This window comes from Ruegeria sp. AB9 (genome assembly GCF_056542585.1).
Window position 1 is genome coordinate 338,289 of sequence record NZ_JBQGAA010000003.1, and the last position, 57,671, is coordinate 395,959.

The 57,671-nt window shown below is 55.5% G+C and carries 51 protein-coding genes and 1 tRNA gene (1 of these 52 only partly in view); 26 read left to right on the top strand and 26 right to left on the bottom strand.

Annotated features, from left to right (window positions below):
- Positions 1 to 37, top strand: partial view of a DMT family transporter gene (locus tag ACR0K5_RS10790; RefSeq protein WP_480629682.1) — the 3' end only. 854 nt of this gene lie to the left of the window's left edge; 37 of the gene's 891 nt are visible here — the last part of the coding sequence; the start codon falls outside the window, past its left edge; its stop codon occupies positions 35 to 37.
- 28 nt (positions 38 to 65) lie between these two features.
- Here the strand turns inward: ACR0K5_RS10790 and ACR0K5_RS10795 are convergent, their stop codons facing one another.
- Both ACR0K5_RS10795 and ACR0K5_RS10800 read right to left on the bottom strand, forming a co-directional pair.
- Complete coding sequence (locus tag ACR0K5_RS10795) at positions 66 to 1,235, bottom strand: cupin domain-containing protein (RefSeq protein ID WP_480629683.1); 1,170 nt, start codon at positions 1,233 to 1,235, stop codon at positions 66 to 68.
- Between the two features lie 366 nt (positions 1,236 to 1,601).
- Complete coding sequence (locus ACR0K5_RS10800) at positions 1,602 to 2,642, bottom strand: LacI family DNA-binding transcriptional regulator (RefSeq protein ID WP_480629684.1); 1,041 nt, start codon at positions 2,640 to 2,642, stop codon at positions 1,602 to 1,604.
- A 198-nt stretch (positions 2,643 to 2,840) separates the two neighbouring features.
- Between ACR0K5_RS10800 and ACR0K5_RS10805 the strand changes: the two genes are divergently transcribed.
- The 4 genes from ACR0K5_RS10805 to ACR0K5_RS10820 all read left to right on the top strand — a co-directional run bounded on the left by ACR0K5_RS10805 (position 2,841) and on the right by ACR0K5_RS10820 (position 8,711).
- Entirely contained in the window at positions 2,841 to 5,060 is a 2,220-nt protein-coding gene (locus tag ACR0K5_RS10805; RefSeq protein WP_480629685.1) for a DUF1989 domain-containing protein, read from the top strand.
- 36 nt (positions 5,061 to 5,096) lie between these two features.
- Positions 5,097 to 6,068, top strand: a complete 972-nt coding sequence (locus tag ACR0K5_RS10810; RefSeq protein WP_480629686.1) for an ABC transporter substrate-binding protein — start codon at positions 5,097 to 5,099, stop codon at positions 6,066 to 6,068.
- A gap of 65 nt (positions 6,069 to 6,133) precedes the next feature.
- A complete protein-coding gene (locus ACR0K5_RS10815) occupies positions 6,134 to 7,183 on the top strand; it encodes a quaternary amine ABC transporter ATP-binding protein (protein WP_480629687.1) in 1,050 nt (349 codons plus the stop codon).
- 10 nt (positions 7,184 to 7,193) lie between these two features.
- Positions 7,194 to 8,711 (top strand): ABC transporter permease, encoded by a 1,518-nt coding sequence (locus ACR0K5_RS10820; RefSeq protein WP_480629688.1) that lies wholly within the window; start codon positions 7,194 to 7,196, stop codon positions 8,709 to 8,711.
- A gap of 461 nt (positions 8,712 to 9,172) precedes the next feature.
- On the opposite strand, the gene ACR0K5_RS10825 is transcribed toward ACR0K5_RS10820, so the two are convergent.
- The gene (locus ACR0K5_RS10825) at positions 9,173 to 13,642 is read right to left on the bottom strand and encodes a beta strand repeat-containing protein (protein WP_480629689.1); all 4,470 of its coding nucleotides are present in this window, start codon (positions 13,640 to 13,642) and stop codon (positions 9,173 to 9,175) included.
- A 255-nt stretch (positions 13,643 to 13,897) separates the two neighbouring features.
- Positions 13,898 to 14,386 (bottom strand): helix-turn-helix transcriptional regulator, encoded by a 489-nt coding sequence (locus ACR0K5_RS10830; RefSeq protein WP_480629690.1) that lies wholly within the window; start codon positions 14,384 to 14,386, stop codon positions 13,898 to 13,900.
- Positions 14,387 to 14,747: 361 nt separating this feature from the next.
- On the opposite strand from ACR0K5_RS10830, the gene ACR0K5_RS10835 reads away from it, so the two are divergent.
- The 3 genes from ACR0K5_RS10835 to ACR0K5_RS10845 are packed head-to-tail and all read left to right on the top strand — an operon-like array spanning position 14,748 to position 17,794.
- On the top strand, positions 14,748 to 16,013 hold the full coding sequence (locus ACR0K5_RS10835) for a pyridoxal phosphate-dependent decarboxylase family protein (protein WP_480629691.1): 1,266 nt from the start codon (positions 14,748 to 14,750) through the stop codon (positions 16,011 to 16,013).
- Between the two features lie 22 nt (positions 16,014 to 16,035).
- Positions 16,036 to 16,581: an amino acid synthesis family protein gene (locus ACR0K5_RS10840; protein ID WP_480629692.1), complete on the top strand. Its 546-nt coding sequence runs from the start codon at positions 16,036 to 16,038 to the stop codon at positions 16,579 to 16,581.
- Positions 16,582 to 16,588: 7 nt separating this feature from the next.
- A complete protein-coding gene (locus ACR0K5_RS10845) occupies positions 16,589 to 17,794 on the top strand; it encodes a M20 family metallopeptidase (RefSeq protein WP_480629693.1) in 1,206 nt (401 codons plus the stop codon).
- A 440-nt stretch (positions 17,795 to 18,234) separates the two neighbouring features.
- Here ACR0K5_RS10845 and ACR0K5_RS10850 read toward each other — a convergent pair whose 3' ends face one another.
- From ACR0K5_RS10850 to ACR0K5_RS10870, 5 genes are all read right to left on the bottom strand, one after another.
- Positions 18,235 to 19,488 carry a D-amino acid dehydrogenase gene (locus tag ACR0K5_RS10850; RefSeq protein ID WP_480629694.1) on the bottom strand — a complete coding sequence of 418 codons (1,254 nt, stop codon included), beginning with the start codon at positions 19,486 to 19,488 and terminating at the stop codon, positions 18,235 to 18,237.
- A 34-nt stretch (positions 19,489 to 19,522) separates the two neighbouring features.
- Entirely contained in the window at positions 19,523 to 19,867 is a 345-nt protein-coding gene (locus ACR0K5_RS10855; protein ID WP_480629695.1) for a RidA family protein, read from the bottom strand.
- A gap of 75 nt (positions 19,868 to 19,942) precedes the next feature.
- Entirely contained in the window at positions 19,943 to 20,914 is a 972-nt protein-coding gene (locus ACR0K5_RS10860) for a helix-turn-helix domain-containing protein (protein WP_480629696.1), read from the bottom strand.
- Positions 20,915 to 20,939: 25 nt separating this feature from the next.
- Entirely contained in the window at positions 20,940 to 22,256 is a 1,317-nt protein-coding gene (locus tag ACR0K5_RS10865) for a D-serine ammonia-lyase (RefSeq protein ID WP_480629697.1), read from the bottom strand.
- A 115-nt stretch (positions 22,257 to 22,371) separates the two neighbouring features.
- Positions 22,372 to 23,637: a serine hydroxymethyltransferase gene (locus ACR0K5_RS10870; protein ID WP_480629698.1), complete on the bottom strand. Its 1,266-nt coding sequence runs from the start codon at positions 23,635 to 23,637 to the stop codon at positions 22,372 to 22,374.
- Between the two features lie 44 nt (positions 23,638 to 23,681).
- On the opposite strand from ACR0K5_RS10870, the gene ACR0K5_RS10875 reads away from it, so the two are divergent.
- Complete coding sequence (locus ACR0K5_RS10875; RefSeq protein ID WP_480629699.1) at positions 23,682 to 24,644, top strand: LysR family transcriptional regulator; 963 nt, start codon at positions 23,682 to 23,684, stop codon at positions 24,642 to 24,644.
- A gap of 82 nt (positions 24,645 to 24,726) precedes the next feature.
- On the opposite strand, the gene ACR0K5_RS10880 is transcribed toward ACR0K5_RS10875, so the two are convergent.
- Positions 24,727 to 25,617 (bottom strand): LysR substrate-binding domain-containing protein, encoded by an 891-nt coding sequence (locus ACR0K5_RS10880; RefSeq protein ID WP_480629700.1) that lies wholly within the window; start codon positions 25,615 to 25,617, stop codon positions 24,727 to 24,729.
- 396 nt (positions 25,618 to 26,013) lie between these two features.
- Between ACR0K5_RS10880 and dctP the strand changes: the two genes are divergently transcribed.
- From dctP to ACR0K5_RS10900, 4 genes are all read left to right on the top strand, one after another.
- Positions 26,014 to 27,021: a TRAP transporter substrate-binding protein DctP gene (dctP, locus tag ACR0K5_RS10885; protein WP_480452743.1), complete on the top strand. Its 1,008-nt coding sequence runs from the start codon at positions 26,014 to 26,016 to the stop codon at positions 27,019 to 27,021.
- Between the two features lie 142 nt (positions 27,022 to 27,163).
- Positions 27,164 to 27,628: a TRAP transporter small permease gene (locus tag ACR0K5_RS10890; RefSeq protein ID WP_480629701.1), complete on the top strand. Its 465-nt coding sequence runs from the start codon at positions 27,164 to 27,166 to the stop codon at positions 27,626 to 27,628.
- Positions 27,628 to 28,932, top strand: coding sequence for a TRAP transporter large permease (locus tag ACR0K5_RS10895; RefSeq protein ID WP_480629702.1), 1,305 nt, complete (start codon positions 27,628 to 27,630; stop codon positions 28,930 to 28,932). Before ACR0K5_RS10890 ends, ACR0K5_RS10895 begins: the two co-directional genes overlap by 1 nt.
- A gap of 71 nt (positions 28,933 to 29,003) precedes the next feature.
- Positions 29,004 to 29,822 (top strand): universal stress protein, encoded by an 819-nt coding sequence (locus ACR0K5_RS10900; protein WP_480629703.1) that lies wholly within the window; start codon positions 29,004 to 29,006, stop codon positions 29,820 to 29,822.
- Between the two features lie 137 nt (positions 29,823 to 29,959).
- Here ACR0K5_RS10900 and ACR0K5_RS10905 read toward each other — a convergent pair whose 3' ends face one another.
- On the bottom strand, positions 29,960 to 30,958 hold the full coding sequence (locus tag ACR0K5_RS10905) for a hypothetical protein (protein WP_480629704.1): 999 nt from the start codon (positions 30,956 to 30,958) through the stop codon (positions 29,960 to 29,962).
- A gap of 468 nt (positions 30,959 to 31,426) precedes the next feature.
- Between ACR0K5_RS10905 and ACR0K5_RS10910 the strand changes: the two genes are divergently transcribed.
- Positions 31,427 to 31,804, top strand: coding sequence for a hypothetical protein (locus ACR0K5_RS10910; RefSeq protein WP_480629705.1), 378 nt, complete (start codon positions 31,427 to 31,429; stop codon positions 31,802 to 31,804).
- A 378-nt stretch (positions 31,805 to 32,182) separates the two neighbouring features.
- On the opposite strand, the gene ACR0K5_RS10915 is transcribed toward ACR0K5_RS10910, so the two are convergent.
- The 4 genes from ACR0K5_RS10915 to ACR0K5_RS10930 all read right to left on the bottom strand — a co-directional run bounded on the left by ACR0K5_RS10915 (position 32,183) and on the right by ACR0K5_RS10930 (position 35,878).
- A tRNA-Arg gene (locus tag ACR0K5_RS10915) sits at positions 32,183 to 32,259 on the bottom strand.
- A 64-nt stretch (positions 32,260 to 32,323) separates the two neighbouring features.
- The gene (locus ACR0K5_RS10920; protein WP_480629706.1) at positions 32,324 to 33,706 is read right to left on the bottom strand and encodes a sensor histidine kinase; all 1,383 of its coding nucleotides are present in this window, start codon (positions 33,704 to 33,706) and stop codon (positions 32,324 to 32,326) included.
- An 18-nt stretch (positions 33,707 to 33,724) separates the two neighbouring features.
- Complete coding sequence (locus ACR0K5_RS10925) at positions 33,725 to 35,143, bottom strand: dihydrolipoyl dehydrogenase family protein (RefSeq protein ID WP_480629707.1); 1,419 nt, start codon at positions 35,141 to 35,143, stop codon at positions 33,725 to 33,727.
- A gap of 3 nt (positions 35,144 to 35,146) precedes the next feature.
- On the bottom strand, positions 35,147 to 35,878 hold the full coding sequence (locus ACR0K5_RS10930) for a TVP38/TMEM64 family protein (RefSeq protein WP_480629796.1): 732 nt from the start codon (positions 35,876 to 35,878) through the stop codon (positions 35,147 to 35,149).
- A gap of 295 nt (positions 35,879 to 36,173) precedes the next feature.
- On the opposite strand from ACR0K5_RS10930, the gene rpmH reads away from it, so the two are divergent.
- The 12 genes from rpmH to ACR0K5_RS10990 all read left to right on the top strand — a co-directional run bounded on the left by rpmH (position 36,174) and on the right by ACR0K5_RS10990 (position 46,683).
- Positions 36,174 to 36,308 carry a 50S ribosomal protein L34 gene (gene rpmH / locus ACR0K5_RS10935; protein ID WP_005980833.1) on the top strand — a complete coding sequence of 45 codons (135 nt, stop codon included), beginning with the start codon at positions 36,174 to 36,176 and terminating at the stop codon, positions 36,306 to 36,308.
- Positions 36,309 to 36,333: 25 nt separating this feature from the next.
- Positions 36,334 to 36,759, top strand: a complete 426-nt coding sequence (gene rnpA, locus ACR0K5_RS10940) for a ribonuclease P protein component (RefSeq protein WP_480629708.1) — start codon at positions 36,334 to 36,336, stop codon at positions 36,757 to 36,759.
- The gene (yidD, locus tag ACR0K5_RS10945) at positions 36,756 to 37,001 is read left to right on the top strand and encodes a membrane protein insertion efficiency factor YidD (RefSeq protein WP_480629709.1); all 246 of its coding nucleotides are present in this window, start codon (positions 36,756 to 36,758) and stop codon (positions 36,999 to 37,001) included. Before rnpA ends, yidD begins: the two co-directional genes overlap by 4 nt.
- Before the next feature lie 67 nt (positions 37,002 to 37,068).
- Positions 37,069 to 38,685: an acyl-CoA dehydrogenase family protein gene (locus tag ACR0K5_RS10950; protein ID WP_480629710.1), complete on the top strand. Its 1,617-nt coding sequence runs from the start codon at positions 37,069 to 37,071 to the stop codon at positions 38,683 to 38,685.
- A 43-nt stretch (positions 38,686 to 38,728) separates the two neighbouring features.
- On the top strand, positions 38,729 to 39,622 hold the full coding sequence (ttcA, locus tag ACR0K5_RS10955) for a tRNA 2-thiocytidine(32) synthetase TtcA (protein ID WP_480629711.1): 894 nt from the start codon (positions 38,729 to 38,731) through the stop codon (positions 39,620 to 39,622).
- A gap of 61 nt (positions 39,623 to 39,683) precedes the next feature.
- On the top strand, positions 39,684 to 41,216 hold the full coding sequence (locus tag ACR0K5_RS10960; RefSeq protein ID WP_480629712.1) for a putative bifunctional diguanylate cyclase/phosphodiesterase: 1,533 nt from the start codon (positions 39,684 to 39,686) through the stop codon (positions 41,214 to 41,216).
- Between the two features lie 126 nt (positions 41,217 to 41,342).
- The gene (gene yidC / locus ACR0K5_RS10965; RefSeq protein ID WP_480629713.1) at positions 41,343 to 43,172 is read left to right on the top strand and encodes a membrane protein insertase YidC; all 1,830 of its coding nucleotides are present in this window, start codon (positions 41,343 to 41,345) and stop codon (positions 43,170 to 43,172) included.
- Complete coding sequence (locus ACR0K5_RS10970) at positions 43,169 to 43,906, top strand: MOSC domain-containing protein (protein ID WP_480629714.1); 738 nt, start codon at positions 43,169 to 43,171, stop codon at positions 43,904 to 43,906. The genes yidC and ACR0K5_RS10970 overlap by 4 nt, the downstream gene beginning before the upstream one ends.
- Positions 43,903 to 44,556, top strand: a complete 654-nt coding sequence (gene yihA / locus ACR0K5_RS10975; RefSeq protein WP_480629715.1) for a ribosome biogenesis GTP-binding protein YihA/YsxC — start codon at positions 43,903 to 43,905, stop codon at positions 44,554 to 44,556. The genes ACR0K5_RS10970 and yihA overlap by 4 nt, the downstream gene beginning before the upstream one ends.
- Positions 44,557 to 44,616: 60 nt before the next feature.
- Entirely contained in the window at positions 44,617 to 45,480 is an 864-nt protein-coding gene (gene argB / locus ACR0K5_RS10980; RefSeq protein ID WP_480629716.1) for an acetylglutamate kinase, read from the top strand.
- Positions 45,481 to 45,502: 22 nt separating this feature from the next.
- Positions 45,503 to 46,189, top strand: a complete 687-nt coding sequence (locus tag ACR0K5_RS10985; protein WP_480629717.1) for a ferredoxin — start codon at positions 45,503 to 45,505, stop codon at positions 46,187 to 46,189.
- Positions 46,186 to 46,683 (top strand): SixA phosphatase family protein, encoded by a 498-nt coding sequence (locus tag ACR0K5_RS10990; RefSeq protein ID WP_480629718.1) that lies wholly within the window; start codon positions 46,186 to 46,188, stop codon positions 46,681 to 46,683. The genes ACR0K5_RS10985 and ACR0K5_RS10990 overlap by 4 nt, the downstream gene beginning before the upstream one ends.
- Positions 46,684 to 46,733: 50 nt before the next feature.
- Here the strand turns inward: ACR0K5_RS10990 and ACR0K5_RS10995 are convergent, their stop codons facing one another.
- The 11 genes from ACR0K5_RS10995 to rplQ all read right to left on the bottom strand — a co-directional run bounded on the left by ACR0K5_RS10995 (position 46,734) and on the right by rplQ (position 57,606).
- On the bottom strand, positions 46,734 to 47,525 hold the full coding sequence (locus ACR0K5_RS10995; protein WP_480629719.1) for an amino acid ABC transporter ATP-binding protein: 792 nt from the start codon (positions 47,523 to 47,525) through the stop codon (positions 46,734 to 46,736).
- A gap of 12 nt (positions 47,526 to 47,537) precedes the next feature.
- Positions 47,538 to 48,836: an amino acid ABC transporter permease gene (locus ACR0K5_RS11000; RefSeq protein WP_480629720.1), complete on the bottom strand. Its 1,299-nt coding sequence runs from the start codon at positions 48,834 to 48,836 to the stop codon at positions 47,538 to 47,540.
- 3 nt (positions 48,837 to 48,839) lie between these two features.
- Positions 48,840 to 50,072 (bottom strand): amino acid ABC transporter permease, encoded by a 1,233-nt coding sequence (locus tag ACR0K5_RS11005; protein ID WP_480629721.1) that lies wholly within the window; start codon positions 50,070 to 50,072, stop codon positions 48,840 to 48,842.
- A 126-nt stretch (positions 50,073 to 50,198) separates the two neighbouring features.
- A complete protein-coding gene (locus ACR0K5_RS11010; RefSeq protein WP_480629722.1) occupies positions 50,199 to 51,215 on the bottom strand; it encodes an amino acid ABC transporter substrate-binding protein in 1,017 nt (338 codons plus the stop codon).
- Positions 51,216 to 51,420: 205 nt separating this feature from the next.
- Positions 51,421 to 52,128 carry an ATP12 family chaperone protein gene (locus ACR0K5_RS11015; protein ID WP_480629723.1) on the bottom strand — a complete coding sequence of 236 codons (708 nt, stop codon included), beginning with the start codon at positions 52,126 to 52,128 and terminating at the stop codon, positions 51,421 to 51,423.
- 3 nt (positions 52,129 to 52,131) lie between these two features.
- Positions 52,132 to 52,803, bottom strand: coding sequence for an HAD-IA family hydrolase (locus ACR0K5_RS11020; RefSeq protein WP_480629724.1), 672 nt, complete (start codon positions 52,801 to 52,803; stop codon positions 52,132 to 52,134).
- On the bottom strand, positions 52,800 to 53,843 hold the full coding sequence (locus ACR0K5_RS11025) for an RluA family pseudouridine synthase (protein ID WP_480629725.1): 1,044 nt from the start codon (positions 53,841 to 53,843) through the stop codon (positions 52,800 to 52,802). Before ACR0K5_RS11025 ends, ACR0K5_RS11020 begins: the two co-directional genes overlap by 4 nt.
- A gap of 120 nt (positions 53,844 to 53,963) precedes the next feature.
- The gene (locus ACR0K5_RS11030) at positions 53,964 to 54,218 is read right to left on the bottom strand and encodes a hypothetical protein (protein WP_480629726.1); all 255 of its coding nucleotides are present in this window, start codon (positions 54,216 to 54,218) and stop codon (positions 53,964 to 53,966) included.
- Positions 54,219 to 54,324: 106 nt separating this feature from the next.
- Positions 54,325 to 55,635 (bottom strand): replication-associated recombination protein A, encoded by a 1,311-nt coding sequence (locus ACR0K5_RS11035; RefSeq protein WP_480629727.1) that lies wholly within the window; start codon positions 55,633 to 55,635, stop codon positions 54,325 to 54,327.
- A 3-nt stretch (positions 55,636 to 55,638) separates the two neighbouring features.
- Positions 55,639 to 57,024 carry a trypsin-like peptidase domain-containing protein gene (locus ACR0K5_RS11040; RefSeq protein WP_480629728.1) on the bottom strand — a complete coding sequence of 462 codons (1,386 nt, stop codon included), beginning with the start codon at positions 57,022 to 57,024 and terminating at the stop codon, positions 55,639 to 55,641.
- Between the two features lie 159 nt (positions 57,025 to 57,183).
- Complete coding sequence (gene rplQ / locus ACR0K5_RS11045; protein ID WP_152456909.1) at positions 57,184 to 57,606, bottom strand: 50S ribosomal protein L17; 423 nt, start codon at positions 57,604 to 57,606, stop codon at positions 57,184 to 57,186.
- Positions 57,607 to 57,671 lie beyond the last annotated feature (65 nt).

A 57,671-nucleotide genomic window follows, 5' to 3' on the forward strand; every position in this document is an offset into this window, starting at 1 on the left:
CATTGCCGCACTGTTCATCGGCAAGTTCAAATCGTAGGGAGGAACCGCGTCGGCGTGCCTGGTGATTACCTTGGCGCGATGAAAACGTCCTGCTTCGGGAACATTTCGACCACGTCCTGTTTCTGATCAAAATGCGCAGCAAGCAGGTAGTCCGGATTGCCTGCAATCCATTCTGAAAGGTCAATTGCCTGATATTCTCCGGTGTTAAACGCGATTAGTATTCGGGCTTTTTCGTCACCGACATTTGCAATTGAATGCCCATAGCCCTGTGGAATATATCCGACATCCCCCTTGTTCAGAGATTCTGTGGCGAAACGGCCATTGGCACCAAATATTGAAATGCCGATACTGCCGTTCATTACGTATTGCCATTCATCTGCATTCGGGTGCCAGTGAAATTCACGCATTCCGTTTGGCTCAAGCTCCAGCACCACGCCCGTAACTGTGGTGGAGATGGGAAACTCCGATTGGCTGACCAGCCATTCACGGCCACCCGCGAATGAAGAGTTCGGCCCCTGTTCGAGAAGCCTGTATTTATGCGTACTCCGAGGTGTTGCCAAGTGGCCCTGATGAGGCAGTTCTGGCGTTTCGGGGGGCGGTTCACCGTGTACGAAATAGACCTCGCTTTTGGGAAAGGAGTCAAACGCCGCGGCGGGCAGGCCCAGGGACTTTGACAGCAGGTCTTTCGGCGCGTGGCCAATCCAGTCTGTGATGCTGAATGTACCAAATTCTGAGAAGTACCCATTGTCGAATATCAGAATGAAATGGCAGGGCTGGTTGCCCAGACATTGTATGGAATGTCCGTAGCCGCGTGGGAAATACCACACATCGCCAGGCTCAAAGTCGTTCGTTTCGGATTTACCCGCCGGATTGATGACTGTTGTCCGACAGCGACCCTCCATGACAAACGCCCATTCCGCAGCAGTGGCATGCCAGTGCAGCTCTCGGGCGACACCCGGTTCAAGTTTCATTGAGACGCCGGCAATTCCCTTTGAAACCGGAAGCTGTCGCACGGTTGCTTCTTTCCCGAAACTGCCACCATCTTCACGCCCTTTGGTTTTTTCCAGTTCAAACTTGAAGGTCGGGAGTTCCTGCTTGGAAAGCTCCGGGTCAGGTACGTTGTTCCAAAATGGGCCGGATGGAAATTCTGCGGCCGAAGCTTGCACGGCAGCTGTTCCGCCCAAACCTGCCGCTGCCGCCGTTTTGAAAAATTCTCGCCTGGATGAATTGGCCATGCTGGCCTCCTGATATTCGGGAAAAGACACCAAAAGAGTAACACGGTGCGATTGGTTCTCTAAATCAGGTCACGTTCGTTCTTACATGTTTGAATGGTGGGCACCTTGGGCATCAAACAAACTCAGTGTTGCCTGAGCTTAAGCTACGCCTTGATCTATGCTTCGTTCGGCAAAGCGGCCATTGATACAATCGCAGCGAATTCACACAGGACGTTGGCTAGTGTGAAGTGATCAGATGGGTAGTAGGGTTCGTTTGGCCGGTCAATGCACGTCGCGTAAATGACCACTGCTAGCCCAATTCAGGCATTCGACACTTTGCAAGGGACGGCCACTGGTGAATCCTCATTAGATTATCAAAGGAAAGAACTATTTCTTTAGTGTTTCGTTTCGAATAGTTGAGTTTCTTTCGATCAATTTTGCCTCTAGCATTTCAGCCTCCGGTCTCTCCTGAGTAGAAATCCACCGCGCCAACGCGACGGCTGCCCTTTCGCCCATGCGGGAAACCGGAAGGTGAACTGTTGTTAATGATGGTACAGCAACGGCAGAGCTTGGTAGATCATCCAAGCCCATTAGTGAAATTTCTTCTGGGACGCTTATCCCTTTCGACTGCAAGCCGAACAAAACCCCTAACGCCACGACGTCTGAAAGACACAGTATGGCGTCAGTCTTGGCCGAATTGCCTGCGATGCGTACAGCCGCTTCCGCTCCGCCGCGAAGGCTGATGTCAGTCTCTACAGTCGTAAATTGACCCTCCCAATGCACCGAGCGCAGCCCGCAAAGCCTGGCCAGCGTCCGGTCATTATTGTGAACCGGTCCGTGTACGACGGTGATCTGCCGATGCCCAAGTTCAATGAGGTGCTGCAAAGCCAATTGCGCGGCGGCTTTGTTGTCGTACCCGATCGTCGGCAGAGGATTGGTGCCATCAAAGTAGGATGTGATGATGGTGGGGATCATCGTACGTTCTATAAGTTCATGGAACTCATCGGAATGTGTCGCGCCGGTAACGATCAAGCCCTCTGCCCCAATATCGACAAGCCCCTTCGCCTTGATGGCTTCAACCGCCGGATCGGACTCAGTTGTGGACACGATCAATGAAAGCCCATCTTCAGAGAGCTTTCGTTCCAACGCGGCAAGAAACCGAGCGAAAATGGCGTTGTCCAATGTCGGGACCAGCGCGCCTACGAAACGCGTACGGCCCGAGTTAATAGCCCTGGCAGCTGCACTGGGGACGAATCGAAGATCCGCAATTGCTTTCTGAACTTTCTCCAGAGTGTCCTTTTTCACTATGCCGGGTTCGTTCAGGACACGGGACACCGTAGCGACTGACACGCCCGCAGCTTTTGCGACATCTCTGAGATTTGCGCGTTTTTTCAACGCCGGGTCTTTTTGTGTCACCTGATCCTGCATCCGTTTTGCCGGTTTTCAACGAAAGTGTTGACATATGTAACTAGTTTCATCAACCTCTGTAACTAGTTTCATAACTGAGAATCTAACAACGACATGCAAGGTTCGGCCGTCTTACACGAGTTCTCGAATTCCGGGTTCGTTAGCCCGGGGCGCAGATTCCCGGGATTTCCGAAGGCATCGGGTGTTCGAAAATATATCTTGGGATCGCGCGAAGCGATCCGCGTGGAGATGGACGCAGGTGACCTGCTATCGTTGGAAGCAACATCGCAGTCTCATCCTCTGGACGTTGTTGCATTTCGCAACGGAAAGCCAACGCTCGCTCATCTGGGCTTAGAGGCAAACGGAACAGTTGATCGCAACGAGTTCAACAGCGAACCAATCACCGGTTGGATTGGTGCAAATGGCGGAAATCCGGCACAAGAAATTCCGCGCTCCAGGGTAATCACCTCTACAGAGCCGCTGGTTTTGCGCACTGACGAGCGGATTACAGTTTGGCTGATCCGGCCAACTTCTATTTTTGGATTGATTGAAGGAACCGGAGCTGGCTGTGTCGCAGTTTCTCATAAGATTGAAGTTTCAAGCGGACCTTTGCTGCCGCCGCTTTTAGGCGACACGCGGGACGAATTCACAGTGCCGCGCGGGACGGGGAGCGCATACGAGTTGAAAGCTGGTGAATTCGTTCAAATCATCGACGTGGAAGGGCAGCAATGCTCTGACTTCATGGCGCTTCGTTCCGACGGGCTGGACCGTGGGGCCGAATGGATGATCGACTCGACAGCGACCCGCTCGATGGTGCGACGCGCCTATCCCGGCCCCGGGTTGCTGGACAAGTTTTATGATCGAGAGATGCGCCCGCTTCTCAATGTTGTGCAGGACACTTGCGGACGACACGACACGTTCGGTCTGGCCTGCACCGCCCGAGGTTATGAAGAGCGCGGCTTTCCCGGTCACGTCAACTGTTCCGACAACATGTCGAACGCGCTGGCGCCTTATGGTGTTGCGCGCCGGTCGGCCTGGCCTGCAATCAATTTCTTCTGGAACACGTGGATTGATCCGGCGACGCATCACATCCTGACCGAAGAGTCCTTTTCCCGCCCCGGTGACTATGTCGCGATGCGCGCGATGGAAGATCTGGTGTGCGTTTCGACCGCCTGTCCGGACGACATTGACCCGATCAATGGCTGGAACCCGACGGATGTGCATGTTCGCATCTACCGCCCGGAAACGCCGATCCGCCGAGCGGTTGCCTATCGTGAAAAGGAAGATGCCCCGATGTCGATCAGTCAGGAATCCGCATTTCATGACCGGCTTGCCCCTCTGACCCAACAGTTCGCGCCTGCACGTGATCTATGGGCACCGGTCAGCTTTCCCGCGCATGGCACGTTGGGCGAGTACTGGGCATGTCGCGAAGCAGTGACGGTGCAGGACATGAGCGGGCTGCGCAAATTCGATATCGTCGGTCCGGATGCCGCGAAACTGCTGCAGCAGGCAACAACACGAAACGTCGCCAAATTGCCGGTCTGGCGCGGATCTTACACGTTGATGTGCGACGAAAGCGGGTCGGTCGTTGATGATGGCACTCTTTTCCGGCTTGCTCCCGAGATTTTCCGCTGGTGCTGCGGCTCCGAGGAAAGCGGTCGCACGCTGCATGCGTTGGCTACGGATCTGGGCCTGCAGGTTCGGGTGCACGCAATGCAGAACGCTATGCCGAACCTCGCCATTCAGGGGCCAAAATCGCGGGACCTTCTTCGCAAGATCGCCTTCACGCAACCGCATGTGCCGTCGCTGGAGGACCTGAAATGGTTCGGGGTGACAATTGCGCGATTGAATGATCGGGATGGCGCGCCGTTCATGCTCTCGCGCTCGGGTTATACCGGAGAGCTGGGTTACGAAATCTTCTGCTCGAAATCCGATGCGATTGCGATCTGGGATGCGGTTATGGAGGCGGGAGAAGAGTTTGAACTCACTCCCATGGGCTCGGCGGCGCTGGACATCATCAGGATCGAAGCCGGGTTGGCCGCGGCAAATGCCGAGTTTGCACCAGGTGTTGACGCGTTCGAGGCTGGGCTAGGCTTTGCGGTGGATCTCAACAAAGACAGTTTTACTGGCAAAGCCGCGCTTGAAAGAAACGCGCGAGAGCCGCGTCGCGCGCTCAAAGGGATGTTGATCGGCTGCGATGATGTGCCTGCCCACGGCGCCCCTGTTTTTGCAGGCGAACGGCAGGTGGGCGTGGTCACTTCGGCCACCCGCTCACCGATGTTGGAACACGCAATCGCCATGGCGCGGTTGTCGGTCGAACACGCAGAGAACGGGGCCCGACTGGAGGTTGGCCAACTCGACGGGCGAATGAAGCGCCTGGGGGCAACGGTATCGGACATTCCATTCATAGACCCGCAACGCACGCGGGCGCGCGCCTGATGGCGTAACCATCACAATGCAACGGGAGAATTTGGTATGAAGAAACTGACAGCACTGACGGCAACATTGGCCCTCGCCTTAGGTTCTACTTCGGCGTTGGCACAAGACAAGGTCATGGTGGGCGAACCCAGCTGGCCCGGTGCCAAAATCATGAGCCGGGTCATCGGTCAGGTCATCGAAACACGCCTGGGCGGTGAAGTCGGGTATGCCCCGGGGGCCAACGCCGTGATTTTTGCCGCAATGGACGGCGGGCGCGGCGACATAGACGTGCACCCTGATGTCTGGTTGCCGAACCAATCCTCATTCACCGACGAATATGTCGATCAGAAAGGCACTGTTGCGCTGTCTTCCGGCAACTACGAGGGCCGCGCAGGGATTTGTGTTCCAAACTACATGGTCGAAGATCACAACATCAAATCAATCTACGATCTGGCCACGCCAATGGCTCAGGAGTTGTTCGACTCGGACAGCGACGGAATGGGCGAAGTTTGGGTCGGCGCGTCGGGTTGGGCCTCGACCAACACCTTCAAGGTTCGCGTGCGCGACTATGGCATCGAAACTTTCCTGACGCCCACAACCGAGGATGAGACCGTCTTCTATTCGCGTCTCAAAGATCAGATCGACCAGAAAAAAGGTGCTGCTTTCTACTGCTACGCGCCGCATTATGTGCACGCGCTCTATGACGTGACGATCCTGGAAGAGCCCGAGCATGATGCGGCTACATACAAAATGGTACAGCCAGATCAGGACGCAGATTGGTATAACAATTCGCATGTCAGCACAGGCGAGCCTGTAAAAACTGTGACTGTTGCCCATTCCAAGTCATTGGAGCAGCGCAATCCGGCCGCGGCGTCCTTCCTGAGCAACATCAACATGGATGCTGATCAACTCAGCGGCCTGACCTACGAAGTCGTGGTCAAGGGACGCGACACAGATGAGGTCGTCGCCGAGTGGATTGCCGCGAACGGCGATATGATCGACGGCTGGCTTGGCTTGAAAACCAACTGACACCAATTGGCCCCCGGCCGGTTTCCGGGGGCACAATCTGCAAGCTAGACCAAAGTGGGGCCAGTATGACGGCAGATATTGCAATCGATGCACGTGGCGTTTGGAAGGTGTTCGGAGCACGAGCGCAGGACGCACTGAAAGCCATTCACAGCGAAGGACTGAGCAAGGCCGAAGTGCTGGAACAGTTCAACTGCGTCGTCGGAGTCGCTGATGCCAGCTTCGAGATCGAACGCGGTGAGCTGTTTTGCGTTATGGGCCTGTCCGGGTCCGGTAAATCGACCCTTGTGCGCCACGTAAACCGCCTGCTGGAACCCACGGACGGACATATCTATCTCGACGGCGATGATGTGATGGGTCTCAACGACGAAGGGCTTCGCGACCTGCGTAACCGCCGCGTTGCCATGGTGTTCCAGAACTTTGGCCTGATGCCTCACCGAACCGTCCGAGACAATGTCGCCATGCCTCTGGAAATTCGCGGCACCGGCAAGGCGCGTCGCTGGGAAGAGGCAGATCGCGTTCTTGAGTTGGTGGAGCTTAACGGCTGGGAAGACAAATACGCACATGAGTTGTCCGGCGGCATGCAGCAGCGGGTTGGCCTTGCCCGTGCCATTGCTGCGGACCCGGAGATCCTGTTGATGGACGAGCCGTTCTCGGCCCTTGATCCACTGATCCGCAAGCAATTGCAGGATCAGTTCATGGAGCTGAGCCACAAGCTCAATAAGACTACGATGTTTATCACGCACGATCTTGATGAGGCGATCCGTATCGGCCACCGCATCGCGATCATGAAGGACGGGCGCATCGTCCAGATCGGCACGCCCGAAGAGATTATTCTAAACCCGGCCGATGATTACGTCGCCGACTTCGTCGCCGGGATCTCCAAGCTCAACATGATCTTCGCCCATTCGGTGATGAAGCCTGTCGACGAATTCGAGGCGCGCCATGGAGAAGTGCCCGATGACGCCAAAGAGGCGCATCCAGATATGGACTTGTCCGACCTGATGGATCTCTGCGTCGAAGGACACGGCGTGGTGGCGGTTACGCAAGATGGCAAAACCGTAGGTGTGATCAACCGTGCGGGGCTTATCCGCGCCATCCAAGACAGTCAGGCATAAGGGGACGACGATGAAACACGTTGACGCACAGCAGGTCAAACCCGAAACCGCCGACCGTTTGGAAGGTTTGATTGGCGATTTTGTCGGGCAGAGCCAAGCCTACTATCAGAAGACCTTTGCCTACATGATGCAGGCGCCGGGTTATCGTTTCACTTTGAACAAGGCTGCGGCCATTCTAGGCCCGATCTGGTTCGGTGCACGCGGCCTCTGGTCGTGGTTCCTGGGTTTTCTGGTGCTTGAGACGCTCGCCTACATTCAAATCGGCTTGGGCTTGTTCGGCGATCTCGGGCGGGAGTTCCGTGAGCGGGCTGATCAGATCGAGCAAACATTGGCGCTGCGCAGACAGCAGATCGAGGCGGCAGAACAATCCGGTGCTGCTTCTTTAGACTCCCTTAAACGCGCAGCGGAGTCACTGGAGGGTGCCTTGGCTGGAGCGCAGGAAGCCGCCCAGAGCGCAGACTCCACCGGCATCACGTACCTGGCGGTCGGAATCGTCTTGCTACTGGCGGTCAAATTCCTTGCGGCATCGTTGGCCAACTGGACGCTGGAAGGTCAGTTTGCGCGTTGGCGTTCGGATTCCAGTGTGGCGCATGGATGGTCTGGGACCCGAATGGTGGTTGCCTCCGCTCTGACCCTAGTCGTTGTCGTTTTGTCGGCCATCAAGTTTGCCCAGCCAGATGCATTGGCTGTATTGAAGACTTTCCCGACTAACCGGGATTGGCGGCTGAATGTCGGGGACGGCGTGCAGGCTGTCTTTGAATGGACCAAAACAGCCGGGCGCGGGTTCTTCGACGGGCTAACCTATGGAATGCGTACGCTGCTGGACTGGATCGAAGTCGTTCTGGTCGACACCCCCTGGCCGGTAGTGGCGCTGGTGATCATCATGCTGGCATACCTTTCCGCAGGACCACGCGTTGCGATCTTTACCGGTGCAGCACTGGCGTATCTCGGACTGCTGGATTTCTGGGAAAAGGCAATGACGACCATAGCACTTCTCGGAGCTGCCGCGTTGATCTCGATCACGCTGGGAATACCACTTGGTATCTATTGTGCACGCCGTCCGCGCGCGTTTGCAATCGTGCGACCAATTCTGGACTTCATGCAATCGATGCCTTCCTTTGTCTACCTTATCCCGGTTGTTGCATTCATTGGGTCTGGCAAACCGGCTGGTGTTGTGGCGACCATGATTTTTGGCAGCCCACCTGTGATCCGCTTTACCGTCCTCGGACTGCAACAGGTGCCTGAAACAGTGCGTGAGGCTGCACTCGCCTTTGGTGCCACGCCGCGTTACCTGCTGTGGCGGGTTGATCTGCCTCTGGCGCACAAAACGATCATGGCAGGAGTCAATCAGACCATTCTTATGTCGCTGGCAATGGTTGTTGTAGCGTCTCTGATCGGCGCGAAAGGTCTGGGCGAAGATGTGTTGGAAGCACTGCAATACGCTGCGGCAGGCCAAGGCATATTGGCAGGTCTGGCAATCCTGTTCTGCGCACTCATCCTTGACCGTATTGTGGCGGGAAAGAAATGAGTTCTGATCCGTGGATTGAACCAGACAGTCAGGAAAAGCAACATGTCACCAACACGCTAAAGTCCTTGATGCAATAAGGAGAATGGCCTGTCGGCCTTATCCTTTCGGGCATGCCTTTCCTCAAGAAAATGTTGAACCAAGACGACCAGCTTACGCGCCGTTTCTTCCCAATGGAATTTCCGCGCCTGAACCCGGTTACCGACATGGAGCAGGTGCTGAACACTGTCTCCCCCTAAGCAATGAATGCTGACATTCCAGATTCCACCGTCGCTCAAACCGGTGATCTCTGGGCGCGGTTGATACATACCGCAGATGGCGATTCCGGCTGACGGTAGAGTTGATCGTTGCAGCGATCGAAAACGCCTTTGGCAGAGAAACTCTTAGGGGGTCAGATGCACCGAAAAAAAGGCCGATCAACAGATCAGCCTTTAATTCAGTGGTGAGCACGGACAAGCACCCGATTAGAACCGCCACTCATAGGACGCCCAGACTGCCTGCGTTGACACTTCTGCGCCAAGGGTCGATCGGGCCTCGAGATTCAGGCTGCCCCCGTGATCAAATGCCTTTTGGTAGCTAAGGCCAACCTCGCCAAAGGTTTCATTGCCACTTCCACCGGATGCCAAGAGCAGCGTATTGCCGAAGATTGTTACATCAACCGCAGACGGAGCATCTGCATCACGGTGAACAGCTGCAAGCGATGCTGACAGCACTCCGCCTGCCAATGATGTCGAGTAGCTTCCGCCCAACCGTGTTTCACTGAAAGTGACGTCTCGCTCTCCGACCGTCGCATTGGCGGATGTACCCGTTTCGGTGTACCCCTCCAGATCTTGCCGGCCATAGAGGAAACTCGCCCGCGGCGTGAACACAGCGCCGTTTTGCATCGCGTAGTCCCTCTGAGCCGCGACCAAAGCTGTGAACATGTCGCTGGAATAGTCGGCGTCTGCATCAGAACCATTGACGGCGCGCGTTTCCTTATGGTCAAGATGCCCGTATCCCAACCCAAAACTCAGATCGGCAAAACCGAAGTTCTGAGCGACCAAACCGCTGAGATACACACCTGTTGTGTCAAACGACGCAGTGCCGAAGGTTCCGTCATTTTCAAGGTAACTGGCCCCGATTCCAAACCGCAGGCCCGTACCCAAGTCGCGCGTCACTCCAGCGCTGACACTCCACATATTCGAGGACAACGCTGGCGTATCTGACCCCGCGTCCGCGTCGCTTTGGCTGCCGCTGATCAGGAAATACGGGCGGAACCCTTCGATCGGCCCGCTGCCCTTCGTGCTGAGCACGGTCCGTTCACCACTGTTGTTCAGGTCAGGCGACCCTTGCAACTGACGGGCAAGGTCATAGGACAAGCCCGCAATCTCGAAGGACTGGTTCAGGTTTGGTTGCACTTCTTCAGCATCATAAGATGCGTAGACAGGCGCTGCACCGCCTTCGCCATCCACAAACCAGCCCTGGCTGGGATCAGTGACGCGTGTAGTAAACGCGCCCTGCGCGATGTCGTCGTCCTGAAAACGGTAGACAACCCTGTCACCTAAATTCGTTAGGTTGACGTCATGATCGCTGACCCTGATTTTGCCATCGATATCTGCGGTGGTCTCAACGTTTAGTGTGCCACCTCCGTCGCCCAGAAACACGGCGTAGCTTTCGCCCGAGGATGTGGCCGAGATATCGCCGGTGACGTTGACCGTGCCTTCTGCTGCCTCGATAAAAAGACCGTAGGCTTCTGCGGTAGGGCCTACAGCGGTCACTTGAATCGAACCGCTATGTGTCATGGTCGCGCCCGCAGAAAGCTGCTCTGCGTGCAGGCCAAAAGCGCTGGCCGTTCCATCCCCCGATACCGAGACGCTTATACTGCCACTGTTTTCCAATGACCCATCGATGGTGTTGCCAGAAATTCCCGACGCAGAAGCCTCTGATACACCTTGGGTGGTGGTATTTACAGTCACAGAGCCGCTGTTGACGAAGGAAGCCCCAGACAGGATATCGTTTGGTTCAATGCCGAATGCCTCAGCCTGCGCAACGTCATTGGCCACCAGCGATACCATTATGTCGCCCGAGTTCCGAAAGTTGCCCTCGACGTCTGATATGTCGATCCCATAGGCGGCCGCAGCGATCATGCTTTGTGCTGTTGCTTCGACCCGGACCGCACCGGAGTTGAAAACTGAGCCCGTCAGGGATACGTCACCAATATCCATGCCATAGGCTTCGGCAAAGAAACCGTTCTGACCTTGCAAAGAAACCAAAACATCGCCCGTGTTCGAGAACGCGCCATCGACGTCGTCTCCGAATATTCCAAACGCGACGCTCCCAAACGACCCGTCTGCCTCGACTGCGGTTGAAATCGTGCCGGAGTTTGCAAATGCTCCTCCGGTCTCAATCGCACCCTTATCGATTCCGGCAGCAAAGGCGGTTGAAGAGCCACTGTTTCTGGCACTGACCTGGATACTGCCTGAGTTGCTTACGCTGCCGCTGATATCGCCGATTTCCAGACCGGCCGCATCGGCAGAGGAGCTTCCAACCGCTGCAACTGTGATTGCCGCCGAGTTCTGGAACTGCCCCGAGACAGCATCCATTTCGATCCCATCGGCAAAGGCAAAAGCCCCTTCGGCGTACACCTCAATCGTACCGGAATTTGCGACCTGTCCGGTCACGTCGTCCATGTCGATGCCGTTTGCATGCGCCGATGACCCGCCTACCGCTTGAACCTGAATGCTCCCGCTGTTTTCAAGCGTACCGGAAACGATTTCCAGATTGATGCCTTCCGCAAACGCACTGGTCCCGTCTGCAATCGCCGTAATCGTCCCCGTGTTTGTTAGTACGCCGTCAACATTGAAACCATAGATGCCGTAGGCGGTGGCGGATGACGTCGCCGAGGCCGAAACCGTCAGGTTTCCGGTGTTTTGAAGCTGCCCGGTAATGTCAGATACACTGATCGCTTCGGCACGCGCACTGGTGGCGTTAGAGATATTTATACCAACCGCGCCGCTGTTTTGCAGCGAGCCTGAAACCCTGCTCGCCGATATACCCTCGACGCGCGCATCGGATCCATCCGTGCTGATTGCGATTGTACCGCCATTGGTCACGGACCCCGAGATATTCGACATGCGAAAGCCGCTGACCTCGATGCTGGAACCCTGCACATTCATTTGAATTGTGCCCGAATTCGTCAGGCTGCCCGAGACATCCCGCGTGTCGATCCCGTAGGCGGTCGCGTGGCTTGTGGCGGATACCGTCAGGTCCAATGTGCCCGAGTTGTTCAGCGTGCCCGCGACGGTTTGGGCGGTAATGCCATACGCCTCACCGCTTGAGGCGTTCTGCGCATTGGCCACGATATCTCCGGCATTGTTCAGAACCCCCGAACTGCTGATATCCTGCACCAAAATGCCCTGCGCCTCTGGGCTATCCCCGGTTGCAGTGATTGTCATCGTGCCACTGTTTTGCAGAGCACCCGTCAGGTCGCCAGCTTCGATACCGATGGCGCTGCCGCCGGATGTCGCAAGGGCCGAAACTGTCAGCGTCCCGGTGTTTGTGACGCTGCCGCTTACGTCATCAACCAGGATACCGATTGCGGTTGCACTTCCGCTTGTGGCCTCTGCCCGGGCGGAAATTCTGCCGCTGTTTGAAAGAGAGCCGTCAATGTTACTGGCTGCGATCCCCCGAGCACCTGCACCAGTGACACCATCCGCCCTGACCTCCAATGCCCCGGAGTTCGCGACATTTCCGAAAACGCTAACAAAATTCAGCCCATCAGCGTTGGCGTCGCTTGCATTGGCAATTGCCCGCACAGTAACCTGGCCGCTGTTGTTGAAGGTGGCGGCACTGCCCATCTCACCAACATCAAACCCATCGACAGACGCGCTCAAGCCGGACGCCACTCCGTTCAAGACACCAGTATTGTTCACAGAACCAGTGATTTCAGAGCTGTCCAATATTTCTACGATATCAAAAAAAGCGCTGCCGTCCGTCGTGTTTACGCCGACCGTCAGGGCTCCACTGTTTTCCAAATGGCCCGAGAGGCCCAGAATTTCGATTGCATCAGCACTTGCATTTGTGTTGCCGTCGAGTTGAACCCTGATCGACCCGGTATTAGTCAGACTTCCTGCAAGATCGTTTATCTCGATTCCGTCTCCACCTGCATTTCCACTAAGGCTGGTTGCCGCAACGTCTATCGGACCCGAATTGATGACCTGACCCGTTACCTGGTCAATCTGAATGCCGTCTACATTGGCGTTAAAGCCGTCAGTCGATGCGGTAACATTGATGCTACCCGTATTCGTTAGTGTCCCGTCCACGCTGGTCGACCGGATACCGTCGGCCACGGCTCTGCTGCTTGTGTCCACATCGACGTCAATGGTGCCCGTGTTCGAGAGAGTTCCAGCCACAGCACCAGTCTGGACACCCGCAGCCGTTCCAAAAGTTAAAGCAGAGTTAGCTATGCTGATAGTGCCGGTGTTTTGCAGTGAACCATTAACGTCACCCTGAACATCGATACCCTTTAGGTTTGCAGAGTCGCCTGCCGCCGCTCCCATCGTGATCGTGCCCGAGTTCAGAACCGAACCGGCCAGGTCACCGTTAATGTCAATCGCGGCGCGTGTCCTGTTAATTCCCTCTGGCGACGACAACAGCCCCTCATTGGTCAGGTCACTGGTGTAGTCGGGTACATTGACAACAACCAGACCCGAGCCTGATAGCGGGTTCACAATGATCGAGCCGGTATTGGTGATCGTATGGTCTTCGTCTACTGCACTCACCAAAGGCGTGGTCCGCGCGGTCGAGACGGTTTCGGCGCTGCCGGTGCCAACCGAGAGTGCCACAACGGAGGCCGTGCTTAAAAAAAGCGATGGCGCGATGCTTGCGACCCTGCCCTTGAATTTCGTCAAACGACCACCGCGCGCAACCGCACGTTTCTTCTGCTCAGTCAGCATAAAACCCCGCCTCACCTGGCTATGTTTCCATTCCCCGTGCCCCCGGTTTGTTCCGAAGTGCACTCGCATTGCGTATCTATTTTAGGCACGCGTCAGAAAGTGGTTAAAGAGGCAATAGAGGCAGGATTATGGCTGAATCAGCAGTTTAGAACTTTGGTTTATGCCTTATTTCATTGGCGCGCGTGCCATGTTGAGACCTGATGCCTTTTAACGCTTTGTTTCTTCTCCGGACGCTCTGAAAATTGATCCAAAACATCAGGCGACAGATCCGCCATCGGTCAGGTCTTCCAGAAGTGCGCTCAGCAGCTGGGCTTTCCCGGCGTATCCCGATTTTTTGTAGATCGAGTTGGTCTGGGCCTTAATCGTACCTTCCTTGGCGCTGCGGATTTCGGCCATTTCAGCCGTCGAGCATCCCTTGATCAAAAGCCGGGTGACTTCTCGCTCGGCCTCCGAAAAAGACCATTCTTCAAAATAAGCGTTCAGCAGATCTTCGAACGCACCTGAAGCGCGGGCAACCTTGTCTTCCAGCGTTTCCTGATACCGGCTCATTTTCAGGACCTCGTTCCCCAACACCATGATCGCGCCGAACAACGACAGCATGATCAGCACCTCCCAGACGTGGATATCGTCCCATTCGTCAATCCAGGCCACACCCATGGCTTCACCAATGTCCTCAAACAGCATCACGCAAGCGCAGAACAGGGAGGCAAAGAAAGAGAAAGTCAGACGTTTTTTTGAAGGCATCGGTGGGACCATGGCAGTTGAGAAATGTTCAGGCTGCGTATGTAAAACCCGAAAGAGGCACAAGCCAGGAATGGCATTTTGGCCAGAGCTTCAGTTTATCCCATCACTTTCCTTTCGTGGACCAGCGGAATTCGGACAAGCCAGACGCCCTTGGCCGTCAGGGTAAGGGCGCTGCCCTCACCTACCAACAGTCAAACCGCACCAGATGAGATTAGTCGCAGACCCCAATAAGCAAGAAAAACGCAGGGCTCTTTCAAGCTGCAAAAAAACTTGGCCAAGGCCAAAATCTTCCGGTTTGACGATTCTGGCGACTACCAACCAAATAGAGCCACTCATGGATACATCATCAAGAGGGCAGCGCATGTCTCAGCACCGTAATCAGATTGGTTTCCCGCAAATTGGCAAGCCTGCCAAGGATATCCTCGACGCGATGGACGCGGCGCGGGTTGGAGATTGGGATTGGTTCTCTCTCAAAAACCTGACGGCCTCCTACTATGGCGGAAGTGATGTGGCGGAAGTTGCCAAAGACGCTTTCGTAAAACATATCGGCGACAACGTCGTTCACCAGACTGGGTTGCATCCATCGGTTCGGAAATACGAAACCGAAGTGATTGAGATGGTGAAAGAGCTGTTTCATGCCCCTGAAAACGCAGCGGCAACTATCACGACAGGCGGATCGGAATCCATCATTTTGGCTCTTAAAACTGCGCGCGACCGTGCGCGTGAGCTGAAAGGGATTACGGAACCCAATATCATCGTGCCGCAGTCGGCCTATGCCGTCTTCAACAAGCTAAGCCATTTCCTTGGGATCGAGGTCACCCAGATGGACAAAAGCCCCGACTACAGGGCTGACGTGGCTGGCATGAAAGCGGCCATCAATAAAAACACGATCATGTTGGTGGGTTCCTGCCCGCCATTCCCTCTGGGCGTTGTTGACCCGATTGAAGAGATCGCGGCAATCGCCCGGGAACACGATTTGTGGATGCATGTCGACGCCTGTATCGGTGGCTTCATGCTGCCGTTCGCAAAAGACCTGGGCTACGACGTCCCGAACTTTGACTTCTCTGTACCCGGTGTGACCTCGATGTCGGCCGACTTCCACAAATACGGGTACAGCTATCGCGGGTGCTCGATCCTGGTTCTGCGTGATGCGGAATTGGTCAACTGGCAGGGTTTCAAGGTCGCGAATTGGAACGCAGGCGATTACTATTCGAAGAACACCGCTGGCTCGCGCAATTCGGGTCCGATTGCTTCGGCATGGGCAGTGTTCAACTATCTTGGCCGCGAGGGTTTCCTGCGCGTGACCGGCGACGTTATCAAAGGTCGCGAAGCGTTCTGCAACGGGATCAACGCGATCGATGAGCTGGAAATCCTGGGAACACCCCAAGGGCCGCACTTTGCCTTCAAGGCAGACGGGCTGAACATTCTTGCCATTGCGGATGGGCTGATGGATCGCGGATGGGCGATCAACATCGGTAGCAAACCGGACGCCATTCTGCTGATGCTGTCTTGCCATCACCACGAAATCGCTGATGACTTCTTGAAAGATCTTCGTGAAGTGGTCGAAGCCGTAAAATCCGGTGAGCTTAAGGCGAAGGGTGAAGAAGAAGTGTACGGCATCTATTGATGTGCGCATGGGAGGGTATGTGATGGAAATTCGCAAGCTGGCTGTTTACGCGGAAACCGTAGTCTCTGAAGCTGGGAAACCTAATGCAGACGAAGTCACGCGCGTGGCGGCAGCGGGTGTGATCTCAAACCCTTTCGCCGGCAAGTTCCAGGATGATCTAAGCCAACTCTTCGAGTTCGGGGGCTTGCTTGGGGAAAGGTTGGTTCAGGCCGCCCTGCCCCACCTGCCGCGGGCCGCCGTATCTTACGGTAAAGCTGCTATCGTAGGCGTGAACGGTGATATCGAGCATGGTCACGCCATGTTGCACCCAAAGCTGGGAAAGGCCATGCGCGATCCGATTGGCGGAGGTGCCGCGCTGATCCCGTCATCGGCAAAGGTCGCCGCGGCTGGTACAGTATTGGATGTACCGCTTGGCCATAAGGATGATGCCTGGTCATTTGATCATTTTGATACAATCAGCGTGTCTGTTCCTGACAGCCCTCGCCCTGACGAGATCATGATGGTCATAGCTCTTGCCGATGGCAGTCGTATTAATCCGCGTGTTGGAAAGACACGCGCCGCAATCTGAGGACACAATGACTCCTGATAGAGATCGTCTCGCACGGACACTTATTGAACTGGTCAAAATTCGGAGTGTGAATCCATTTGATGAAACCGCCAAGGAAGGTTTCCGCGAACAGGAAATGTCGGATGATTTGCTGTCCAGATTTCAAACTCTGGGCATGGAGACGGGGTGGCGCCAGGTTGCACCGGGTCGCCCGAACGTTTGGGGTCGGCTGAAGGGAACCGGCGGCGGACCGACCATCATGCTTGCCGCTCACATGGACACGGTCGGAACGGAAGGTTACGAGGCGGCGTTTGACGCGGAGCTAAAAGATGGCCGGATCAAAGGCCGCGGATCCTGCGATATGAAAGCCGCATTTGCCTGCTATATCGAAGTCGTCCGCATGCTGCGCGAGAACGACATCAAATTGCCGGGCGATTTGATTATCGTGGGGATCGTCGATGAAGAGCATTTGCTGACCGGCTCTGCCGAGATGGGTGAAAACGGCCCCAGCGCGGACTTTGGGATTATCGGAGAGCCGTCAAAGCTGGCGATTTGTCCGACACATAAAGGCCAGTTATGCGCCAAAATTGTCACCAGTGGTGTGGCCACACATTCGTCGCGGCCAGAGAAAGGTGTCAATGCTGTCGAACATATGGGTGCGGTCATTCAACTCCTTTCGGGGTTAAACGCAGAGCTTCAGGAAAGAGGACCGACTCATCCTTTGTGCGGCACCGGACGGTTTTCGATGAATGTCATCCGTGGTGGGACTTTCGCCTCTGGAATTCCGGATCAGTGCGAAATGGAAGTGGATCGCCGCTTCCTGCCCGGCGAGGACATCGATGATATTCTGGGCGATTATCGTGCCCGTTTGGCCGAGTTGAGCAAGACTATTCCAGATTTCCAGGCTGAAGTTATCGGTCCAACCCTGCTGGCCCGAGCGCTGGACGTGCCATTGACCTCACCTCTCGTCGAGGCAATTTCGGGCGCAGCCAAGGCAACACTTAAAACCGACCCCGAGATCACCGCGTTTCCTGGTGGCACCGACGCACCCAACCTTGGGTTTCCTTGTGTCATCTGTGGTCCAGGGGACCTGGCACAGGCGCACAGTACGGATGAATATGTTGAGCTGAAAGAAATGGTGCAGGCGACCGAGATTTATCTAAGAACGGTTTTGTCTTTGAACGGGTTTAAGAGCACCGAAGTGAGCGGCTTTTTCAGTCAAGGTTGCGTATAATCAGCGTCTCACAGTTGACGCAACTTCAGAAGAAAATGCCTGGCGACGAATAGCAGCACCAAGACTCCGCGGATCGCTGTTGGTTACGTCTCGTAAGTTAGGCACTGTTACCCGATCGCTGATTTATAGGTGTTCAAGTTGAGCGGCAGTCGATATTTACACTGCAATTGGTCGACAGATCTCAAGGTTGCGGAAACATTGGCTCCGGTTTCAACTCAGCGAGACGGTGAGTGCCTTTCGCACTCCCCCTTCTCAAACTGCAGGCCCGCCAAATGGCCGAGCTTGCAAAAGAAAGCGGTCGGGTAATTGTCTCGGTAGTAGAAGTAATTGGCTGCTGCGACACTGACTGCAACAACCAAAACTCCAAGCAGCCGCCGTTTCCTTTCCATCTTCAACTGCCATTGCCTGATGAAGCTCTGGGGAAAAAGTTCAGTACGATTTCATGCATATCGGCTTGCCTCGAGCCCTTCGAACGAAATGTCAGGCTGGCGTTCAACGACCAAGTCCGCAACCGCGCGACTTGATCCGCAGGCCATTGTCCATCCAAGAGTTCCGTGCCCAGTGTTCAGAAAAAGGTTTTTGAACTCAGTGCGCCCCAATACGGGTGTTCCGTCCGGAGTCATTGGACGCAGCCCGGTCCAATTTTCAATTTTTGTCTGATCGCCGCCATCGGGGAAAAGGTCATTGACGACATAGCGCACCGCATCGGTCGCGTGTTTGCCCAGCTTTTTGTTGAACCCGATGATTTCCGCCTGACCAGCAACGCGAATGCGGTCGCCAAGCCGTGTCAACGCGACCTTATAGGTCTCATCCATGATGGTAGATTGCGGCGCCACGGCCGGGTCTTTCACTGGCAGAGTTATGGAATAGCCTTTCACCGGATAGATCGGCAGATGAATGTCCAGTTCTTTCAGCAAGACAGCGGAATAAGGGCCGAGGCAGCAGACAAATCCATCACCCTCAAACGAGTCATTCTCGGTCAGAACAGATGAAATCTGATCGTTTCGGGTTTCGAAGCCCTTGATCGTTTCATTGTACCGAAACTTGACACCCATTTTCTCGGCTTCGGCGGCAAGGGCTGCGGTAAATTTTCGGCAATCGCCAGTGCGGTCGGATGTTAACTGCAGACCACCGACAAATTTCTCCGCGACATTGGCCAAGCCCGGTTCTGCGGTGATACAGGCATCGCGATCCAGAACTTCAAATGATGAGTCAAATTCGCGAAGAACGTCCTGATCAACCTTTGACGCCTCAAGCTGTTTTTCGGTCCGGAACAGTTGCAGTGTTCCGAGGTTTCGCTGGTCGAAATCGATTGGAACGTCTTTCAACAGATCCGTCAGTGCGTCTCTGCTATAGCTCGACACCCGCACCATGCGGCTTTTGTTGATGCGATAGGATTCCTCGTTGCAATTGCGCAGCATCTGCAATCCCCATGCCCACATAGACGGGCTGAGCAAGGGCCAGATTGTCAAAGGCCGGTGCCGCATCAGCAACCATTTCATGGCTTTCTTGGGAATTCCCGGCGCGGCCCATGGGGAGGACATTCCGTATGAAAGCTCACCAGCGTTTGCAAAGCTTGTTTCAAGACCGGCTTCCCGCTGCCGGTCAATGACCGTGACATCAACGCCCTGCTTTGCCAGATAATATGCTGTGGTGACGCCGATGACACCCGCACCAAGTACGATGACTTTCATTCGCTTAAGCTTTCACTGACCCGAATTGGCTGAATTACTCTGCTTCAACAGCAGTGACGATCACTTCGACGCGAAGCTGCGGACGCGCAAGTTTGGCCTCGCCGCAGGCCCGAGCCGGCGCATGACCCGCTGGAACCCACGCATCCCATACGTCATTCATTTCATTGAAGTCGGCCATGTCAGCTAACCAGACAATGGCTTGCAGCATGTGCTTGCGGGATGAACCATAGTTCTCGAGAATAGCGTCAACACGGGACAGGCAGTCTTTTGTTTGCTCTGCCACAGTCTCGCCACTTCCGACCTGACCGCAGAGATACAGCACGCCGTTGTGCTTTACGACTTTGCTCATGCGTTGACCGGTTTCAAAACGTTCTATCATTTTATTGTCCTTGATTGGGAAGTTGGGTGTCTTCAGTTCGCAGTGTGACTTTTTTCTGTGAGGATATGAGCCCCACTATCTGTATCTGCTTGCCCGACAACGAATTGGTGTTGTTTCGTACCTTCTCCGAAATCGAAGGTTGAAGCTTGACCGCGACGTGAAACCAGTTGCGATCGATACTTCGTCGATCGACAAGTCTGTGAACTTCAGGAGGTGGAAGGCGCGTTCCAAACGTATGTTCAGGTAGACGGATGTCGGCGTTTCCCCAAAAAACCTCTGAAACTTGCGTTGCACTTGACGCGGCGACGCCTCCAATGACTTCGAAAGCCCATCAAGGCAAAGCGGATCTTCCACGTTTTGTTTCATCATCGCTATAGCGCGACAAAGAGTTGAATTACCTTTCGCAAGTCGAAGGTAATGGTTCTCGGCCTCCGATCGGTTCGCGGAAGAAGAAAAGGTCAGGCCAATGTGGCTCAGAACTTGCTGAGCGAGAAAATCACCGCAGTCATCAGCGACCATAGATCCGATCATGTGCAACGCCGCAAGTTCACCGGTCGCGGAATGCACCTTGCCATGGCGGAATGCTGGCACATCTTCCGACGCTATCTGTATTGCTTCTTCATCAGCCGCCTCAAAAAATTTGGTGTGGATACAGAAGCTGTAGTTTCGAAGGAAAGGCACTTGAGCCGCAAGCAAGACCGCACCTCCAACGAGCCCGATGCGATCTGTGCAAGGTAAGTGTGTTCTCAATAATCGTGTGCCGATTTCACTTGGCAGCCAGGGTTTGCTTAGACCGCCAAACAAAATGACTGTTCGCGTTGACAGATCGGAACGCAAGGAAAACGCACTCTCCACACTGCGAACAACTTCTATTCGGTACTTCTTTTCTGATGCAAACCTGTTTGTGAGTTTAAGCAGCTCTAAACAAGCTGCCACGGCATACATGGAGTTGCAGTCCTGAACGACAAAGACCACGTCTTTGGCGCTGCCGCTGTGCTCTCCCCAAAAATCATTTGGGTCGGCAATGATCTCGGTCTGATGCAACATAGCGTACCTCGGATAGGTGTTTGGCTCAGGGATCGTTGAGAGAGTTTTCCGGAGGCGTATCTGCCTTGTGTAGAAACTTGGAGAATTCCTGGTCCGGCACCAAGCTGCCGCCAGTCGCCCAAATCACGTGAACTGCGTTACACATCGCAGGGCTTAAACAGTTTTCATTCAGGTATTTCTGACCTTCATCAGAGCCCAGAACAATTGCGGGGCCGCCCAGACCAGCTGCAGCAGATGGTTCCAGTTTTTGCCCGGTTTTATCCCACGCGACCCTCAACCAGCGGAAAAGGTCTCTATCGCGTACCGTGTAAACACCGCTCAGCAACGGCTGCATAACGTGCGCGACAAACCGGCTGACTTCGGCAACCGCCATTCCATCAGCTTCAGTCTTGTTTGTCAGGCCGATGTCATAGACGGATACAGGTCTTTCTAAACCCGACGCCAGTTGAACCAAAGCGCAAGGGGACTGAGCAGGTTCGACGAAGAAGCTGTGCGCGTTTAAACCGAATTCCTGCGCGATCCCGTAGGCTATTCCGCCCGGCGCCCCTCCGATCCCGCAAGGAAGATAGAGAAACAAGGGCGTGTTTTGATCTATCCGAATACCTTTACTCTCTAACTGTTTACGCAGCTCTGACGCTGCGGCAGAGTAGCCGTAGAAGAGTAATTCGGATCTTTCATCATCAACAAAATAGGTATTGGGGTCATTGTCTGCTTCGGCGCGGGCTTCGGAAACCGCGGTGCCATAGTCGGCCTTGTGCTGTACAACCTGCACGTCATAGTTCCGCAGCCGCGCAACCTTCCATGGTTTTGCATCCGACGACATGTGAACAACGGCACGAAATCCAAGAGCGCGCGCTACGACACCAATGCTAAGTCCAAGGTTTCCGGTCGAGCCAACAGCAATAGTGTATTTTCCGAAAACGGACTTGATGGAGTCATTAGCGAGATGCTTGATCGGATCACAGGGCGACATCAAATTCAACTTGAGCGCCAACGACAAGGCGTACTGACACACCTCATAGATTCCGCCTCGAGCCTTTATCGAACCTGCCACAGGCAAGTTGTTGTCAGCTTTGAGAAAATACCGACCTTGCGAGAACCCGAATTCGCAATCTTGTGCCGTTAACTCTACCAAATCAGATGCCAAAATGCCCCTGCTGGTTTTCAACTCCGGAAAGCAGTTTTCAAGTAACGGGGAAAATTTTTCCCAATTGGCGACCGCTTCCGCCACCTTTTGGGGATGAGCAACGTCGTTTGAAACGTCCTGAACCGATATTCTGTTGGAATTGATCCACAGCACCGGGTCTCCTGATAGAAGTCGGGCTTTCAAGCTATGTTCCATGACGAATTAGACCCCGAAGTATCGCACCATTAGAGATTGAAGGAATTGCCCCGTCGCAAGGGAGTATGCGACGGGGCAGGTTTGTGGTCCGGATTTCAGACCACCTGGGAGTGTATTAGCTGGCGTAAGCGGGAAAGGCCGCGCACAAGTCCGCAACGGCGGCTTTGCAGCGCGAGACTGTCCCATCGGTTACGCCAGCGGCTTCTGCCTCAATGAGGTTTGCAATCAAGTTGCCAAGTTCTTCAAACTCGGTTTCTTTCATGCCGCGAGTGGTGGCAGCGCTCACTCCCAACCGCAATCCAACCCATTCGGGCGGACGCGGGCTGTCATTTGGAATTGCGTTCTTGTTTGCAGTAATATTGGCCTTTTCCAGAACAACTTCGGCACGTTTTCCAGTGATGCCTTTCGGGCTGAGATCAACCAGCACCAAATGGGTATCAGTACCGCCAGACACAATGCGCAACCCGCGACCCTGCAGCGTTTCCGCAAGTTTGGCCGCATTGGCTTTGACCTGCGCGCCGTATTCTTTGAACTCATCAGTCAGCGCTTCAGCGAGGCAAACTGCTTTGGCTGCGAGCACTTGGCTGTGAATCGAACCCTGAACGCCCGGGAATACGGCCGATTGCAGCTTTTTGAACCACTCCTCGTTATTGGTGAGGATCAGGCCGCCGCGAGGACCACGCAACGTTTTGGTGGTTGTACAGGTAACGATGTCGGCGTGAGGGAAAGGTGACGGGTGCACACCTGCTGCGACGAGGCCTGCAATGTGCGCCATATCCACATGGAAAAAGGCTCCTACATTCTTGGCGATCTGGCCCATGCGATCAAAGTCGATCTCACGTGGGTAAGCGGAACCACCAGTAATGAGCAGTTTGGGCTGGATTTCCTTTGCCAGTTCCTCAAGCGCGTCGTAATCGATAACTTCGGTTTCAGCATCAACACCATAGTGGTGCGGTTCGAACCAGCGTCCTGACAGGTTGGCTTTCAGCCCGTGGCTCAGATGGCCACCGGCCGCCAGATCCAGCGACAAAACCTTGTCGCCTGGCTTGAGCAGCAAGAAGAAGACCGCAAGATTGGCCTGGCTCCCCGAATGCGGTTGAACGTTGGCATAGTCACAGCCGAACAGCTCTTTCGCACGATCAATTGCAGCCTGCTCGACAATGTCGACAAACTGTCCACCGCCATGAAAGCGGTTACCGGGATAGCCTTCCAGTGTCTTGTTGGTCATCTCGTGTCCGAGGACATCCAGAACCGCACGGCTGACGATGTTTTCTGAAGCGATCAGTTCGATCTGATCTTGCTGACGCTGTTTTTCGTTAACCAGCGCTTCTGCAACAACAGGATCGGTCACCACGATGGGGGTCGAAAAATGTTGCGACATTGGATTTCCTCCAGAGGGGTTTCGATTGATTAAAAATCCTCAGTTTGTCTGGCCAAAGCAAATCAGTATTGCTATTTATTTGGCGCAGAAAAACTAAGGCTAAGCCAATGTCACTTTCTCCCCGCCGCCCAAAAGGACCGCACCTGAACGCGCTGCGCGCTTTTGAAGCCGCGGCCCGCTTGAAGAGTTTTGCTGCGGCTGCTGACGAGCTATCCGTTACTCCGGGTGCAATCACGCAGCACGTCAAATCCCTCGAGGCTTGGGCCGGGGCTCAGTTGTTTGTCAGGAATGCGCGAGGCATAACTCTCACGCCTTTGGCAGAGAAACTCTTACCCGGATTTAGCAAAGCATTCGATCAGCTTGGCGACGTCGTGCAGGAGTTGCGTGCAACTGCACAACCGCTGAAAGTCAAAGTTGCCGCCCTGCCATCGGTTGCGCAACTTTGGTTGGCTCCTCGGCTCGGGAAACTACGCCTTGTCGCTCCGGAGATTTCCGTTTCGGTGGTTGCACTTGAAGCCCCACCAAACCTCGCGCGAGAGCCGTTTGATTTGACACTCTTTTATAGCGGTACGGTGTTGGGAGAAAACGAAATTCCAATCTCGGATGATATCATTTTTCCAGTGTGCGCTCCTGCGGTTGCGGCACGGCTGAATTCAATCACTGATCTTTCGAATGAGACCCTTTTGATTGACGAATCCTGGACAGATGATTGGCAATTTTGGTTGAACAGCCAGCCGGATGGTAACTCCGTGACTCAATCAGGAACGACCCATTCTCTATTTTCCGTAGCCTTGGAGGAAACCCGCCATGGCGGGGGAGTATTGATGGCGCACGAATTGCTGGTGCGCGAACTCTTGGAAAGTGGAGCCCTCGTTCGCCCTTTCGAAGGCTCATTGAAGCTTCCTCGGAAACTTGTAGCCAGGTACACTTCATCATTTCGCAAGTCGCCTGCCTTTGACCAAGTGCTAACTCTCCTCCTGGACGAATTGCACTCAAACACAGCGTAGCAAACGCTCAAGTCGATTAGTGTTACAAGCTCATATTAGCGCCATAGAAAGTAGGTCGGTACAGTTGGATCAACACCCCACCTCATTGCTTAGCAACTTTCTCTTTTTCTGCTCTAATCCAATCCCAAAAAACTCGTACATTCGGTTTATTGAGGTTTTCTTCGGAGGTTAGGACAAAGTAACTTTTCGGCGCCACTATCTCCTGCTCGAAGGGTTTTACTAAACGCCCAGAAGAAATCTCTTTGTCCAACAAGCCTGTATGACCGATCGCGACTCCGCCCCCGTCGATGGCGGTTTGTATCAATGCGGAGTACAACGAAAAACCGAGAGAATTCTTAAGCTCAGGGCCACCAACTTCTGACAGCCAATAGTTCCAGTCCTCGTCCCAGTAGAGATCATACAGTGCTGGTACACTAAGAAGGTCATCAAGTGTCATCCCATCGGGGTATTCGCGCAGCAATTGGGGTGAGCAAACTGGCGTCAGCCTTTCGGACAGAAAGCGCATTGTGACGAACTCGTCAGGAGGCGTCTCCCCATGCCAAATCATGATATCAAGATTGCCGGTTCGGAAGTCTGGTTCTATCAAATCTGCGATGAGTTCGGCTTTGACGTCCGGAAAATGGTTCAGAAACCTTTGGACAAGCGGCAATACCAGCCTTTCAGAAACAACATGCAAAGCTCCAATTCGCATCGGTTGTGCCTCATACTGCGCCTTGAATATTTGCGTCTTTCGTTTGAAGTCACCAAGCAACGATTGAGCGATTTCAAGGTACTTTTGTCCAGCTTCGTTAAGCTCAACCCCTCGTGAATGCCGTTGGAACATTTCAACGCCCAAACCTTGCTCAAGGTTTTTGACCTGATGAGCTATCGCCGCCGACGTTAAGTTCAATTCGTCTGCCGCCTTCTTGAAACTGTTTAGGCGTGCTGCTGCCTCAAACGCGCGCAGCGAATAAACCGGGGGCAAGCTGGGCATACTCTCTTCTTCCAAGTTACATAGAGCTAAATTCAGTGACAGTTACTTCGATTTGGTCGTTTTCCAGACTTGGGAATGGGTCTTCGGACTTTATCGAATTACCAGCTTCGGCATAAATTTTATTTTGTCAATCTCTTGCAACCGACAGTAATTCGATTCACATGTCGAGATTAACAAAAGCGCTTGTTAATAGGAAACAAATTGATACTTTCCATGTGTACTTCTTCCTATCGCGCTATCCATTGAGATACTGCCAATGGGCATTAGCCATAAAATTACTTTGCCAAGACCAAAATCTTCCAGTTTGTCAGGATCGCCTCAAGGTCGGACAAATCATGCACTGTCGGACCTCCCGCATGTGGTGGGCGGTTGAGACAACAGAACATGGGAGGAGTTATGAACTTCAATCATTTTTCTAAGTTTGCCGTAGCAACCGTGTTTGCTACGGGAACGATGCTGTCGGCCATTAACCCGGCGCAAGCAGACGAGCGGTTCACCTTGGCACACCCAATGCCGCCTGAGCACATCTTCCATCCGACTTCCGAGAAGTTCATGGAAGCCCTGGGGGAAGGGTACGAGGTCGAGTATCACCCAGGTGGAGACCTCGGCGACTGGACGTCTTTGTTTGAGCAGTCCATGCAAGGTGCGGTCCCAATGACCATGACCTTCGCGGCAACAGAATTCGATCCGCGCCTAAACATTTTCGCAGCTGGGTACATTGTCGACAGCTGGGAGCAAGCCCGCGAGCTCTATGGGCCTGGCGGCGCTCTTATCCCGGTTTACGACGAAATCCTGGCTGACCTCGATATGAAACTCGTCGGCGTGCTGCCGGTCGACTTTGGGGGCTACGCGATCCGCAAAGGTGTGGGCGAAGTACCGCTGAACCTGCCGGAAGAAGGCAATGGCATCAAAGTTCGTGTGCCTGGCCTGGAAATCGCCATCAAACGCTATGAACTGCTGGGCTTTAGCCCGGTTCCGATGCCATTCTCCGAATTGTATACCGCCCTGCAGCTGGGCACCGTGGACGGTCGTACTTTTGGTCCACCGCCGGAAATCTGGCAGATGCGCGACGTGTTGGAAGCATACGTCTACAGCAAGGACTATTTCGAACACGCCTATTGGCTGGTCAACAAAAGCTGGTGGGACGGTTTGTCTGACGAAGACCGCAGTGAAATCCAAGGCGCGGTAGACACAGCCGTTGGATGGGCCTGGGACGAGGCCCAGAACATCAGTGACAAAACGCTGGAAGACATTCGTGGCGCAGGAATTGATGTCGTTGAGTTCTCACCCGAGCAGCTCGAAGCCGTGAAAAAGATTGTCTACGAGCAGGAATGGCCTTTCCTCGAAGAAATCGTAGGCCCGGAGACAACCGCAGCCCTGAAGTCTGCGGCCGGCATCAACTAACGATGCCTCCTCCCGATTGCCCGGCAATTTGCCGGGCAGTTTTTTATCAGAACAATCCATGTAACGGGGGGAACAAATGACACCCGAAACTACGGGAATAACCGCGTTTGAACGGGGGTTTTTGTTGATCCTCAAATCAGCAATGATCTTCTTTGCGCTTTCACTTGCCATACTGATGTTTGTCACCGTGATCATGCGGTACGGAATGTCCAACCCATTCTTGGCAATCGAAGAAGCCTCTATTTTGCTGGGAATTTGGCTGTACTTTGTGAGCGCCAGTTACGTTACAGGCACGCGCGCGCATATCTGCGGCGGCGCGTTGCATCTGGTCGTTAAGAGCGAAAAGAAGAAAAACTATGTGCGTCTGATGACGTCTTTGATCTGCCTGGGCGTAACGTTGGTCGCGCTGTACTACGCCGCTCAATACGGCTGGTTCACATTCGAACGAGGACGAAAAAGCACTTACTTGCAGTGGCCACGATCAATCTGGGTCGCAAGCATGGTGATTGGTTTTGCCGTAATGGCGCTGTTTTTCCTGCTTCAGACCATGCGCGACGCCATGAAAATCCGAGATTTTAACGAACAAAACGTGACGGGAGAATCCTGATGCTCGCGGTTTCTGTGGCACTCATACTGATTGTCGTCCTGCTGATGCTGGAGGTTCCGGTTGCGTTTGTATTCGGACTGGCATCGTTGGTAATTGTTCTGATCACGGGGCGAGACATCGCCTTCCTCATTCCCTATGCGTACCAACAGGAAAGCAGCTTTGCGCTGCTGGCTTTGCCGCTCTTCGTGATCGCAGGCTCGTTGATGGGGGCCAGTGGCATTTCGGATCAATTGGTTCGATTTGTGAACTCGTTTGTTGGCTCGATCAAAGGTGGGCTTGGTGCTGTCACCATCGTGACCTGTGCCTTGTTTGGCGCAATTGCCGGAAGCGGGTCTTCTGCGATTGCGGCCATCGGATCGATGATGATCCCGCGTATGGTCGAGGCGGGGTACCCGCGCTCATACGCCATTTCGCTCGTTGCCTGTTCCTCAGTTCTGGCCATTCTTATCCCTCCGAGTGTCGCGATGATCCTGTTCGCAATTACGAGTGGTCTATCGGTCGCCGCCTGTTTCCTGTCCACCATCATCCCTGGTGTGCTGATCATGGCGATCTATGTGATCATGAACGGATTTCAGGCACGCAGGTTCAAGGATCTTGAGGTCGAGCCCAAGGTTTCACTTCCGCAGCGCGCCGGAAAGATCTTCCGCGCAACCAAAGGTGCATTTTGGGCCTTGCTGATGCCGGGGATCATGCTGGGTGGAATCTATGGTGGGATTTTTACACCAACTGAAGCTGCCGCTGTTGCTCTGATCTACACGCTCCCTGTCGGGTTCATAATCTACAAGGGCCTGAATATGCGCACGACTACGGATGCGCTTGTCGAAGGCTCGCGCAACACTGGGGCCATCATGATGATGCTGTTTTTCCTGTTCATCATGAGCCGCGCAATGGTGCAGGAGAACATCCCGAAAGATATCGCAGACTTCATGCTTTCGATCTCGGACAACAAGATGGTCATTCTGTTGATGATCAACCTGTTGCTGCTGATGCTGGGCATGCTGGTTGACGATACGGCTGGTGCTGTATTGGCGGCGATTGTTCTGCTGCCTGTGACCAATGAGATTGGTATCCACCCGATCCACTTTGCGGCCATTGTCGGCACAAACCTGGGTCTGGGCAATGTCACGCCACCCTGTGCCCCACTCCTGTTCATGTCCGGTGCGATAGGAGGTCAGACAATTGACCAATACATCAAGCCCACGCTGAAATTCATGCTGATTGGACACCTGCCTGTGGTGTTGCTTGTGACGTACATTCCAGACATCGCGCTGTACCTGCCGCGCACCCTGATGGGGATACTGTAAGTAGCTTGAGGCCTCGTGCTGCTGTGCGCGGGGCTTTCTTGTACGAAATCGACTGAGTAAAGGGACAAGCCATGCCGCTCAAAGATATTCTCGTTGCATTCAGCAATGGCAGCATATCAAAAACCGTTCTCAACTTTGGTTTGTCACTGGCTGACCAGGCAGGCGCAAAGATCACCGCAATTCACGTGACGCCGCCGGTGATGGAAGAAAATCAGATCCTGTCTTGGATGCCCGAACGGCTTATGAAACAAGTGCAGCGTGCTAATGAGGAAGCACCCATCAAAGCCAAAGAGGCGCTTGACCAGCAGATCGGCACGTCCAGAACAGTGAGTTGGCGCGTGGAGTCGGGGGACGTTTCAGACAAGCTTGCCTCACATTCCCGCCTGCATGATCTTTTGATTGTTGGGAAATACTCTGAAACAACCGAAGAATCCGGAACCCATGTTCGGTCGGAGCATATCGTAACACGGTCGGGGCGACCGCTTATTGTCGTACCGCAGAGCTGGAATGCAGAAGGGCCGCTCAAAAGAGTGGTTGCTGCCTGGGACGGCGGGCTGACAGCGACACGAGCTCTGTGCGATCTGCTGCACCTGATGCCATTCATCGACCATTTGGATGTGGTGAGCGTAACTCAGGCGAGCGAAAACGCATCTCCTTTGAAAGAGCTGAAAGAACACCTTTCGCACCACTGCCAAAACTTTTGTGTGACTGCGTTGAAACCCGAGGGGCCAACTACAGGCCAAATCCTAAAGTACTGCCGCGACTCGCAGGCCGATATTCTGGCTATCGGTAGCCGTGGGACCGCCCGTTTGCGCAGTGGGTTGGTGCATGGTGGAACTGGTCGTACGATCCTTGATCGGTCCGAAATCCCGGTTCTGGTTTCTCACTGATCACTTCGAGCGCAGAAACGCCGATGTGCACTTCACTCTGTAGGCGGGCATGATAGTGAGCAGTTTTGTTGTTGCGTTCTGTTCAAAGCGTATGAGCGCATAGACGCATCTTTTTGCGACTTACCATTGCCCGCCTATCAAATAGCGTCAGAAGGCACGATTCCGAAATTTCGAAAAGCTTTATTGTTGCGCTTTGCGCGCTTGGTCACGAAGCCGGCTACAGGTCGATAAAACGCCTCGAAGACGCAGGTACCTTTTGGGAGTTGCAATTGGCCATACTCTTCCAAGAATTGGCTTGGAATTGCGCCCGTGTAGATGGTTGGCATTGCGTGCGCCAACTCAGAATAAAGCGCGACAAGTTCTGTTTTCGCGATTGAAGGAACCGCTGCCGTGTTCAGCCGCACTTGGTTAAAATCAATCGCTTCAAAATGGGCTCGCAGCAAATCCGAGGAGATATTTGCCTTGATGAAATAGTGCGAATTCGCGCTACCTGCGTTGCACACATCTTTGATCCGCCCGGCATTTGCTCCAACACGCTGGACAGCAAAATCCGCTTCTTCCCGCGAGCAAAACTCAAAATCAGGATGCGATCTTCTGAGTTTTGCGATTGAACGCAGATTATCGCGGCGTTCCCAAACCTGGAACTCGCAGGGGATTGAACACGCCTCTCCCTCAAAAACAAAGGACCGCGCTGGAATTGCCAGGCTCGCCACTAAGTGAAATTTTCGGTCCAAACGCGATTGGATACTGTGTTTCTTAAACGTCAATGGAACGATGAAGGCGATGGCGTCGGCGAAGCGCGCTGCTCTATTAAAGAACTGCACCGCCAATGTGGAAGATTGCCCGAAAGGAGGGTTGCCGATAACGAGGCACGCTCCCGTTGTTGCCGGCGGTTGCCATGTCAGAAAATCCGCCTGGTTGATGCCAGCGCATTTCGGATCAATGTCGAGAGCCACACAAGACACACCCAATTTTTTCGAAAATGCGCCTGCCCCAGCCGACGGCTCCACCATCGTCGAAAACTCTCTGTGTTGAAGCTGCTCTTTGGCGAAATTGATGCATGTCTCTGCGACTTTGCTGTCGGTGTAAAATTGATCCAGCGCACGTGCTGTTGAACGAGAGGAATTGGTGTTCATTATTGATGTCCCTACTTGGTGTGCGAGGGACATCGGTTCGGTGCGGAAAATGCGGAAATGTTAGTTTGATGAAAAATTTTATTGTTTGAAAACAATCAACAACGGAGCACTGGGAGAATAAAATTCTCTTCACTGAACCGGGCATGAAGCCAAGCTGCAGGATGAATTTACGCTTTCAGCGTGGCCCTCTCAGTAGATGGGAAGAAGCGCCTCTAATTGACGCCCATCGTTGGCTTTGACGGAAAAAAATGGCGTCACTTCGACTGTCATCGCTACGGCTTTTGCAAGAGAATTTTCCAAGTTTTTCGTGTTCGGAATGGCACTTTTGGGGCGCAGTCCCTGGTGTGAGACCGCGCCCAAAAGGTGCATCCGAACCAAGGAAAGAAACCATGAGATGAGACACTTTAGAGATTCCGATCAGAGCCTTGGTCGTTCTTGGAGACGACAGCAAACAGTGAGAGCATATCAATGCGAAATCAGAACACTTCAGCCACCCGGGCTCTTCTCATTTTCGTCCAAGAATACAATGTGGCACTGCAAAACGCCGCTTTGTTACTCGGCGGATCCCTCGCGCTTAAGCGGGTACAGTTTTTAACCGATCACCTGGCAACGCAGCGCAGTCTTACACGCCGCGCAAAGATGGATTTAATTGCGCTGCATCGACTGCTCACGCTCCAGGATGTCGGTCACCCGGATCGGATCGAAACAGTCCTCTTTGCGGACATAAATCCGGAGGATCCTGTCGTCGAACAGCTGTGCCTACTGTCCGACAGTCTGCTCAATCATATGCGGGCCGTCGATGAAGAGGCAGACAAACCTCTGTTCGAACTCGAATTGGCAGCCTGAGTTGGGGGCCTACACATGACAAGTTCTGTGACCGATCTCCCTTCCCTTCAATTCCTCGCGTATCGAGCAATTCGAACGGGGCGACAATTCGCCGAGGACTGGGTCCAGTATGGACCCGAACTTGCGGAGACAGCGCGTCTGCAAATCCACGATACGTTGGAGCGTCTAATGCAGAGGGACATATTGTCTTTCGAGGATGAAGACGTCTGGACAGCAATCGAAGGTGTAGTGCACACATGAATGAGAAAAATAACTGGCTTCCTGCCAAGCGATGTCCAGCCGCAAACATTACTAATGAGGAAAGGCTGTCTAACCGGCATACCCAATTAGACAAAAACCCCCGCAACTCATTGAGTTTGCAGGGGTTTTTTGAATTAGTGGCGGACCGAGGAGGATTCGAACCCCCGACCCCTTGATTCGTAGTCAAGTACTCTATCCAGCTGAGCTATCGGTCCGCGTTGGTGAGGCGGTATTTAGACCTGCCGCCCGAGACGTGCAAGCCGATTCTTCAAAAAAAATTTAAAAAGTCATGTCCCCACGCGGCAGACTGATTTCAAACACGGTTCCCTCGGGTCCCGTCTCTTTCAAAACCAGATCACCCCCGTGCCCGCGCACCAGCTCCTGCGAGATTGCCAACCCCAAACCAGAGCCACCTTTTCGGACCCCGCCCTGAAAAGGTGTGAACAGGTTTTCGCGTGCTTTGGGGGGAAGGCCCGGTCCCGTGTCACGGATTTCGATGCACCAAGTGTCGTCATATTCACATCCGGCAATGGTGACACGGCCAGGTTTTCCAGAAGCAACCAGAGCCTGTCTCGCGTTGCGCACGAGATTCATGATGACACGGTACAATTGCTCGGGGTCCGCGCGCGCGACAAGCTCTTCGGGCACTTCGTTCGCGATTTCGACGCAGGCGTCTGCAACGGCGAGCTGTTCGCTGGCAGCGACATCCGCTGCGATTGCTCGTAAAGGAACCATTGTCAGGGTGGGTGCGGGCTCTTCCGCGCGGCCAAACGCCAATGTGCTTTCACAAAGGGACACTGCCCGGGTTATGGAGTTCACCAATTTCGGCGCCATCCGCCGCACCAGTGGGTCATCACTGGATTCGATCCTGTCCGTGAACAATTGCGCCGACGTCAGAATATTGCGCAAGTCATGACTGACTTTGGCGACCGCGCCCCCCAGCTGCGCCAGCCTCTCGCGCTGTTTGAGTGCCTGGGTCAGGTCCGTCTGCAGCATTTTCAGTGCCTCCTCGGCCTCGCGCAGTTCTGTCACCTTCGAGTTCGGTGAGATTATACCGCGCGCGTCTTCTGGCGCGCTAGCATAGCGCTGCATGTATCCGACGACGCTTTTGATGGGCCGCACAAGAACAACGCGCACGGCAAGAAACAGAAAAAAAGCCGTGATGATGGAAATAACAAAAGACAAACCGAGAATACGTAGGCCGTAGTCAACCATTGCCGTTCGCAAAGGCATGCTATCCGTGGTGACTTCGATCAGCAGGCCTGCGCCCTTGACCGGTTCTCCAACCACCCGGATGACTTCATTTTCGGAAGTAAAAATCCGTCTGATCGCGTCGCGGATCAGAACCCAGGGGCTCGCATCCCGTAAATCGAACGTGTTGGCAATTGGGTCGGGAATAGGTGACGACAACATCAGTTGTCGAACCTCATCCCGTCGCAATACCACGTTGTAGACGCCTGCATTTGCCAGCAGCTCCGCCTCGAGATCTTCGGCCAGCATATCGTCCGCCAGCAAAGCCAGTGACGCGATCTGAGCGCGTTCAAGTCTGTTCAGCAGAAAATCCTCGCGGAACCGGGCGATCGACGGGACAAAAATCAAGACCTCGGCCAACATAACGAAGACCGTCGTCAGGATCAGAAATCGGCCCGACAGCGAGTTCAAATTGCGCTCCTCTTCAGGTCAGGGAATCCAACGCTGGACGAACCTGACCACCCGTTTAACTGTCTGATTCTCAAACAGCCTTGGCGAGAAATAAGCACCCGCCACGCGTTTGTTAAGCTCTCCGATCGTCGGATAGGGTGAAACCATAGCGGCGATCTGCCCCATCTTCAGGTTATTGGCCAAAGCCAACGACCACAAGTTGATCAACTCACCCGCCTGATGCCCAACGATTGTGACACCGACGGGTCGGCCTTTCATCACCATGACTTTGATGAACCCTTTGGTTTTGCGCTCAGTAATCGCCCGGTCATTGTGGTGATAGTCAAAGCGAGCGATTTCAAGCTTTTCGCCATGCGCTTCGCGGGCCTGAGCTTCGGTCAGTCCGACCTGAGCCAACTCTGGATCTGTATAGGTGGCCCAAGGGATGTGCGCCGTTTTCGCATTGGACGGCAGACCGAACAGGGCCGAACGAATGATGATACCCGCATGATACCCGGCGACATGGGTAAATTGCAGACCACCCGCCACATCTCCGATTGCATAGACACGGCGGTTTGTCGTCCGCAGGGCGTCATCCGTCTTGATGCCGGATTTGGTGCGATCAATTCCGGCCACTTCCAGATTCAGACGCTCAATGTTGGCTTTGCGCCCGGCAGCAATCAAAAGGTGAGAACCCCGGTGAATATCACCGTTTTCGGTAACGACTTCTACCGCGCCTTCTGTGCCGCGAACCTGAGCAACCAGGGCGTTTTCGTGGATGTCGACATCTTCGTTGCGCAAGGCCGCCAGCACCACAGACGCAGCCTCGGGGTCGTCTTTGCCCAAGGCCTTGAAACCTTCGACAACCGTCACCTTGCTGCCAAGCCGCAAATGGGCCTGTGCCATCTCCATACCAATGGGACCACCGCCAATGATCAACAGGTGGTCTGGCCGCTCACGCAATTCAAAGATGGTTTCGTTCGTATAATACGGCACCGCTTCCAGCCCTGGAATGGGCGGCACCAGCGGCGATGAACCGGTCGCAATGACGATGCGACGAGCGGTGACGACATGATCCCCGGCCTGCACCTTTTCAGTGGATACGAACGTACCGTATTCGCGGATCACCTTCACGCCAAAGCCTTCGAACCGTTCCTGACTGTCCATCGGTTCGATCTGTGCGATCACATCATGGACGTGATCGTTAGCTGCGGCGTAATCGATCTGAGGGTTCCTATCTGCAACGCCGAAAATGGCGGAATGCGCCTGACTATAGGCTGCTTTGCCGCTTGCGATCAGAGCTTTCGAAGGAACACAGCCGAAATTCAGGCAATCGCCGCCCATCTTGTGCCCTTCCAGCAGGACAACGTCTGCGCCCATCTGGCTGGCCCCGGCGGCAACGGACAACCCTCCAGACCCGGCACCGATGACCAGGAGGTCGGTTTTCAGTTCTTTCATGGCTCAAGTGTCCCTATTTGCGCGCAGCGCTTTGATAACGATGGGCAAAGCGGCCAATACGCACAACCCGATAATCGGCCCGATCACAAACGGTTCCCACAGCAGCGAGACGTCGGGGGTTTCTCCGCGGTCGAATACACCGCCCAACCCGACCCCGATCCACGTGTACACAATTCCGCCAGGGATAATGCCCAGCGCTGTGGTCAGAAGGAAATTACGGAACTTCACACCGACCAGCGCCGGCACGAGATTGGCAACAAAGAACGGCACGACGGGCACAAGCCGCAGCAGAAACAACACCGAGATTTCGTTTTCCCTCAGCCCGTCCTTCAGCTTCTTGATCGTCCCTTCAGAAGATTCCAACCGCGACGTCAGTGTTGCACCCAACCCCCAGCGTGCCGCCAGAAAGATTGCCGATGCACCGATTGTGGCGGCGACTACATTGAAAACGGTTCCGGCAAAAAGACCAAAAAGAAAACCGCCTGTCATGGACGCCACAGCGGCACCCGGCAGCGAAAAGGCCACTATGACAATGTAAATGGCCACAAAAGCGGCCACCATGACCCAGTAATGATCGTCCCGCCATGCCAAAAGCGATTCTCGATTGTCCCGCAAGGTCTCAAAAGTCAGGTAATCCCCAAGCGTAAAGAAACCGACAACGGTAACGCCAAGGATTACAAGCAACGGAATATGGCGCGCAAAACCGTTGCGCGGTGCCTGGCTTGTTTCGGACATCAGGTTTTCCGGTTCTTTTTGCTTCATCTTGTGCCCAAGATGCGCTGCCCGGCGAGCCAGCAACAGGGGGATCACGGGGCCTTGATCTTTGTGGCAGCGAATGTGAGGGAATCCTGCGATAAACGGGTGTTTTGAAACCTTTTACCGCCGCAGGTTACAGAATTGTTGCAAAAGCTGCGAAAACCCGGCTGTTGGGGTTTGACTTACTCCCCGCTTGGCAGTAGAGGACAGGCTTCGAACACCACGGGCAGGCGAATCCGCGCCGCACCCGACCGCAAAGATTGGAGACGGAGCGATGAAACGCACCTATCAGCCTTCGAACCTGGTTCGCAAACGCCGCCACGGTTTCCGCGCGCGCATGGCCACCAAGGCCGGCCGCAAGATCCTGAACGCGCGCCGTGCACGCGGCCGCAAATCGCTGAGCGCATAAACCGCTCACCGATCAGGTTATGAACATGACGCCGCCGGAGGCCCCTGAGGATGGTAAGAACCACCCCGGGAACACGCCCCCGGCGGCGTCCGTTTGTGTGTCCGATCCTCTGATCGTTCTCAAGAAACGTTCCGACTTTCTGAAAGCGGCGCGCGCGCAGCGGCAAGGCACGTCTTCAATGATGGTGCAGGCCCGCAAACGTGCCCCCGATGAAGCCAACGGGATTCGCGTAGGTTTCACCTGCTCAAAGAAAGTCGGCAATGCCGTGGCCCGCAACCGCGCCAAGCGCCGTCTGCGCGAAGCTGCACGGGCCGTCTTGCCCGAGATTGGCCGCATCGGGTGGGACTATGTGCTGATCGGCCGTGCCGAGGTCACCGCCAACCGCCCCTACGACGCACTGCTGGACGATTTGCGCTATGCGCTCCGTAAGATGCACGCAGCAAGCAAATGACCTTTCTGTCCCATATCGTCGCCCTGCCCGTTCGGGCGTATCGGCTGATCTTCAGCCCATGGGTCGGTTTCAACTGTCGTTACCAACCTACGTGTTCAGCCTATGCGCTTGAGGCGCTGGAGAAACACGGGGCGGTCAAAGGATCCTACCTGACCGCTCACCGAATTTGCCGCTGCCACCCCTGGGGCGGCGATGGCTATGATCCGGTGCCCGACTGCAAGCATCACGACCCCTCATCCTGACCCCTCGTCAGACTTGACCGGTGCGGGCAGCGCCTGAACAGTTGGACCAGTTCTATCCGAGGTCCAGATGACAACCCAAGCGCGCCACACCCTGCCGACCCACGATGTATTGAATCAACCGCCCGCACGCGGTGACACTGATCTTTGGTCGTCTGATCCGGTGCTTCAAGACGTAGTCACCACTTCGGGTGGACGCAGTGCGGAACTGGCTGCGTATGGTAAAACGCTCGGAACCGAGGAAACCCGGGAGCTGGGGCGGGAAGCCAATCGGCACCCACCTGAGCTTCGACTGTTCGATCAAGGTGGCAGGCGTCTGGACGAGGTGCGGTTTCACCCAGCCTATCACCAGATGATGCAGATCAGCCAATCCGCCGGTTACGCCGCCTTGGCCTGGGACGGGAAGCCCGGCGGGCACGCGACTCACGCGGCGATGGTCTATTTGGCCGGACAAATCGAGCCCGGGCATTGTTGCCCGATGACCATGACATACGCGGCAATCCCGGCACTCGTTTCCGATGAGGAAATTGCATCACTCTGGCAGCCTAAACTTATGGCCCGCACCTACGACCCCTCGGTAGAACCTATCGCGCAAAAGGCCAGCGCAACGCTAGGCATGGCCATGACCGAGAAACAGGGCGGATCGGATGTACGCGCCAATACGACAATAGCGACACGCGACGGGAACCATTGGCGCCTGCGTGGGCACAAGTGGTTCTGTTCCGCACCAATGTCCGACGGGTTTCTCACACTCGCGCAGGCTCCTGGCGGATTGACCTGCTTTCTGGTGCCCCGCTGGCTGGAGGGTGAGCGCAATGCAATCCACCTGATGCGCCTGAAAGACAAGCTTGGTAACAGATCCAACGCCTCATCTGAGATCGAATATCACGACACGCTGGCATTCCAGTTGGGAGACGAGGGTGCAGGCGTGCGCACCATTCTGGAAATGGTGCACCACACGAGGCTCGACACAGCTATGGCACCTGCGGGTCTGATGCGTGCCGCGCTCAGCGAAGCACATCACTGGGTTGCGCATCGGAGCGCCTTTCAGCGCCGATTGATAGATCAACCCCTGATGCGCGCTGTGCTGGCCGATCTTGTATTGGATTGGGAGAGCGCACTGACCTTGGGGATGCGCGTCGCGCACGCTTTTGACGGTCAAACACCCGAGGACAAAGCCTTTGCCCGGATCAGTGTTGCATTGGCCAAATTTCTCAACAACAAGCGCTGCCCGGTCGTCGTGGTCGAAGCGATGGAAGTGCTGGGCGGCATGGGTTATGTCGAAGACACCTCCCTGCCCCTGATCTACCGTGAAGCGCCCCTGAACAGCATTTGGGAGGGGTCAGGCAATGTGATTTGCCTCGACATCCTGCGCACCCTTGCGCGCGACCCGCTGGCTGCAGCGGTGTTGCAGGCAGAGCTGGATGCTGCGACAGGCACGGACAGGGAATATGACGCAGCCCTGACGGCACATCGCAACCGCTGGCCGGGCCTGCCGCCAGAGGGTGAAGCGCGCTGGTATGTTGAGCGCACAGCATTGCTGCTGTCGGCCTCGCAATTGCTGCGTTGCGCGCCGGGCGCCGTGGCGGACGGTTTCATTGCCACGCGCCTTACAGGAGATAGCGGCCGCATTCCCGGTGCGGTCTCCGGGCTGGACACTGACGCCCTGCTGGCGCGCCTTGGCTGAACCGCCACTTGCCCGGTTGCACCATCTGCTGTAGGGGCAGCGCATGTTTGACGATGCAGACGATATCCACCCGCTCTTTGCCGGCGCGCCCTCGACCACCGAGTTCAAGAAGCTGCGCAAACGCATCGTGCGCCAGACCCGCGAAGCGATCGAGCAATACGGGATGGTAGACCCGTCCGCGCATGACAAGGACGGCAAACCGCCGCGCTGGCTGGTCTGCCTGTCAGGCGGCAAAGACAGTTATACGCTGCTGGCCGTTCTCTACGAACTCAAATGGCGTGGCCTGCTGCCCGTCGATCTGCTGGCCTGCAATCTGGATCAAGGTCAGCCCGGATTTCCGGCGACGGTCCTACCCGAGTTTCTCGAACGCATGGGGGTACAGCACCGGATCGAGTATCAGGACACCTATTCCGTTGTGGTGGATAAAGTTCCGCAGGGCAGAACCTATTGCGCCCTGTGTTCGCGGCTGCGTCGCGGCAACCTGTATCGCATCGCCAGGGAAGAAGGATGTACGGCCGTCGTGCTTGGGCACCACCGCGACGATATTCTCGAGACGTTTTTCATGAACCTCTTCCATGGAGGCCGTCTGGCTACTATGCCGCCGAAGCTGGTGAATGAAGAGGGAGACCTTTTTGTCTTCCGCCCGCTTGCCCACGTCGCCGAAGCCGATTGCGAGAAATTCGCCAAGGCAATGCAGTACCCGATCATTCCATGCGATCTGTGCGGCAGTCAGGATGGGCTGCAACGGCAGCAGGTCAAACAGATTCTCGATCAGTGGGAAAAGAACAGCCCTGGTCGGCGTCAGGTTATGTTCCGCGCATTAACCAATGCGCGCCCATCGCACCTTCTGGATGCGAAACTCTTTGATTTTGTTAACCTTTCAGTAGACTCCGGCGAAAAATCAGAAAATTTGGAAGAAATACCGCTTCTGCGTTAACGACTGACTCAGACTGGTTTCCTAGGCTCGGCAAACAATCCATGTCCAAGGCCAGGACCCAATGCGGAATCATCCTTCTGTCGACCGTATTATTGTATCTTTGAGAAACGTGGCATACGGCCCTGCCGTTCTTGCTTTTGTTCCGGCAATAAGCCTGGGTGCGTTCTGGCTCGGTGGTGAACGCGCTTTGATCGCCGCGGCACTGGGTTTGCCTTTGACACTTGCCGGCATCGGCGCATTTGCACCCACCCCGGAAAGTAAGAAAAAACAACAGGGTGGTCTGCTGTCGAAGGATCGGTTTGAAACCGTTCTGGCGGGGGTTTTCTCGGATAGCCGCCGCAAGGGTGAAACTTCGGCCTGTTTTGCTGTGATCCTGGATGATTACGCACAATTGCTCGACCTACACGGCCAAGCAGCAGCGAATCACGTGGCACAGCAATTCTGCTCTCGTGTCATGTCCATGATCCGCGCCAATGATTGTGCAACCCGGGTCAGAGGGAACAAGATGATGGTTGTTCTGCATCCTGCACATCAGCTTGATCTGGAAGCCTGCATTCAGATGTCGGGACGAATGCAATCCGCGGTCGAAGACCCCATCATGCTGAACGGAACCGGAGTTTACATGTCCTGCTCTATCGGTTTCTGCCTGAGCAGCAATGTCCCGGACGGTTCCGCGATCGATTGGTGTGAAGCTACAAACAGCGCCCTGCTGGAGGCACAGCAAAACGGGCCTTCAACGATTCGTGCCTTTTCGTCCGGAACACGTCGCAGAGCTCAGGTTAGAACCAATCTGCGCAAGGAATTTGACGCCGCGTTGGAAAGCGGTGAGATCTGCCCTTGGTTTCAACCTCAGATCTCGACAAATACTGGGCGCGTGTCCGGTTTTGAGGCTCTGGCCCGCTGGGAACACCCGACAAAGGGCGTATTGGGCCCCAGTGTCTTCCTGCCCTTTGCAGAACAGGCCGAGTTGATGGGCAGGCTGGGGCAGGCCATGCGGCACCATGCCTTTTCCGCAATGCGCGATTGGGATCAAGCCGGTCTGACCGTGCCGCGTATCGGCGTCAACTTTTCCTCGGACGAGCTGCGCGACCCAGGACTGATCGACCGCCTGAAATGGGAACTGGATCAATTCGATCTGACCCCGGACAGATTGGCAGTCGAAGTGCTGGAAACCGTGTTCTCCAGAGGACCGGATGACGTAATTACCCGCAATGTCACCGGCCTGGCCGCGATGGGATGCTGTATTGATCTTGATGATTTCGGCACAGGGCATGCCTCGATCGCATCGATCAAGCGGTTCAATGTGTCCCGGATAAAAATTGACCGTTCTTTTGTTACCAGGGCGGATCAGGACCCGAGCCAGCAACAACTGGCCAGCGCAATTCTGACCATGGCAGAACGGCTGCATCTGGAAACATTGGCTGAAGGCGTCGAGACGCCCGGGGAACATGCCTTGATGGCACAACTGGGATGTGACCACGTCCAGGGATTTGGTATTGGCAAGCCCATGCCCTTCGAAAAAACCGCGGACTGGATCACATCTTATCGCAACAAGATCGACAGAATGCCCAAAATCGGACGACAAACGGGCTAAAGAACCAGAATAAGCGCCACAGAAGGCCGATCCGTGATGAAATGACGAGCGATTCCGCTTGACCTTTGGGCCTGCACTCTGTTGAACCCAGCGGGTGTCTTTCACTGCTCAAGGTGGCTGTCCCAGATGGACGATCAGAACAAGAATCTCATCCTCGCAACCGCGCTCAGCTTTCTCGTGATCCTGGTCTGGTTCGTGCTGTTCCCTCCGCCGGAACCGACACCGACCTCGGAGCAGGCTGAAATCGCCAGTATCGAAGGGAATGAGGTTCAGACGCCCAGCGCCGCGGACACCGGCACAGTCGGTGAAGCAACTGCAACTGCCACCGAAGCCGAGCCTGAAGCCGAGGCGCCCCGGGTCAGCATCGACACGCCTCGTCTGACCGGTAGCCTGTCGCTTGCTGGTGGTCGAATTGATGAGCTGTCACTGAAAGACTACAAGGTTTCACTGGCCGAGGATTCTCCGATCGTCGAACTTCTGTCCCCGGTCGGAAGTGAATCTGCTTATTATGCCCTCTATGGCTGGGCCCCCGGCGCAGGTGTGTCGGGTGCCGATGTCCCTGGCCCGAACACCCTTTGGACGCTTGAGCAGGGCGATACTCTGGGCGTTGACACACCGGTAACGCTGGCCTGGGACAACGGTAACGGCCTGACCTTCCGCCGCACCATCGCTGTGGACGAGAATTACATGTTCTCGGTCACCCAATCGGTCGAGAACGCCACCGAGGCCGAGGTTGGCATGGCGCCTTACGGTATCCTGGCACGCCACGGCATTGGTGAAGATGGTGACCTGCCCGACCTGAAGAACTTTTTCATTCTTCATGAAGGCGTAATGGTCATGGCCGATGGCGTTCTGGATGAGATCGACTATGGCGATGTCCGCGATTTCGATATTGACCCCAATGAACGCGCGCAGGCCGAGGTTTATCAGGTTAAAGAAGGCGGATGGGTCGGGTTCACCGATCACTACTGGATGACCACCCTGATCCCGGCGGAAGGTTCAGCGTTCAAGGCCGCTGCCAAATATGACGCGCGTCGCAAAATCTACCAGACAGAAACCGTTCTGCCGACCCTGACAGTCGCACCCGGTGCCACGGAAGAGGTCACAACCCAGCTATTCGCCGGTGCCAAAGAATGGGAAACTATTCGTGAATACCAGGCCGAAGGTGTTCAGAAATTCATCGACAGCATCGACTGGGGTTGGTTCTACTTCCTGACCAAGCCGATCTTCTGGCTTTTGCACAACATCAACGCACTGATCGGTAACATGGGCTGGTCGATCATCGGCCTGACGCTGATCATCAAAGCGATCCTTTTCCCGCTGGCATTCAAATCCTACGTCTCGATGGCGAAGATGAAGGAATTGCAGCCTCAGATGGAAGCCCTGAAAGAGGCCGCTGGCGACGACCGTCAGAAGATGCAGCAAGGCATGATGGAGTTGTACAAGAAGGAAAAGGTGAACCCTGCTGCGGGCTGTCTGCCGATCCTGTTGCAGATTCCGATCTTCTTCTCGCTGTATAAAGTGATTTTTGTGACCATCGAACTGCGTCAGGCCCCCTGGTTCGGCCCGTTCCAGGACCTGAGTGCGCCGGATCCGACCTCGATCTACAACTTTTTTGGCCTGCTGCCCTGGGCCGCACCTGCACCCGAAAGCCTGATGGCGTTGATCTTCATCGGCATCCTGCCACTGCTGCTAGGTATCTCAATGTGGTTGCAGCAGAAACTGAACCCGGCACCAACCGACGCCACGCAAGCGATGATCTTTGCCTGGATGCCCTGGGTGTTCATGTTCATGCTGGGCGGGTTCGCCAGTGGTCTGGTCGTGTACTGGATCGCGAACAACACGATCACATTTACGCAGCAATATCTGATCATGCGCAGCCAGGGCTACAAGCCTGACGTTTTTGGGAACATCAAGTCCGGTTTCAAGCGGACGCCAAAGACGGACAACAAATGAGCGGAACGGTCTCAGGCCTTTGGCGCCATCCGATCAAAAGCCATGGGCATGAAGCCCTGAACCAAGTCGCAGTCATCCCCGGGCAGACCATGCCCGGGGATCGCGTTTGGGCGGTCGCTCATGAAGCTGCCAAGACCGATGGTTCGGACTGGGCCCCCTGCTCCAATTTCAGCCGATGTGCAAAAGCTCCGCAGCTGATGGCCATTTCGGCCGAATTGCAGACCAACCGGGTCACCTTACGCCACCCGCAGCGACCGGATCTGAGTTTTGAGCCAGATACAGAACAAGAAGTATTTCTGGACTGGGTAAAGCCGCTTATGCCTGCGGATCGTGCTGCGTCTGCCCGAATCGTACGGGTTCCAGGACGCGGGATGACCGACAGCGACTTCCCGTCGGTTAGCCTGTGCAACATGGCATCGCACCGCGCGGTCGAACAGAAATTGGGCCAAACCCTGTCCAATGTACGGTGGCGCGGCAATATTTGGTTCGAAGGTTTGCCTTTGTGGGATGAGTTTAACTGGCTGGGCCGTGACGTTCGCATTGGCGAGGCCGTGTTTCGCGTACGCGAACGCATCACGCGCTGTATGGCCACCACCGCCAATCCCGAAACCGGCGAGCGGGACGCGGACACGCTGCGCGCCCTGAACAGCTGGGAGCATCAGGATTTCGGCGTCTACGCCGAGGTCGTTCAGGGCGGCGAAATCCGTATTAACGATGAGGTGCAGGTGCTATGACCACACTTCCCTTCCCACTGTCTGAAGACCCGGATGAGTTCGCCAAAGAACGAGGGCGCAAGCTGTTTGCGGGCCCGTCCGAATTCGTCAAAGGCGTCGTCGCCATGAACGGCCTGCCAGCTCCTGACCGGCTGGAGGTCTGTTTTGCCGGGCGCTCGAATGTAGGGAAATCCAGTCTTATCAATGCCCTGACTGGAACGAAAGGCCTGGCACGGGCTTCTAACACCCCCGGTCGCACGCAAGAGATCAACTTTTTCACTCAAGGTCCGGAACTCTATCTCGTGGACCTGCCGGGCTATGGCTATGCAAATGCCCCAGTGAAGGTAGTCGAGAAGTGGCAAAAGCTGCTGAAACAATACCTAAGCGGTCGCCAGACCTTGCGCCGCGCCTTTGTCCTGATCGACTCACGCCACGGTGTGAAACCGGTTGATGCAGAAATCATGAAGCTGCTGGATACCAGCGCCGTGACATTTCAATGCGTTCTGACCAAAGCCGACAAGGTCAAGGCCAAGGATCGTGAGAAAGTGCTGGAACAAACCCGGGCAGCCTTGTCCAAACATCCCGCAGCTTTCCCGGAAATTGTGCTCACGTCTTCCGAGAAAGGCGACGGCATCGAGACCCTGCGGTCTATCATTGCACATCTGGAATAGCTTCGCCCTTGGCAGCGCGGTGCAAAGGTCCTAACACGGTTTTCCAGAGGGACTCTAGCCATGAAGACACGAGATATGAACCGGGACTGGATCGCTACCGCAGCCACACTCAACAGCGCACTGCCGTATTTGCAGCGCTATGATGGGGCCATCGTCGTTATCAAGCTTGGCGGTCACGCCATGGGCAGCGACGAGGCAATGGAGAGCTTTGCCCGTGACGTGGTTCTGATGCGCCAAGTGGGTGTGAACCCGGTGGTTGTGCATGGTGGTGGTCCGATGATTAATGCGATGCTGGGCAAGCTGGATATCCAGTCCGATTTCGTGAACGGCAAGCGTGTGACTGACAAAGCCACGGTTGAAGTGGTCGAGATGGTTCTATCCGGCCTTGTGAACAAACGCATCGTTCAGGCGATCAATGATCAAGGTGGATCGGCCGTGGGCCTGTCAGGTAAGGATGCAAGCCTGATGGTCTGCGATCAGACGGATGCGTCTCTCGGCTTTGTTGGCACCCCCTCCGAGATGAACCCGAAGATCCTGCATGATTTGTTCTCACATGACGTGATCCCGGTGATCGCTCCGCTAGGCGCGGGTCGTGATGGTGAAACGTTCAACGTCAACGGTGATACGGCTGCGGGGGCGATTGCCTCGGCGCTCAAAGCAGATCGTTTGTTGCTGCTGACCGACGTCTCGGGCGTCAAGAACGCAGCGGGGGAAGTTGTGACCGAACTGAAGGCAGGCCAGATCAGGGAAATGACCCGCGAAGGTACCATTGCCGGCGGCATGATCCCCAAAACCGAAACCGCACTGGATGCCTTGCACAGTGGCGTGCGTGCTGTCGTCATACTCGACGGGCGCGCACCTAATGCAGTGCTGTTGGAGTTGTTCACGGAACACGGGGCCGGGTCGCTGATACGACCAGACTGAACCCGGCACGGGAGGAGGAGACATGACACACCTTGCACAGCCTTCCTCTGATCCCGATGTTGCGACCTTTGAACAGGTTGAAAATGCGGCCCGTCAGGCCGGGTTGATCGTCATGGGCGCGCTGCATCCTCGTCGTGTCGCAACCAAACAACTCGAAACCGGTACACTGATCCTGTTGGGGGCCGGTGCGGAATTCTGGCCCGTTTTGAAAGCCTCCCCAGAATGGCAACGACCCGACCCGGTAGACCGGTGGTCGACAAGGGTGGTCAGCCAGATGGCGTTGGCGCTTGGCGCTCAGGCCTATTTCCCGTTTGGCGGCCCTCCTTACACCCCATTCATCGACTGGGCGCTCAAATCAGGGCGTACGTTCAGCAGCCCGGTCGGGGCGCTCGTGCACGATACCGTTGGCATGATGATTTCGTATCGCGGCGCACTGCACTTTGCGGAAGAGTTCGGTATCCCCGAAACCTCCGGCGTATCACCTTGTGAAACCTGTGCCGCGCCTTGCACAACGACATGCCCAGTCGGGGCGCTGAACGCGCGAGACTTCTATAACATCGACGTCTGCCACGACCATCTTAACACTCCTGAAGGTCAGACCTGCATGACAGGAGGTTGTCTGGCACGCCTCTCCTGCCCGCTCAGCGCGGGCGCGAGGCGCGATCCCGAACAGTCAGCCCATCATATGAGGGCCTTTCATCCGTCATGACCCGCACCCTAATCCTGACGCGCCACGCGAAATCCAGCTGGGACCATCCAGGGCTGGGCGATCATGAACGTCCGCTGAACAAGCGTGGACGCAGATCAGCCCCCGCTATTGCTGAGTGGTTGCGCGAAAACGGCTGGCTACCGGATGAAGTGCTAAGCTCGACTTCAACCCGCACCCGCGAAACATGGGACCGGATGGGCTTACAAGCTCAAAAGATCCTTTTTCACAAAACGCTCTATCACGCAGACTCTGAGGACATGTTGCTAGAGCTGTCAGGTGCTACGAAACCGACTGTGCTGATGCTGGGCCACAATCCCGGAATAGCCGATTTTGCCAACCGCCTTGTCCGACAGCCCCCAGACCATATGCGCTTTTTCGATTATCCAACCTGTGCAACAACAGTCATGGCATTCGATGCAAACAACTGGGCCGAGGTCCGATGGCAAACCGGGACAGTGCTGGGGTTCACCATCCCGCGTGAGTTGATCGAATAGAAAAAGGCGGGGCAACACCCCGCCTTCATTCTCTAAGATCTCGATTGGGATTAGTGGCCCAGGATTTGGCTGAGGAACAGCTTTGTCCGCTCGCTTTGCGGATTGTTGAAAAACTCTTCCGGTTCGTTCTGTTCCACGATCTGGCCAGCATCCATAAAGATTACGCGGTTGGCGACCTGCCGGGCAAAGCCCATCTCGTGGGTCACGCAAAGCATGGTCATGCCTTCTTCGGCCAACTCGATCATGGTGTCGAGCACTTCTTTGATCATCTCAGGGTCAAGCGCCGATGTTGGTTCATCGAACAACATGATCCGCGGCATCATGCAGAGCGAGCGGGCAATCGCCACACGCTGCTGCTGACCGCCGGAAAGCTGGCCGGGAAACTTGTCGGCCTGCTCCGGGATTTTCACCTTTTCAAGGAAATGCATCGCGCGCTCTTCGGCCTCTTTCTTGGGCGTCTTACGCACCCAGATCGGGGCCAGCGTGCAGTTTTCCAGAATGGTCAGGTGCGGGAACAGGTTGAAGTGCTGGAACACCATGCCAACCTCGGATCGGATCTTGTCGATGTTCTTCAGATCATTCGACAGTTCGATTCCATCCACGACGATCTTGCCCTGCTGGTGTTCTTCCAGCGCGTTCAGGCAGCGGATCAGGGTGGACTTACCCGAGCCCGACGGGCCCGCGATCACGATCCGCTCGCCCTGATTGACGGTCAGATTGATATCGCGCAGCACGTGGAAAGACCCGTACCACTTGTTCATAGCGTTGATTTCGATGGCGACCTCGTCGCTCACCTGCATCTTGGAGCGGTCGATTTCGCGGTCAATTGCAAGTTCAGACATGTGTTGAACTCCTTAACGGTGATCGGTGGCAAGGCGACGCTCGAGCCACTGTGAATATTGAGAGATGCCGTAGCAGACGACGAAGAACAGAAGCGAAGCAAACCCCAGAAGTTCCCAATAGACACCATTCCATTCGGTCGACGCCAGGATTGGACCCCGGATCATGCCCAAAAGATCGAACATTGAGATAACAGAGACCAGAACGGTGTCCTTGAACAGGCCCACGGCCACGTTCACGATGCCGGGGATCGATATCTTCAGTGCTTGCGGCAGGATGATAAGCCGCATTGCCTGCGGATAATCCAGCCCAAGACTGTCTGCCGCCTCGTACTGTCCGCGCGGAAGCGCTGCCAAACCGCCCCGAATTACTTCGGCGATATAGGCGGCTGAGAACATGGTGATCATGATCACAACACGCAGGAACAGATCGACCGTGCTGTCAGGCGGGAAGAAATACGCCAGCATCACCGAAGCCACGAACAGCAGCGTGATCAGTGGAACGCCACGGATGAATTCGATGAAGATGACGCAGACCCACTTGATCAGAGGCATGTTCGACTGACGCCCCAAGGCCAGAGCGATCCCGAGTGGCACCGACAGCGACACACAGGTCACGCCCAGCATCATGTTCAGCATGAAACCACCCAGGTCACGGCTGGGAACGGCTGTAAGCCAAGCATTCTCTGATGCACCTTCCGGGATTAAGGCTCCGCCGACCTTCCAAACGACCAGCGCGGTAACAATTGCTCCGAAGAAACCGGCCGCAAAGCTGTTGTTGCCCAGCTTTTGGAAAACAACACCGGCGGCAACGCAGCCAACAAGCGCGACCACAGGAACAAGGATCGTGCCACCCCAGATCAGCCAGAACGCCAGGAAGGGATAGACCGCAGTGAACAACAGCAACTTGCGTGGCAGGTCAAAGAACAGTACCGGGGCAATTGCCACCAGCATCAGCACAAGGGCCAGATTCGGGCGCCAATAGGCATCGGTGGGGTATTTGAACCCATAGATCAACTGAGGCCAGCGTTCCGTGAGAACCGCGAAACAGGCTCCGGTCTTGCCGTCCAGAATCTCGCGGCATTCTGCCAGTGAGTTGGCGTTCCACACTCCGTTCAGAAACCATGGCAAGGTGTTCTTCAGAAGGATGTAGATCAGGATAAGCGACAGTACTGTCAGGATCGAATTGACGACCCCCGAAAACAGATTCTCGCGCAGCCATTTGATGACACCCGTCTCATTCGCCGGTGGCGGCGAGGGAGGGATTGTGCCTTCGGCCACGAAGGCGATCGGGTTTGTAGTTTGATCACTCATGGCTCAGCGCTCCTTCAGCTTGACGGAAGCGTTGTAGATGTTCATCCCCGTCGAAATCAGCAGCGAGGCTGTAAGGTAGAACAACATCAGCAGCAGAACGCATTCGATCGCACGACCGGTCTGGTTCAGGGTGATACCACCCAGTGTTGCGGTGATATCCGCATAACCCACGGCAATCGCGAGAGACGAGTTTTTGGTGATGTTCAGATACTGAGAGATCAGCGGTGGGATGATAACCCGCAGCGCCTGGGGCAGGATGACCAAATTCATGATCCGTCCCTGGCGCAAGCCCAGCGCGGCGGCAGCCTCGGTCTGACCTTTGCTGATCGCCTGAATACCCGCGCGCACGTTTTCCGCGATGAAGGCTCCGGTATAGATCGAAAGGGCGAACCAAAGTGCAATCAACGGGCCGCCGGCATTTAGGCCACCGCTGAAGTTAAAGCGCTTCAGCTCCGGGACATCCCAGGTCAGACCCATGATAACCATCAACAACACCAAAGGTACCAACCAGATGGCCAGCTTTGGCAACAGAGTCGCGGGACGCTCGCCGGTTTCTTCCTGTTTCTTCGTTGCGCGTTTTTCAACTTCGCCGCTAACGAACCAGGATCCGATCAGAACTGCGATGACCAGCAACCAGTTCAAAGCAGCCGATGCAAACAAGCCATTGGCGAATTCAGGACGCGGAAAATAGATGCCCCTATTGGTGAAGGCAAAAGAACCAAACAGCATCGATGACGACGGATTTTCCCCACGAAACGCGCTTGGTGCGGGCATTACGGCCGTCATTATCGTGAAGATGATGATGATCCAGATCAGTACCGGGATGTTTCGGAAGATCTCGACATACACCGCCATCAGTTTCGATACGAGCCAGTTGTTCGACAGTCTCAAAACACCCGCGGTCACACCGAAAATCGTTGCGGTTATGCAGGCCAGAAAGGCAACAAGCAGTGTGTTCAACAAACCTACGAGCGCTGCACGTGCATGTGATGACTGACTGTCATACTCAACGAGACGCTGGTTGATGTCATACCCGGCGGAATCGCCGAGGAAAGCGTAGGAAATATTGAGCCCTGCGGCCCTGAGGTTCTGGATCAGGTTGTTGCCCAGATACCAGATAGAAAGCGCAATAACGATGGCCGCAATCACCTGAAATGTAAGAGAGCGATAGCGGGTATCGTTTATGAGCATAGACAACCGAAAATCAGCTTTCGGTGGGTCAGTCATAGTCGACATATTTTGGGATCCCCGTGGCTTGCGAGCTACTTTATATCGGCGAGGTTTTCCCCGCTCTGCATCTGCCCGCAGCAGTTTATTGTGGAAGAGGGCGCAGGTTGCCCTGCGCCCTCTTCCATTAATGCCTTAGCGGAACGGCGGCGAGTACAGCAGGCCGCCTTCGGTCCACTGTGCGTTCAGGCCGCGCGCCAGACCGATCGGTGTTTCTTCACCGATGTTCTTGGCGAAGACTTCACCATAGTTACCGCCAGCTTTGATCGCTTTCGCGGCCCAGTCGGCATCCAGACCCAGCATTTCGCCCAGAGTGCCTTCTGTTCCCAGCAGGCGGTTGATTTCAGGGTTATCTGTACCTGCGCTCAGCTCGTCGATGTTTGCCGAGGTCACGCCCAGTTCTTCAGCCGAAACCAGCGCGTTCAGAGTCCAGCGGACAACGTCGCCCCACTCGTGATCGCCATGACGGACCAACGGGCCCAGCGGCTCTTTCGAGATGATTTCAGGCAGCAGGATGTGCTCGTCCGGTGCTTCGAAGGTGGCACGAGTTGCAGCCAGACCCGATGCGTCGGTGGTGTAAACGTCACATGCGCCAGCCAGGTACTGCTGCTGTGCTTCGGCGTTGGTTTCGATCGGAACCGGCTCATAGCTGATGTTGTTGGCACGGAAGAAATCGGCCAGGTTCAGCTCGGTGGTGGTGCCGGTCTGGATGCAGACACGGGCGCCGTCCAGTTCCTTGGCCGAGCTGACGCCCAGCGCCTTGGGAACCATGAAGCCCTGACCGTCATAATAGTTCACGCCGGTGAATTCGAACTTCAGGTCGACGTCGCGGCTGAAGGTCCAGGTGGTGTTCCTTGCCAGCATGTCGATCTCGCCCGAGGCCAGAGCGGTAAAGCGTGTCTTACCAGTGGTCGGAACGAATTCAACGGCGTTGGCGTCGCCCAGAACGGCAGCAGCAACAGCGCGGCACAGCGATACGTCAAAGCCCTGCCATTCGCCATTGGCGTCGGGCGCAGCAAAACCAACCAGACCGGTGGTCACACCACAATTCAGCTTGCCGCGTGCTTTAACGTCGTCAACGGTCCCTGCCATGGCTGCGCCAGCAGCAAGACCGGCAATCGTTGCCGCGCCCAAGATTACGGATTTTTTCATTTTTACCTCTTCCTGATTTTCCGCCCCATTCGAGGCGGCTCTGCCCGGCAAGTGGATGCCGGATAGGTTACCCCAAAGGTGTCTCCCCTTTAGTGGCACCGAGTTTGGGCGTATTCATAAACAAACGTCAAGGGTCGGATCATCGAAAACGATGCATCAGGCCCCAAGCTGTTTACAGATTTGCTCAAAAATCAGGAATTAAGGATCAAACCGACATATCAAAGAAACGCTTAGCATGCAGAAATGCCGCTTTCTTTGTCTCAGCGACCTCGTGGGCTTCTTCGTCATGGCCCCATTGTTCGATCTGCCAGATTTCGTCCAATCTTGAAATGCGCCATATCTCGTCCGGTTTGCGCCAATTCATGGCTGCCGCGAACCCGAGAATCAAGGATCCAGAAAGGCTGACGAGATCGTGGAAAGCTGCCAACTGGAACGCATCAAGCCCGTGAACCCGCGAACGCAGTGTCATTAGGGCAGAATCGGATTGTGGTTGGTGCAGTACACCTGCAATCGGCACCAAACGGGCTGAAAGTGCTGTCTCTGCCCAATCCAAGGCGGGGTCCCATTCAGCGCTCTGGCGATCCTGCAATTCCTGCGGGTGGGTCGCCCGGTAACACAGCAGATCAGAGTCGCCGTAGTCTGCCAGCATGTCGGCAACTTCCCCGTGCTGGAGGCGGACCTTATCAATTGCTGCATTTGCCGAGCGGGTGAACGGCATCACTGAGGGATCAACCTCTTTTTCCTGTGCGTCCCATTCTGCCGCGACCGCTTCGGCCATGGAACGGGTTGGCAGGATCAACCCTGCTTTGGCAGGCGTTTTGACCCGGCGACCGTCCAGTTCAACAGTAAATCCATCATCAGCATCAACAACAGTGCAGTCTTTCCAGAAGCGCTTCGGTTTCCAGTCGCTCATGTTTTAGTCCCACATCCCGGCCAGCGCTTCGGGCAACTGGTCAAAGGTTTCGATAATGCAAGAGGCAGAGGTCAAAACCGATCGGTCGTGATACCCCCAGGTTACGCCGATACCGCGCACACCGGCGGCAGCGGCCATATCCATGTCATAGCTCGTATCGCCGATCATCACCGCGCAGGCCGGATCAACTCCGGTTTCCGCCAATGCGGTCAGCACCATGGACGGATGCGGCTTTGATGGATGATGATCCGCGACCTGCCGGGTTACGAAATACGCTTCCAGCCCATGCGCTTCGATCAACGCGTCCAACCCGCGCTGCGACTTGCCGGTGGCCACGCCAAGAAGCATTTCTGGCACAGCGTGCAATGCTTCAATCGCCTCGCGCGCACCTGGGTAGAGCGGAGAACTGGCCACCCCCAAGTCAAGACGATGCGCGTGATAGGCCTCTTTGTACCCTTCAACCAGATCGTTCTGGACCGAGAGCGGTTGATCCGGCACCAACCGGGCAATGGCGTGCGGTAGGGACAGCCCGACGATGGACAGGATCGCCGCACGTGTGGGCACGGGAACCGAAACAGCCTGAAAGCTGAGTGTCATGGAGTGAACGATACTGCCCTGGCTGTCGACCAACGTTCCGTCGACATCAAACAGAACCAGCCGCAAGGGTGTGCTCATTGCAACTCCTCAAACGGGTCGTCAGCAGCCAGATCCTCGGTCCAACCGAACGAGTCCCAGCTGTGTTTCATGTGTTCAGGCAAAGGCGCAGTTACCGTCACGGGTTTCCGCGTCACCGGATGCAGAAAAGACAGCCGCCGCGCGTGCAGATGCAGCTTTTTGCTGATAATCCCACCCAGTTGCGCACCCCAACCATCACCCAGATTCTCCTGACCCGAGCCACCGTATTTTCCGTCGCCGATAATCGGATGCCCGATGGCCGCCATATGGGCCCGCAATTGGTGGGTGCGCCCGGTGATTGGCTCCATCGCAACCCATGAGGCTCGGCCAGCCACACGGTAGAGCGTTGCATAGTGTGTATGCGCGCGTTTCGCACCGGGGGTGCCGTCGATCTCGTTCATGTGCACGGGGATCATCTTTTCGCCCTCACCGTGCTTGCCATGACCCGGCGCTTTGACAAGACCGGTCTTGATCTCACCCAGGTAAGGCGTCGGAACACCGGCCACCAATGCCCAGTAGATTTTGCGCGTATCGCGATGGCGGAAAGCGGCGGTCAAACCCTTGGCGGCCTCTCGCGTGCGGGCCAGCAGCAGAACTCCGGATGTGTCCTTGTCCAAGCGATGCACGAGGCGAGGGTTCTCGTCATAGCCAAACCGCAGCGCCTCAGACAGGCTGTCGACATGCCGGGTCTGCCCGCTGCCGCCCTGCACCGGCAGACCATGCGGTTTATTCAGCGCCATAATGTGATCGTCACGATAGATCACGCAGGATTGGATCATTTTGGCATCCGCATCCGAGATACGGTGCTTGACCTCAACCGGTTTGTGACCGGCAACCGGAAGGGGCGGCACCCGAACCACCTGCCCTACTTCCAATCGGGTCGAGGCTTTGACGCGGCTTCCGTCAACACGCAGTTCTCCTTTGCGACACATCTTTTCAATACGGCCTTGGCTGACATGCGGAAACAGTCGGCGCAGCCAGCGGTCTACACGCTGGTCCCCATCCCCTTCAGCGACTGCAATCATCTGTACGCCACTCATGCCATTACCCCTTGTTCCGCGCGGGTGATCCGCCCGGATTGCGTGTTTGTCCGTGTCCCAGAAATCATGGGCGTCTGTCGCGCGCTACGCGGCAAGAGTCAAGGTATCCGGCTGTTGAACTCAGATGTTCAAGAAGTCTCCGTGTCGCCCTGCTCCGTCCCGAAAACGGCGTGCACCTGCGGTGCCTTCGCGGCGAATGGCTTCCAACCCGTTGGCCCATTCGACCTTAAGCACTTCGCGGACCGGCATCCCATGCTTCTCGATGATTGATCGACGGTCAGCGCGAACGGCCTCTTGGGGAAAACGGGCGATTTCATGGGCCATTTCTTCGGCTGCGTTGCGTGCTTTACCATGTGGGACGACCTTTTCCGCCAAACCGGCATATCCTGTCCTCCCCTGGAGATGTTGACCTAAGGGAAGCGTTCAATTTCAATCCCGTCGCCTGTGACGCTGCGGCACGGCCAACATTTATCCAGCGTAACTAGCTGTTCCGCTGTGTCCGCAGCTTGGCGAAGTAATCGAGGCGTTTCTTCAGCTCACGCTCAAACCCGCGTTCGACCGGTTGATACAACACCGGGCGTTTCATTGTTTCGGGGAAGTAGTTCTGACCGGAAAACCCATCTTCGGCATCATGGTCGTACGCATAACCCGCACCATATCCCTGATCCTTCATCAAAGAAGTCGGAGCATTCAGGATATGCTTGGGCGGCGGCTCGCTGCCGGATTGTTTGGCCAGCCGCATGGCCGCCTTGTAGCCGACATAGGCGCCGTTGGATTTTGGCGCCAGGGCAAGATAGACCAGCGCCTGAGCAAGCGCCAACTCCCCTTCGGGTGAACCCAGACGTTCATAGGTTTCCCACGATTGCAAGCATATGGCCTGGGCCTGTGGATCAGCCAAGCCTATGTCCTCGACCGCCATCCGTGTGATTCTGCGCGCAAGATACCGTGGGTCCTCCCCTCCGGTCAGCATTCGTGCGAACCAATACAAAGCCGCATCCGGGTCAGAGCCACGCACCGATTTATGCAGCGCCGAGATCAGGTTGTAGTGTTCATCACCGGATTTGTCATATTTCGCAGCCCGTCGCATCAGCCGCGTCGACAGCGCATCTGGATCCAGCGGCGCATCCACCTTCCAGGCCGAGACCTGTTCGATCAGGTTCAGCAAAGCCCGACCGTCGCCATCGGCCATTTCCTGCAACGCATCGCGTGCAGCAGGAGTCAATGGCAATGCACGGTCCAGTTCTTTTTCAGCGCGTTGGGTCAAACGTTCCAGATCAGCGAGGCTGAGCCGTTCCAGCACCAGCACCTGCGACCGGCTCAGAACAGCGGCGTTCAGCTCAAAGGACGGGTTCTCAGTCGTTGCGCCCACCAACAGGATGGTGCCGTCCTCCATATGGGGCAGAAACCCGTCTTGCTGTGCCTTGTTGAAACGGTGGATCTCGTCCACGAACAACAGGGTCCCCTGTCCGTTCTGGCGGCGGATCTTGGCGGCCTCGAAGACTTTTTTCAGATCCGGCACGCCGGTGAAAATCGCACTGATCTGAACGAAATGCAGATCAGTTTCCCGTGCCAACAAGCGTGCGATCGTCGTCTTTCCAACACCGGGCGGCCCCCAGAAGATCAGGCTGGACAAACTTCCTGCTGCCAGCATGACACCCAATGGTGCCTCTGGCCCCAATACCTGTTCCTGCCCGATCACCTCGGCCAGTGATTGAGGCCGCAACCGGTCCGCCAGAGGCCGATGTGGAGAGGCGGCGGGTTCCGTCGACCCGGTATCGAACAGATCACTCAAAGGTCACAACCGGAACCGCAAAGAGACTGACCGGCCCCCACGCAGAAGACCTATCTGCACGCGCCGGCCCGGATCGGTCAGCGCGTTTTCAACGTCCCGAGGGCGCTGAATATCGTCAGAATTGATGCTTTCAAGAATATCCCCGGGTCGCAATCCCGCGCGTCCTCCGTACGGGCCGGGATCGACAACAACGACACCGGTCTGGGACAGCGACAAACCCATATTGGCGATCACGGCAGGATTGACCCGAGACACTACCAGCCCCGGAAGAACAGTGTCATCATTCAGCGTCGTTTCTTCCGCGGCAGGAATATCGGGGGCTTTGATCAGGGCCACCTCAACCTCATCACTCTGCTCACCACGCAAACGGGTCAGAACCGATGTTCCACCCACCCCGGCGACGGACATTCGAAACTTCATCTCGGCAGGCGAATTTACTTCATCCCCATCTACATGGGTGACGACATCCCCGACTCTCAACCCCGCGTCGCGTAGCGGGCTGAGTTCATGCAGGTCAGAGATCACAACGCCCAGAGGGATGGCCAGACCAAGGGATTCCGCGATATCCGCGCTCATGTGTTGACCCGACATACCGGCCCACGGACTGACGAAACTGTCATTTCCTTGCTGCGCCTGCTTCAGGAATTCCGCCACCAGATTTGCCGGTATGGCAAAGCCAATGCCATTTGATCCACCCGATCGGGTCAGAATTGAGGTGTTGATCCCGATGAGATGGCCATTCACATCGATCAGCGCCCCACCGGAGTTCCCCGGGTTGATCGCCGCATCTGTCTGAATGAAATAGCCGCGGGCATTGCCGGTTGCGGTGCCTGTGCGCGCCAGCCCCGAGATAATGCCGGACGACACTGTCTGCCCCACTCCGAACGGGTTTCCGATGGCCAGGGCCAGTTCTCCAACCTCGACCAGATCGGAATCGCGCAGGGACAGAGAAGGCAGGTCTTCTGCCTCTTCCAGACGCAGGATCGCGATATCGCTTTCCTCATGACCCAGCACGACCTTAGCTGAGAACTCGCGCCGATCCGTTGTAACAACCCGGATCTCGGTCGCCGACCCGACCACGTGATAGTTGGAAACAACGTAACCATCGTCAGACAAAATAACCCCTGAACCCAGCGAGTTTTGAACCCGCTGACGTGGCTCTCCAAAACCTCGGCCAAAGAAATCCTGAAAGAACGGATCCGAGAAAAACGGGTTTGCACGATCCTGCCGTACGATCTTGGCATAGATGTTCACCACTGCCGGCGAGGCTTGCTTTACGATTGGGGCAAACCCCAGGGAAATCTCTGCTTGTGACTGTGGAATTTTCGTCTCGGCCATAGCTTGCATAGCGCTGGTCAAAGCAATGAGGGTCAGCATCGCGCGGATCATGGCGGCTCCGTTTTTTGATTGGCTCAGATATGCTGACACCTAATCTGAATTGCAAGTCGGCGCTTCAGTATGTCCTGTCAGTTGTCTCGATAAGCCTGAACGAAAAAACCTCCGTCCGGCTTCCCGAACGGAGGTTCAAATCTGATTTTGGTTCAGATCTTATTCTTCGTCTGCGGCCTCTTCGGCGGCAACGCGGGCTTTGTCGGCCGCGCCCTTCGCGTCCAGATCGCGGTCAACGAATTCGATGATCGCCATCGGGGCCATGTCGCCATAGCGGAAGCCTGCTTTCAGAATGCGGACATAACCGCCCTGACGCTCGGCATAGCGGGGGCCCAGAACTTCGAACAGCTTTGCGACGTCTTTGTCTTCTTTCAGCTGTGCTGCGGCCTGACGGCGGGCGTGCAGGTCGCCGCGCTTGCCCAAAGTGATCAGTTTTTCAACGATCGGGCGCAGTTCTTTTGCCTTGGGCAGGGTTGTTTTGATTTGCTCATGTTCGATGAGCGAGCCAGCCATGTTCGCAAACAGCGCCTTGCGGTGCTCATGAGTACGGTTCAGGCGGCGGTAGCCACGTGCGTGACGCATTTTCTAGTTCCTTCTTTCGCGTTTTGCTTTGTCTGGCCGGCGATGCGTGTCACCGGCTCTCCTTG

Excerpts from the sequence above, each read along its gene's own strand:
- ACR0K5_RS10795 (WP_480629683.1), bottom strand. The coding sequence starts at position 1,235 with ATGGCCAATTCATCCAGGCGAGAATTTTTCAAAACGGCGGCAGCGGCA.
- ACR0K5_RS10800 (WP_480629684.1), bottom strand. The coding sequence starts at position 2,642 with ATGCAGGATCAGGTGACACAAAAAGACCCGGCGTTGAAAAAACGCGCA.
- ACR0K5_RS10810 (WP_480629686.1), top strand. The coding sequence starts at position 5,097 with ATGAAGAAACTGACAGCACTGACGGCAACATTGGCCCTCGCCTTAGGT.
- ACR0K5_RS10815 (WP_480629687.1), top strand. The coding sequence starts at position 6,134 with ATGACGGCAGATATTGCAATCGATGCACGTGGCGTTTGGAAGGTGTTC.
- ACR0K5_RS10820 (WP_480629688.1), top strand. The coding sequence starts at position 7,194 with ATGAAACACGTTGACGCACAGCAGGTCAAACCCGAAACCGCCGACCGT.
- ACR0K5_RS10825 (WP_480629689.1), bottom strand. The coding sequence starts at position 13,642 with ATGCTGACTGAGCAGAAGAAACGTGCGGTTGCGCGCGGTGGTCGTTTG.
- ACR0K5_RS10830 (WP_480629690.1), bottom strand. The coding sequence starts at position 14,386 with ATGCCTTCAAAAAAACGTCTGACTTTCTCTTTCTTTGCCTCCCTGTTC.
- ACR0K5_RS10835 (WP_480629691.1), top strand. The coding sequence starts at position 14,748 with ATGTCTCAGCACCGTAATCAGATTGGTTTCCCGCAAATTGGCAAGCCT.
- ACR0K5_RS10840 (WP_480629692.1), top strand. The coding sequence starts at position 16,036 with ATGGAAATTCGCAAGCTGGCTGTTTACGCGGAAACCGTAGTCTCTGAA.
- ACR0K5_RS10845 (WP_480629693.1), top strand. The coding sequence starts at position 16,589 with ATGACTCCTGATAGAGATCGTCTCGCACGGACACTTATTGAACTGGTC.
- ACR0K5_RS10850 (WP_480629694.1), bottom strand. The coding sequence starts at position 19,488 with ATGAAAGTCATCGTACTTGGTGCGGGTGTCATCGGCGTCACCACAGCA.
- ACR0K5_RS10855 (WP_480629695.1), bottom strand. The coding sequence starts at position 19,867 with ATGATAGAACGTTTTGAAACCGGTCAACGCATGAGCAAAGTCGTAAAG.
- ACR0K5_RS10860 (WP_480629696.1), bottom strand. The coding sequence starts at position 20,914 with ATGTTGCATCAGACCGAGATCATTGCCGACCCAAATGATTTTTGGGGA.
- ACR0K5_RS10865 (WP_480629697.1), bottom strand. The coding sequence starts at position 22,256 with ATGGAACATAGCTTGAAAGCCCGACTTCTATCAGGAGACCCGGTGCTG.
- ACR0K5_RS10870 (WP_480629698.1), bottom strand. The coding sequence starts at position 23,637 with ATGTCGCAACATTTTTCGACCCCCATCGTGGTGACCGATCCTGTTGTT.
- ACR0K5_RS10880 (WP_480629700.1), bottom strand. The coding sequence starts at position 25,617 with ATGCCCAGCTTGCCCCCGGTTTATTCGCTGCGCGCGTTTGAGGCAGCA.
- dctP (WP_480452743.1), top strand. The coding sequence starts at position 26,014 with ATGAACTTCAATCATTTTTCTAAGTTTGCCGTAGCAACCGTGTTTGCT.
- ACR0K5_RS10890 (WP_480629701.1), top strand. The coding sequence starts at position 27,164 with ATGATCTTCTTTGCGCTTTCACTTGCCATACTGATGTTTGTCACCGTG.
- ACR0K5_RS10895 (WP_480629702.1), top strand. The coding sequence starts at position 27,628 with ATGCTCGCGGTTTCTGTGGCACTCATACTGATTGTCGTCCTGCTGATG.
- ACR0K5_RS10900 (WP_480629703.1), top strand. The coding sequence starts at position 29,004 with ATGCCGCTCAAAGATATTCTCGTTGCATTCAGCAATGGCAGCATATCA.
- ACR0K5_RS10905 (WP_480629704.1), bottom strand. The coding sequence starts at position 30,958 with ATGAACACCAATTCCTCTCGTTCAACAGCACGTGCGCTGGATCAATTT.
- ACR0K5_RS10910 (WP_480629705.1), top strand. The coding sequence starts at position 31,427 with ATGCGAAATCAGAACACTTCAGCCACCCGGGCTCTTCTCATTTTCGTC.
- ACR0K5_RS10925 (WP_480629707.1), bottom strand. The coding sequence starts at position 35,143 with ATGAAAGAACTGAAAACCGACCTCCTGGTCATCGGTGCCGGGTCTGGA.
- ACR0K5_RS10930 (WP_480629796.1), bottom strand. The coding sequence starts at position 35,878 with ATGTCCGAAACAAGCCAGGCACCGCGCAACGGTTTTGCGCGCCATATT.
- rpmH (WP_005980833.1), top strand. The coding sequence starts at position 36,174 with ATGAAACGCACCTATCAGCCTTCGAACCTGGTTCGCAAACGCCGCCAC.
- rnpA (WP_480629708.1), top strand. The coding sequence starts at position 36,334 with ATGACGCCGCCGGAGGCCCCTGAGGATGGTAAGAACCACCCCGGGAAC.
- yidD (WP_480629709.1), top strand. The coding sequence starts at position 36,756 with ATGACCTTTCTGTCCCATATCGTCGCCCTGCCCGTTCGGGCGTATCGG.
- ACR0K5_RS10950 (WP_480629710.1), top strand. The coding sequence starts at position 37,069 with ATGACAACCCAAGCGCGCCACACCCTGCCGACCCACGATGTATTGAAT.
- ttcA (WP_480629711.1), top strand. The coding sequence starts at position 38,729 with ATGTTTGACGATGCAGACGATATCCACCCGCTCTTTGCCGGCGCGCCC.
- ACR0K5_RS10960 (WP_480629712.1), top strand. The coding sequence starts at position 39,684 with ATGCGGAATCATCCTTCTGTCGACCGTATTATTGTATCTTTGAGAAAC.
- yidC (WP_480629713.1), top strand. The coding sequence starts at position 41,343 with ATGGACGATCAGAACAAGAATCTCATCCTCGCAACCGCGCTCAGCTTT.
- ACR0K5_RS10970 (WP_480629714.1), top strand. The coding sequence starts at position 43,169 with ATGAGCGGAACGGTCTCAGGCCTTTGGCGCCATCCGATCAAAAGCCAT.
- yihA (WP_480629715.1), top strand. The coding sequence starts at position 43,903 with ATGACCACACTTCCCTTCCCACTGTCTGAAGACCCGGATGAGTTCGCC.
- argB (WP_480629716.1), top strand. The coding sequence starts at position 44,617 with ATGAAGACACGAGATATGAACCGGGACTGGATCGCTACCGCAGCCACA.
- ACR0K5_RS10985 (WP_480629717.1), top strand. The coding sequence starts at position 45,503 with ATGACACACCTTGCACAGCCTTCCTCTGATCCCGATGTTGCGACCTTT.
- ACR0K5_RS10990 (WP_480629718.1), top strand. The coding sequence starts at position 46,186 with ATGACCCGCACCCTAATCCTGACGCGCCACGCGAAATCCAGCTGGGAC.
- ACR0K5_RS10995 (WP_480629719.1), bottom strand. The coding sequence starts at position 47,525 with ATGTCTGAACTTGCAATTGACCGCGAAATCGACCGCTCCAAGATGCAG.
- ACR0K5_RS11000 (WP_480629720.1), bottom strand. The coding sequence starts at position 48,836 with ATGAGTGATCAAACTACAAACCCGATCGCCTTCGTGGCCGAAGGCACA.
- ACR0K5_RS11005 (WP_480629721.1), bottom strand. The coding sequence starts at position 50,072 with ATGTCGACTATGACTGACCCACCGAAAGCTGATTTTCGGTTGTCTATG.
- ACR0K5_RS11010 (WP_480629722.1), bottom strand. The coding sequence starts at position 51,215 with ATGAAAAAATCCGTAATCTTGGGCGCGGCAACGATTGCCGGTCTTGCT.
- ACR0K5_RS11015 (WP_480629723.1), bottom strand. The coding sequence starts at position 52,128 with ATGAGCGACTGGAAACCGAAGCGCTTCTGGAAAGACTGCACTGTTGTT.
- ACR0K5_RS11020 (WP_480629724.1), bottom strand. The coding sequence starts at position 52,803 with ATGAGCACACCCTTGCGGCTGGTTCTGTTTGATGTCGACGGAACGTTG.
- ACR0K5_RS11025 (WP_480629725.1), bottom strand. The coding sequence starts at position 53,843 with ATGAGTGGCGTACAGATGATTGCAGTCGCTGAAGGGGATGGGGACCAG.
- ACR0K5_RS11040 (WP_480629728.1), bottom strand. The coding sequence starts at position 57,024 with ATGATCCGCGCGATGCTGACCCTCATTGCTTTGACCAGCGCTATGCAA.
- rplQ (WP_152456909.1), bottom strand. The coding sequence starts at position 57,606 with ATGCGTCACGCACGTGGCTACCGCCGCCTGAACCGTACTCATGAGCAC.